Genomic DNA, 55,648 nt, shown 5'->3' on the forward strand with positions numbered 1-55,648 from the left:
AATTATTTTAAAAAATATTAAAATTATGATTGAAAAATACATAAAAGTCAGATAAAATATCATTAGAAGCAAAAAAACAAGGGGAACATACAAAAAACATCTCATCTTAAAAATAGTTTCCGATGGTTGTTGAAAACAGACAGAAGAAACGCTAAGCCGCAAAAATGAGATGTGTGAGCTAAGAAAGGGAGGAATGAACCATGTTTTATGTCGATTTAAACAGTGATTTAGGTGAGAGCTTCGGTAACTATACGATTGGTATGGATGAAGAAATTCTTCAGTACGTGTCTTCCGCCAACGTAGCCTGTGGATGGCATGCAGGTGATCCGATGGTTATGGATAAGACCATCGCACTGGCAAAGAAATACGGAACCGCAGTAGGAGCACATCCGGGATTTCCGGATCTGATGGGCTTCGGTCGAAGAAACATGGTGGTAACTCCGGAAGAAGCGAAAGCATATCTGAAATACCAGCTCGGCGCATTGAGCGCATTTACTAAGAGCCAGGGCGTAAAAATCCAGCACGTAAAACCGCACGGCGCATTCTACAACATGGCAGCTGTTGATGAGAAGCTGGCGAGAGCAATGTGCGAAGCAGTCTATGAAGTAGATAAAGATATCATCTTCATGGGTCTGGCAGGATCCCAGATGATCAAGGCGGCTGAGGAGGTTGGTTTACAGGCAGCGAGCGAGGTGTTCGCAGACCGTGCATACAACGATGACGGAACCCTGGTTTCCAGAAAACTTCCGGGAGCAGTCATCAAAGATAAAGACCTGGCAATCAAACGTGTCGTAAGAATGGTAAAAGAAGGAAAAGTTGAGAGCATCAACGGAAACGACATTTCCATCAAGGCAGATTCCATCTGTGTACACGGAGACAACCCAAAAGCACTGGAGTTCGTAAAGAACATTCGTGAGACCCTGGTAGCCGAGGGAGTGGAGATTAAAAATCTGTTCCGCTAATACGTATATAAGGAGAAGAAAAATATGGGAGAAAAGAAAAAAAGTAATGCGAACACGACAGCCCTGATTGGCGCCGCGTTCCTGATGGCAACGTCTGCGATCGGACCTGGTTTCCTGACGCAGACCGCAACCTTTACCGGTCAGTATGGCTCTATTTTCGCACTGGCAATCATCTGCACCATTCTTCTGGATGTTACAACCCAGTTAAATATCTGGTCCATCATCGGTGTGTCCGGTATGCGTGGACAGGATATCGCAAATAAAGTTGTTCCGGGACTCGGATATTTCATTGCGTTCCTTGTGTCTCTCGGCGGTCTGGTATTCAATATCGGTAACGTCGGCGGCGCCGCAACCGGTTTTAATATCGTATTCGGTTTCCCACTGAAAGTCGGAACCGTTGTAGCCGGTGTCATCGGTATCCTGATCTTCTTATCCAAGGATGCGAAAAACTTCATGGATAAGCTGACCAAATACTTAGGAAGCATCATGATTGTTACCGTACTTTATGTAGCATTCCGTTCAAAACCTCCGGTTGTCGAGGCAATCGGCAGTGTTGGACATCTGAACGAATTCCCGAACCTGGTATTCCCGATTATTACCCTGCTTGGCGGAAGCTGCGGCGGTTACATCACATTCTCCGGTGCACATCGTCTTCTGGATGCAGGTTTCTCCGGAACCAAGGATCTTCCGCATGTTCGCCGCTCCGTATTAATGGGCATCAGCGTATCGGGAGTTATGAGAATTTTACTGTTCCTCGCAGTTTTAGGCGTTGTTACAGCAACTCCGGAAGTAGTTGGAAGCGAAGCATGGGTAGCAAGCCCGCCAGCAGCAGCTTTTAAGGCAGGCGCAGGCATCATCGGTTATAAGATCTTCGGTCTGGTTATCCTGTTTGCAGCTATCACCTCCATCATCGGTGCAGCGTATACATCTGTATCCTTCTTAAAGACCCTGCATCCGTTCATCATGGAGAATGAGAAATGGTTCGTTATCGGCTTCATCGCTGTATCGACCGTTATCATGACATTACTTGGACAGCCGGCAACTCTTCTGGTTCTGGCTGGTTCCGTAAACGGACTGATTCTTCCGATTACACTGCTTGTCATTCTTCTGGCAAGCCGCAGAAAAGATATCGTCGGTGAAAATTACAAACATCCGACCGTACTCATCGTACTTGGTGTATGCGTTGTTCTTCTGACCGGTTACTCAGGAATCAAGGCTCTGCCGAAGATTCTTACTATCTTTGGTTAATGAATGAAAAAATGCAAAAAATGTGGTAAAATAATAAAAAACGATTAAACGGACAGGCGCCCGGCGGACTGGCTGGATGAGCACGCAGATGGCTGGCTTATGGCAGCAGGTCTGCCGGGCGTTTCCCTGTAACTGGCTTGTTGGGTCGGAAGCAGTTTTTAGGTTTTTCGAAGAAAAGCAGAACAGGCAGGCGGGGGCTTCGTTTATCTGACAGGAGGTATATATGAGCGAGGTAAGATACCTTGTAGCGGGCGACAGCGCTGTGTGCGTTGAGTTTGGCAATGAAATCAGCCCGGAGATCAACAAGAAAATCCGCGCATTCAAGATTGCGGTTGAAAAAAGCGATATACCGGGAATTGTGGAGACGGTTCCGACATACCGTTCCTTATTAGTACATTATCATCCGGAAGTGATCGGATTCAAGGCACTCACAGAAAAATTTGATAAATTGATGGGTTCCTTATCCAGCATTCCGATCCCGCCGCCAACCGTTATCGAAATTCCGGTTCTCTACGGCGGAGAGATGGGTCCGGATATTGAAAATGTTGCGGAGCACAATCACAAGACCGTGGAAGAGGTTATCAAGATTCATACATCTGAAGAATATCTAATCTACATGATTGGATTCATTGCTGGATTCCCATATCTGGGCGGCATGAGCAAAGAGATCGCAACCCCACGTCTGAAGAGCCCGAGAGTGAAGATTGAGGGCGGCTCCGTCGGTATCGCCGGTGAGCAGACCGGTATCTACCCGGTAGCATCTCCGGGCGGCTGGCAGTTAATTGGACGGACTCCGTTAAAACTCTATGATGCAGACCGCGAGAAACCAGTGCTTCTGGAAGCGGGACAATATATCAAGTTTGCTGCAGTAACCGAGGAAGAGTATAAAAAGATCGAAAAAGAAGTCGAAGATGGAACCTACAAATACGTTGTGTACGATAAGGAGGTATAAAGATGGGCATTAAGTTTGCAAGCGGCGGATTCCTCACAACCGTACAGGACATGGGACGCACCGGCTATCAGGAGTCTGGTATGTCTGTATCAGGCGTTATGGATCAGCGTTCCGCAGCGATCGCGAATATTTTAGTGGGAAATGATGAAAACGAGGCGGTTCTGGAAGTAACCCTGATGGGACCGATGATGGAATTTACAGAAGATAATATTATCGCAGTAACCGGCGGCAATCTGGTTCCGAAGGTAAATGGAAAAGATCTTCCGATGTATCAGGCAGTTTTAGTACATAAGGGCGATTCCATGAACTTTGCCGGTATGACAAGCGGAAGCCGCGTGTACATTGCAGTGGCAGGCGGGCTGGATATCCCGGTACAGATGGGCAGCAAATCCACCAACTTAAAGCTGAAAGTAGGCGGTTATCAGGGAAGAAAGATCGGCGGCGGAGACGAGATTGGTTTTGCCGCTCCGAAGACGACCCTTCCAAATATGAGAAAGAGAAAAGTGACGCCGGAGGACTTCTCCCAGACGGAGAAAACCATCCGCGTTGTCATGGGACCGCAGGATGACTGCTTTACCGAGAAAGGTGTTGAGACTTTCTTAAGCAGCACATATGCATTTACGAATGAGTCCGACCGTATGGGCTGCCGTCTCGAGGGCGAGGCCATCGAGCATAAAAATGGCGGCGATATTATCACAGACGGTATCGCCTTTGGTGCGATTCAGGTGCCGTCCCACGGACAGCCGATTATCATGATGGCGGATCATCAGACCACCGGCGGTTATACGAAGATTGCTGGCGTTATCTCTGTGGACCTTCCGCTGGTTGCACAGTCCAGACCGGGCTATAAAGTACATTTCCAGAAAGTAACGGTTGAGGAAGCGCAGAAGCTTTACATTGAGCAGGTGGAAAAACTCAAAGCACTCAAAGAAGAACTGGCAAAAGTACCGGAACCGTGCGGAGAACTCGATGCAGTGATTCAGGTAGCGGTTGGATGTGAGTCGAAGAAATACTGGAATCCGATTGGAACCTACCGGGTTGTGATCGATGGAACTGAATATATGGTTGAATTAGAGGAAGAGACTGAGAGATTCAGATAAAATTCAGATGCATTGAAAGATATGGAGGGAACGTATATGGCAGATTACAGCAAAATGACACCACCGGAAGTATGGAAACTGATTCGGACTGGCGAGATTACCCGCCCGACGGCTGGCATGTGTGCCGGATATGCACAGGCAAATCTGGTTATCCTGCCGAAGAAGTACGCCGATGATTTTAAAGAATTTGCAAGAAAGAACCCGAAACCGTGCCCAATCCTGGAAGTCGTAGAGGGCACACCGGATATCCACGATATGGGCGAAGGCGCGAGCATCGTGACGGACATCCCGAAATATTTCATTTATCGTGACGGCGTGAAAGTCGATGAGGTGACAGATGTTTCTTCTTATTGGAAAGAAGATTCGGTTGCATTCCTGATTGGCTGCAGCTTCTCCTTTGAGGAGGCGCTTATGAAAGCCGGCATTGAAGTGCGCCATATCGCGCAGGGCTGCAATGTTTCCATGTACAAGACCAACATTCAGTGCGAGAGCGCCGGCGTGTTCAAGGGACCGATGGTTGTCAGCATGCGTCCGATGACACCGGAAAACGCACAGAAAGCCAAAGAGATCACAGACCGTTATCCAAACGTACACGGCGGTCCGGTCCAGATCGGCGATCCGGCAGCGATCGGTATCAAGGATATTTCCAAACCAGACTATGGCGATCCGGTCGAGATCCGCGAGGGTGAGATCCCGGTATTCTGGGCTTGCGGCGTTACCCCGCAGGCAGCGATTGAAAATGCAAAACTTCCGTTAGTTATTACCCACGCACCGGGACATATGTTTATCACCAATGTCCTGAATACGGAGCTGAATGATTATCTGGAAGCGAAGAAGCAGAAATAGGCAGAATCGGTTCTTCCATTGCAGGAACGGTTTTATCGAAAAATAAGGTTTGACGGAGATTTCCCAGTCTCCTTCAAATAAATTCTCTTGAGAAAAGAGAAAAAGTTCATTACCAACCTAAAAAGCGGCGAAAAAGGAAGATGGAATCTGAGAGGAGGAAGTCTTCCTTTTTCATGTGTATCCCGTGCGTATATCATGCGCATGGGATGAAACGCACTTACCTTGTAAATTCCTTGAGAAAATCGTTGAAAAAACCTTGTATTTTCAAGGAAAAACCGCTTGACACGTCCGGGACGGTGTAATATAATAAATCAGTATGACATGAGTCAGGAAGATGTCGGCACCAAAGCCCCGGAGCAGGCATTTCATGATATAGTTAATCTCAATTATATGAAGTAAAACAGGAGGTCAACCAATGAAGAGTTTTATGGCTAGTCCAGCAACAATCGAGAGAAAATGGTATGTAGTTGACGCTACAGGATATACATTAGGTCGTCTTGCATCTGAGGTAGCAAAAGTATTAAGAGGTAAGAACAAACCGATCTTCACCCCGCACATGGATTGCGGCGATTACGTAATCGTAGTAAACGCAGAGAAGATCAAAGTAACTGGTAAGAAACTGGATCAGAAGATCTACTACAATCACTCTGATTATGTAGGTGGTATGAGAGAGACAACCCTTCGTGAAATGATGGCTAAGAAGCCGGAGAAGGTTGTTGAGTTAGCAGTTAAGGGTATGCTTCCAAAGGGACCTTTAGGAAGAAGCATGATTACGAAACTTCATGTATACGCAGGTCCGGAGCACGAGCAGGCAGCTCAGAAGCCGGAAGTTTTAGAAATCAAGTTTTAATTAAAGGCACTGGAAGGAGGAAACAATAATGGCTAACAAATTTTACGGAACAGGCAGAAGAAAAAAATCTATCGCTAGAGTATACCTTGTACCGGGAACCGGCAAGATTACAATCAATAAAAGAGACATCGACGAGTACTTTGGTCTTGAGACCCTGAAAGTAGTTGTACGTCAGCCGCTCGTAGCAACCGAGACTGTTGATAAGTTCGATGTACTTGTAAACGTACGTGGTGGTGGTTTTACAGGCCAGGCAGGTGCTGTAAGACACGGTATCTCCAGAGCACTTCTTCAGGCAGACGCTGATTACCGTCCGGTACTGAAGAAAGCTGGCTTCTTAACTCGTGACCCGAGAATGAAAGAGCGTAAGAAATACGGTCTCAAAGCAGCTCGTCGCGCTCCGCAGTTCAGCAAGCGATAATCTACAGCTTAATAATGCTAAAAAAGCCCGGAAATACGCCATTTTCCGGGCTTTTTCTATGCCTGAAATTACCTGATTCCGATGGTGAAATTTGAGGAAATTTGACTTCAAATTAGCCCATTTTGATGGGTTTACCATGGGTTTACGGTCTATTTTTGAGCCTAATGGGTGGGAAAATGGGTTTACAGAAGGCCATTTTGGAGGGGAAATTCGCCCCATATCCTTGACAGATTTTCGGGAAAAATCCGGCTGAAACGGAATGAAAAATGGTGTCGGATTCGTTTGGCGAGTTCTGACGAAATCTGCAAAAAAATGATATCAGGTGTCCTGTTACATAGAGCCTTGGCTCATTCTTTGAAAACGAGAATGGGTCGAGGCTTTATTTTTTTCGCCCGAAATCCGGCGAGACAAATTTGAGTAGGAGGTAACAGGTATGACGGATTTCAATCAGAAGACCCATGACACCGATGTGGGCAGTCATGGCGGACAGTCGAGGCAGATGATGGAGGTGTTTGAGAACCAGGAGTTTGGTTCGATCCGGTTGTTACAGGAGGCAGGCAAGACCTTCTTCTGTGCAAGCGACGTGGCGAAAGCGTTGGGATATGTGAATCCCTACGCCGCAGTGAAACGCCATTGTAGAGGCCCCCTAACGAAACGCGAGGGGGTCGTTCAGAAGGTGAATCAGTATGGAGATGCTGGAGAGCAGGTCGTTGAAATCTCCTTTATCACGGAAGGTGATGTTTATCGGCTGATCGTTCACAGCAAGCTGCCATCGGCAGAACGGTTTGAACACTGGGTGTTTGATGAAGTTCTCCCGTCCATCCGAAAGCATGGTGTGTATATGAGCGATTCTATTTTGGATCAGGTGATTCAGCATCCGGAGGTCATCTACACCCTGGCGAAGGAGCTTGTGGCCGAGAGAGCAGCTTGAGGGTATCCGCAAACAGCTGGATGCGGCACAGCCCAAGGCAGACTACTTCGACACCTTTGTGAATTCGGAGGATTGTACCTGCATCCGGAATTTCTGTAAGGAAATCGGAATCCCGGAGAAGACGGCAGTAGCTCTCTTACTGGATCATCGCTATCTGTACCGCAGTCCAAGCGGCTGGCTGATGCCTTTTGCAGACAAATCTGCAAGGGGCTATTTTATTGTCCGGGATTGCTACGGCAGAAGCGGAAAACTGGTGCAGCAGACGAGAGTGACCTGCAAGGGAAAGAATCATCTCTTCAAGTTGTTTAAGAAATGGGGTGTGATCGAATGACGCTTTTTACAGAGGGACGCCTTCAGGCGTTTGAACGCATGATGCAGGATACCGGCAAATACCATCGACGGGAGGACAGCGAAGATCGTCCGCGCAAATGTCCGAAGAAAAAAACGGAGCCTGCGAAAAAGGATGGTGAGCACCATGCCGGTATTCAGGGTTGAGAAAAACAGCAATTACACAACGATGTGCAATTACCACCTGCGGGATCAGGGTCTCAGCCTGAAAGGAAAAGGACTTCTCTCTATGCTGCTTAGTTTACCGGACACATGGAACTATTCGGTACGGGGATTATCTTCGATTACACCGGATGGCGTAGATGGGGTGCTTACAGCTCTGAAAGAACTGGAACGTCTTGGATATCTGGAAAGGAACCAGCAGCGTGAGAGTAACGGTCGGATGGGCAGAGCGGAGTATGTGATCTATGAGATGCCAAGGAAAAAGCCGTGTACGGAAAAGCCGTATACGGTAAATCCGGATACGGACACACCGGTTACGGAAAATCCCGCGCAATTAAGTACTAATAGAACAAGTACTGAAACAATCAATAAAAGAGAGAAGAAGGAAATCCAGCACCGGTATGGCTCATACGAAAATGTCCTTCTCTCTGACACGGAATACGGCAAGCTCCGGCAGGAGTTCCCAGGAGATTATCAGATGCGGGTGGAACGGCTCTCTGAGTATCCGCTTTGAGCTTTCTTTTATGAATATGGCTACGGATGCCTCGAATTTTGAGAAGATGGTGCGCATCCCGTACCAGAAGGATCATTTCAATCCGGTGCGCACGGAGTACAGCACCATGCTGCGCCGCCAGCTTGCCCAGGGCAACAACGGCCTGACCAAGACGAAGTACCTGACGTTTGGCATTGAAGCAGAATCCATGAAACAGGCAAAGCCGAGGCTCAATCACATTGAGATCGACCTGATGAACAACTTCAAACGCTTGGGTGTCCGGGCAAAATTGCTGAACGGTAAGGAACGGCTTCATCTGATGCACGATATGTTCCACATGGGTGACCATGACCGATTCAATTTCGATTGGAAGTGGCTGCCGGAGAGCGGGCTGTCGGTAAAGGACTTTATTGCCCCGACCGGGTTTGCCTTTCCGAAGAACCGTGTTTTTCAGATGGGTGGGATGTATGGTTCCATGTCCTATCTCCAGATTACGGCTTCCGACCTGTCGGATCAGCTGCTGAAGGACTTTCTGGATATGGAATCCAGCCAGATTGTGACCATGCACATTCAGTCGGTAGACCAGAACAAAGCAATCAAATCCATCAAGCACACCATTACGGAGCTGGATCGTTCCAAGATTGAGGAACAGAAGAAAGCTGTCCGTTCCGGATACGATATGGACATCATTCCGTCAGATTTGGCAACTTACGGCAGGGACGCAAAGGCACTGCTGAAGGAATTGCAGAGCCAGAATTAGCGTATGTTCCTGCTGACCTTTCTGGTGATGAATACCGGCGAGACGGAGCAGGAGCTGGAAACCAATGTGTTTCAAGCTTCCAGTATCGCGCAGAAGTACAACTGCAACCTGCGCCGTCTGGGCTTTCAGCAGGAGCAGGGGCTGATGAGCTGTCTGCCGCTGGCACAGAACCTGATTGAGATTCAGCGCAGCATGACTACCAGCAGCACGGCAATTTTCGTTCCGTTTACCACCCAGGAACTGTTTCAGACCGGGAAAGAGGCTCTGTACTATGGGCTGAATGCTCTGTCCAACAACCTGATTATGGTTGACCGGAAAAAGCTCAAAAACCCCAACGGGCTGATTCTGGGTACTCCCGGTTCCGGTAAATCCTTCTCTGCCAAGCGAGAAATCGCCAATGCGTTTCTGGTGACGGATGACGATGTAATTGTGTGCGATCCGGAAGCCGAGTACACGGCACTGGTGAAGAAATTTGAGGGGCAGGTCATTAAAATCAGCCCTTCCAGCGCGCAGTATATCAACCCGATGGACATCAATGCGAACTATTCGGAAGAGGATACCCTGCGAAGTTCTGTCAAATGTAGATAATCTGACAATACGAACATGGCTCACACGTAGTCTTCGACACCGAATATCAGCCAGCACACATATGAGGACGGAAAATGTAGCAGCTTTTGAAAAATTGCTTTTTCTGCTCAAAGTGCTATAATCGGAATATACCGAATACAAAGGGAGGAAAGCTCCCATGCCAAGACCGCCACGGTGCCGTCGAATTTGTGGCGTACCACAGGTCGATACATTCTGTCCTAACGGGTGCGAGAATACCGAGCCGATCCTGCTGACGCTGGACGAATACGAGGTCATTCGGCTGGTTGACTTGGAGCAGCAAACCCACGAGCAGTGTGCCGCTCAAATGGAGCTTTCCCGCTCTACTGTGCAGGAGATTTACGAAAGCGCACGGAGCAAGATCGTAGCGTGTCTTGTCCACGGGAAACCGCTGCACATCACCGGGGGAAACTACCGCATCTGCGGAGGACAGGAGGCAGCTCACTGCGGCCGTTGCTGCCGGATGCAGAGAGCCAACATGGAAAAATCAGGCAAAACTTGCAAAGGAGATTCCATTATGAAAATTGCAGTTACCTATGACAACGGTCAGATCTTTCAGCATTTCGGTCACACCGAGCAGTTCAAGCTTTATGAATCTGTGAACGGCAAAATCGTCCATGCGGAAGTCGTTGATACCAACGGCAGCGGTCACGGCGCACTGGCAGGCTTTCTGATGCAGAACGGCGTGGACGCTTTGATTTGCGGAGGCATCGGCGGCGGTGCGCAGGCAGCACTCGCCGAAGCGGGCATCAAGCTCTACGGCGGTGTCAGCGGGGACGCTGACGCGGCGGTGAGCGCATTGCTCAACGGAAGTTTGGGCTACGATCCCAATGTTCACTGTGACCACCATGACCATGAACACGGCGAGGCTGGTCACTCCTGCGGTGACCACGGCTGCGGCAAGCATAGCTGCCATTGATATGGAACGCACACTGACACAACTTCCGTTCTGGTCATCCTTGACCGAACGCGAAATGGACACACTACGCCGAAGTGCCTTTGTCCGTCATTATAAAAAGGGTGCGTTCGTTCACAGCAGCGACAATGAATGTCTCGGAATGCTGTTTATTCTTTCCGGCGAGATCCGCACCTATCTTCTCTCTGATGAGGGGCGGGAGGTAACTCTGTTCCGCCTGTATCCGGGCGAACTATGCGTGCTTTCCGCCTCCTGCGTGATCAGTCAGATCACCTTTGATACGCAAATGACTGCCGGAATGGATACGGACATTCTGATTATCTCTGCAAATGTCATTGCTGCACTCAAGGAGAAAAATCTCCATGTCCGCTGTTTTCTCTATGAACTGGCAACGAAACGGTTTTCTGATGTGATGTGGGCGATGCAGCAGATTATGTTCAAGGGATTGGATCAGCGGCTGGCAGAATTTCTCTTTGCCGAAGCGGAACGTACCGGCTCCGACACGATACGCATGACCCATGAGCAGATCGCCCAGCACATCAGCTCGGCACGGGAGGCAGTGGCACGGATGCTCAAAAGCTTCTCGGAGGACGGGCTGGTGGAGCTGAAGCGTGGTGCAATCACGCTGCGGGATAAGAACAGACTAAATCGTCTAAAATAAAAAGAAATGTGACTTCGTTACAGAAGAAAATCATAGATTTGCTACAATAAAAGCAGAAAAACAGGAAGGAGTATCCACCATGAAAGAAACGAAATACGCAGGAACTCAAACCGAAAAAAACCTGATGGCTGCCTTTGCCGGTGAGTCCGAGGCGCGCAACAAATACACCTATTTTGCATCCAAGGCCAAGAAGGAAGGCTACGAGCAGATCGCGGCGCTGTTCCTCAAAACCGCTGATAATGAGAAGGAACACGCCAAGCTGTGGTTCAAAGAGCTGAACGGCATTGGCGACACCGCCGAAAACCTTCTCTCCGCCGCTGAGGGCGAGAACTACGAGTGGACGGATATGTACGACGGCTTTGCCAAAACCGCCGACGAGGAGGGTTTCCATGAGCTGGCCCAGCGTTTCCGCCTGGTAGCCGCCATTGAAAAGCATCATGAGGAGCGCTACCGTGCCCTGCTGCACAATGTGGAGATGGCGGAGGTCTTCGCCAAGAGTGAGGTCAAGGTATGGGAGTGCCGCAACTGCGGGCATATCGTGATCGGTGAGAAAGCACCGGAGGTCTGCCCGACCTGCAACCATCCCCAGAGCTACTTTGAAATTCACGCAGAAAACTATTAAAGAGAAAAGGAGAACGAATCATGGAGCAGAAGTTTTACATTTGCAAGCATTGCGGCAACATCATTGCCAAGGTCAAGGACACGGGCGTTCCCGTCATCTGTTGCGGTGAGCCGATGAGCGAGATCATCCCCGGTACCACCGACGCCGCCGTGGAGAAGCACGTCCCTGTCTGGACTGTGGAAAACGGCATCGTTCATGTCAAGGTCGGCTCCGTAGAGCATCCCATGCTGCCGGAGCACTACATCGAGTGGGTGTCCCTCCACACCAAGCAGGGCAACCAGCGCAAGGAACTGCACCCGGGCGAGAAGCCGGAGGTCTGCTTTGCGCTCTGCGAGGGCGACGAAGTCGAGGCGGTCTACGCCTACTGCAACCTCCACAGTCTGTGGAAAGCGTGATCGTTCTGCGCATGGTATCTTAGAACCAACATAGAGAACTGAATGTCATGTATTGCAGGCAGGAGGCAAACAAGTCATGAAAGCACATAAATATTGGTCAATCGGAGCGGTAATTACCATGTTTGGAACTTTTTGCACTGGATATAAAGGCTCAAAAACAACGCATAAGTACCTTGCGCTTAGTTCCTTGATCTGCATGGTTATGGCAGTATATACGGGTCATAAAATGATTTCAGGGAATAAGAAAACAAAGAGAGTAAAACAAGCGGAAGCTGTGGATATTCTTTGAGTAAGATAGGAATCGTTATTGTTTCTGATGACGATAAAGTCGGGCTAATGTTGTGTGCGAAATAAAAAACAAGAAAGAAGAATTTCATTATGAAATATGTATGCGATGTGTGTGGTTGGGAATACGACGAAGAAAATGGCTATCCGGAAGGCGGCATTGCACCGGGTACAAAATGGGAAGATATTCCGGATGATTTTGAATGCCCCTTATGTTTTGTTGGCAAAGACCAGTTTTCTGTGGCTGAGTAAGGAAGCACAACAAAACCTATAAACAAAGAGCCGTGAAGCAGTATGTAAGATACCGCTTCACGGCTCTTTCTCACTTATATAAAAATTTGCCGTAACGTAACCTCGTCACAGAAAAATACTTTGTACTGCGGTATGATAAAGCAACAATCAATCAACAAGAAAGAGGTGGCGAACATGAAAATCAAGCTCAATTCCGATCAGGAGATTGTCAGCACCATCAGAGAAGGACTCAAGCGCACCGGCGGGTACTGCCCCTGCCGCAGGGAGAGCACAGAGGCGACCAAATGTATGTGCCAGGAGTTTAAGGATCAAATTGCAGATCCGGGCTTCGAGGGATTCTGCCACTGTATGCTCTATTACAAATCCTTGCAGGATTAAGGGAGGAACGCTATGCTGTCAAAGAAACTGGCCGCCATAGATAAGACGCGGTGCGTCGCCTGCGGCGTGTGTGAAAATACCTGTCCACTGGGGGCCGTCAAGGTGCGCCGCGGCTGCTACGCCGCTGTGGAGGCGGAACGATGCGTAGGCTGCGGCAAGTGCGCAAAGATCTGTCCCGTCGGCTGCATTGAGGTGAAAGTGAGGGCTGACGCATGAAAGTAAAGCATTGGTACGATTACCTGTGGGTATATGCAATTATCTATTTTGCACTGGGCTTTTTCAATATCCTGTTCGCGTGGCTGGGCATGATCGATTTTCTTCTGCCGCTGTTCTTAGCCATCTTTGGTGGGAACAAATACTTTTGCAACCACCTCTGCGGACGGGGTCAACTGTTCAGCAAGCTGGGGACAGACCTTAAATGCTCCCGCTGCAAGCCCACGCCCCGCTGGATGTCCTCCAAGTGGTTCCGTTATGGCTTTTTGATCTTTTTCCTGACGATGTTCGGCAACATGGTGTTTCAGACATATCTGGTCGCTGCGGGTACTTCGTCCCTGCGGGAGGCCATTAAGCTGTTCTGGACCTTCCGTGTGCCGTGGGGCTGGGCCTACACTGCCGGAACGGTGACAGACTGGGTAGCCCAATTCAGCTTCGGCTTTTACAGCCTCATGCTGACCTCGCTGCTCATCGGCCTCATCGTCATGGTGCTCTACAAGCCCCGTACATGGTGTGCCTTCTGCCCCATGGGAACCATGACGCAGGGGATTTGCAAGCTGAAAAACAAAGAATAAACAAAGATAACAGAAAGGAGCCTTACTCATGGCTGAACTGAAAATTACTGCTGCGAATTTTGAAAATGAGGTACTGCGTTCCGACAAGCCCATTTTGCTGGACTTCTACGCCGACTGGTGCGGACCGTGCAAAATGCTCTCTCCCATACTGCATGAGCTTGCCGAAGAAAAAAGCGGCGCGCTCAAGGTGGGAAAGGTCAATGTGGACGAGCAGATGGAGCTGGCAATGCGTTTTCAGGTGTCCAGTATCCCGATGCTGGTCGTATTCAAGGATGGAAAGGCCGTTGCCAAATCGGTGGGCTATCGGCCTAAGTCGGAGATTGCCGCAATGGTGGAGGGCGCAAGATGAAAGTTGTAATCGTAGGCGGTGTGGCGGGCGGTGCTTCTGCCGCCGCCCGCATCCGCCGTTTGGATGAACACGCGCAGATCATCATGATCGAGCGCAGCGGCTATGTGTCCTATGCCAACTGCGGTCTGCCGTATTATGTGGGCGGTGTGATCAAGGAGCAGGAAGAATTGACGCTGCAAACTCCGGAGAGCTTTTGGGATCGCTTTCGCATTGATGTGCGAGTACGGCAGGAAGTAACTGCGATCAATCCCGCAGAGAAAACCGTCACCGTCCACGCACTGGACAGCGGGAAGGTCTACACGGAAACCTATGACAAACTGCTTCTTGCCCCCGGCGCAAAGCCGACGATTCCTGCGCTTTCCGGTGTGGACAGCGAGCGGGTCTTTACCCTGCGCACCGTGGAAGACACCCTCCGCATTCGACGCTTTGTAGAGGATCAGAAGCCGAAAACCGCTGTTTTGGCTGGCGGCGGCTTTATCGGTCTGGAAATGGCGGAAAACCTTGTGGAGATGGGCGTTTCGGTTACCATCGTCCAGCGTCTGAAGCAGCTATTAGCGCCGCTGGATGCGGATATGGCCAGCTTTGTCCATGCGGAAATGCGCAGACACGGTGTGGCTCTGCGGTTGGATGAAACCGTCACCGGATTCCGACAGGACGGAGATTCCGTGCTGACGCTGCTGGAGGAAAGTGAGCCGCTGCGCTCCGACATGGTGCTGCTGGCCATCGGCGTCACGCCGGACACCCATCTGGCAAAAGAGGCCGGACTTGAGCTGGGCATCCGGGGCAGCATCGCTGTCAACGAGCGGATGGAAACCTCCGTGCCGGATATCTACGCTGTGGGCGATGCCGTAGAGGTCACCCATTTCGTGACCGGCCAAAAAGCATTGATCTCGCTGGCGGGGCCTGCCAACAAGCAGGGACGCATTGCCGCTGACAATATCTGCGGCGGAAACAGCCGCTTTCACGGCTCTCAGGGCTCGTCTGTTCTGAAACTGTTTGGCTTGACAGCGGCCTCCACGGGGATCAATGAGAAGGCAGCGCAGGCAGCAGGGATCGCTTACGACAAAGTCGTATTATTCCCGGCATCCCACGCTATCTATTATCCCGGCGCACAGTCTATGGCAATGAAGGTGATGTATGAAAAAGAAAGCCTGCGGCTGCTGGGTGCGCAGATCGTTGGCGGCGAGGGCGTGGACAAGCGCATTGATGTACTGGCAACGGCCATTCGCGCAAAAATGACAGCCTTGGAACTGACGGAGCTTGACCTTTCCTATGCGCCGCCCTATTCCTCTGCCAAAGACCCGGTCAATATGGCCGGTTTTATGATCGAGGATTTGGAGAGCGGGAAGGTACGGCAGTTCCATTGGAATGAGGTTGAGGACTTGCCTTGCGATGGCAATGCGACACTGCTGGATGTCCGTACAGAAGGCGAATATCGGCGTGGGCACTTGAATGGATTCCGCAATATTCCACTGGACGATCTGCGGGAGCATTTGGACGAGTTAGACCGGGGTAAGCCTGTTTATGTGAATTGCCAGACAGGGCTTCGCAGTTATCTGGCCTGCCGACTTTTGACGCAGTACGGTTTCACCTGTTCCCATCTCTCCGGCGGATACAGTTTTTATCAGGTCGTAATACAAGAGCGGCAGACAGCGCGGAGCGCCTATCCCTGCGGAATGGAGAAGCTATGAGTGAGAATTTATTTGGCTTGACGGTTGCGGCAGATAAAGGCTTAGATGATTTGCAGTGCCAGCGCCTTTTAAGCGAAAATCGCAGGTATCAGGAAGTCATGCTGCAATACCGATGTGCGCTGAAAGCACTGGAAAGCAGGTTGGAAATTCTAAACGAAGAGTTTTCATTGCAGCATGATCGCAATCCGATAGAAAGTATAAAAAGCCGCTTGAAGTCGCCGTCCAGCATTATGAATAAGATGCAGAAACGCGGACTTCCTCTGGATTTTCCGACCATGCAGACAAATATCATGGATATTGCCGGTGTGCGGGTGATCTGCTCTTTCGAGGAGGATGTGTTCTTTTTGGCAAAGTGCTTAAAAAAACAGTCTGACATTGAAATCATCACAGAGAAAGATTATATTTCACACCCTAAGCCAAATGGCTATCGCAGTCTGCACCTGACGCTCCGGCTGCCGGTATTCTTTGCGGAAAAAGTGATCCATGTGCCGGTGGAGATACAACTCCGTACAATCGCTATGGACTTCTGGGCAAGCCTTGAGCATACCATCCGCTATAAGAAAAACTTGCCGATAAATGCTGAAGTCGAAACTGAACTGAAAGAGTGCGCCGATTCCAGCAGAGAATGGGACGGTAAGATGGAACATTTACTGCATATCATAACATAATGTGTCGAATATAAAATGAAAAGCACGCACTTTGGTGCTTGCCTTGGACTTGCCAGGGACCGCCTTATCCGCCTTGGGTGGGCGACCCCTGCGACCCCCAACCAATTTCTCCGCTTTCTGGTTTTCAGGCATAGTCTTTTCTGCTTTCGGCGGACTGCCACGGCACAGCTTTTTCGGCTTCTATATTGTAAGGAACATGGCTTTTCGCTGAATGGAAAGCGAAGCTGACCCGGGCTGGAGCGGTCTGTGTTAAAACGATATATTTTTTTGGAAATTATCTTGATAAAATTTATCAAGATTGATATAATGGCATTAACAAGCAAGCGAAAAGAGGATGTGGAGCATGATCATCACCAAAGAGACGGACTACGCACTGCGCATTTTGCGGGTGCTGCTGGACGGGGAGAAGCATTCGGTGGCCGAGATGTCGGAAACGGAATTGATCCCCAATCAGTTTGCCTACCAGATTCTGCGCAAGCTCTCCGCTGGCAATTTGGTGCGGGTGAGCCGCGGCGCCCTCGGCGGCTGCGCGCTGTCCTGCGATCTGGACGCGACCTCCCTCTACGATCTCATGGGGGTCGTGGGGGAGCGGGGCATCCTGTGCGCCTGCATGGAGCCGGGATATGAATGCCGCTGGCAGGACAAGCATGGGCGGTGCGCCATCCACTGTCAGCTGGCGGCCTTGCAGCAAAAGCAGGACGAGGCTTTCCGTGCCGTGAGCCTGCGCAGGCTGCTGACCGGCGGATCCGATCCCCAAGATACAAGCAAGCTGTAAAATTTTAAGAGGAGGTACCCATATGCTGTTTCAAACCACGGCGGCGCACGAAGAGCTGCGCGCGAAGATCCGGAGTTTTGCGGAGGAGGAGATCAAGCCCCTCGCATTTTTAATGGATCAGAACAATGAGTTTCCCGAGGAGGCTGTCAAGAAGCTGGGTAAGCTGGGCTGGATGGGCATTCCCTACCCCAAGGAGTACGGCGGTGCCGGTCTTGATGCCCTGAGCTACGCCATCGCGGTGGAGGAGCTGGCCCGTGTGGACGGCGGCGCGGGCGTAATCCTCTCCGCCCACGTCTCCCTAGGCTCATGGCCCATTTTCGCCTATGGCACCGAGGAGCAGAAGAAGAAATATCTGGTTCCGCTGGCCAAGGGCGAGAAGATCGGCGCCTTCGGCCTCACGGAGTCCAACGCCGGATCCGACGCCGGCGGCACGGAGACCACGGCGCTGGATAAGGGGGACTACTACCTCCTCAACGGCGGCAAGATCTTCATTACCAACGCCCCTAAGGCGGACACCTATGTGGTTTTCGCCGTCACCACGCCGGACATCGGCACCCGGGGCATCTCCGCTTTCATCGTGGAGAAGGGCTGGAAGGGCTTTGAGTTCGGCGACCACTATGACAAGATGGGCATTCGCTCCTCCTCCACGGCGGAGCTGATCTTCAACGACGTGAAGGTTCCCAAGGAAAACCTATTGGGCAAGGAGGGCGAGGGCTTCAAGATTGCCATGTCCACGCTGGACGGCGGACGCATCGGCATCGCCGCGCAGGCGCTGGGCATCGCCCAAGGCGCGTTTGAGCACGCGTTGAGCTATTCCAAGGAGCGCGTCCAGTTCGGCAAGCCCATCGCGGCCCAGCAGAGCATCGCCTTCAAGCTGGCGGATATGGCCACCAAGCTGCGCTGCGCCCGGTTCCTCATCTACTCCGCGGCGGAGCTGAAGGAGCAGCACGCGCCTTACGGCATGGAGTCCGCCATGGCGAAGATGTACGCCTCGGACATCGCGCTGGAGGTCACCAACGATGCCTTGCAGATCCACGGCGGCAGTGGCTTCCTCAAGGGCATGGAGGTGGAACGGGCCTACCGCGACGCCAAGATCACCACCATCTACGAGGGCACTAACGAGATCCAGCGGGTGGTCATCGCCTCTCATCTGGTGGGCAGGCTGGGCAAGAGCTCCGGCGGCGAGAGCCGTTCGGCGGCCAAGAAACCCGCGCCCATCACCGGCATTCGCAAAAAGACCATCTTCCGGGAAGGGGATGCTGCCCAGCAGGTGGCCGACCTTGTAGCGGCGCTGAAGAAGGATGGTCACGACTTCTCCGTGGGCATCCCTATGGATACGCCCATCCCGCAGGCGGAGCGGGTGGTCTCCGCGGGCAAGGGCATCGGGGAGAAAAAGAACATGAAACTGGTAGAGTCGCTGGCCAAGGCTGCCGGCGCGGCCATCGGTTCTTCCCGCCCTGTGGCGGAGACTCTCAAATATCTGCCGCTGAACCGCTATGTGGGTATGTCCGGTCAGAAGTTCACCGGCAATCTGTACATCGCCTGTGGCATCTCCGGCGCATCCCAGCACCTTAAGGGCATCAAGGACGCCTCCACCATCGTGGCCATCAATAAGAACGGTAACGCGCCTATCTTCAAGAACTGCGACTACGGCATCGTGGGCGATGTGGAGGAGATCCTGCCCCTGCTCACTGCTGCGCTGGATAGCGGCGAAAAGCTGCCCGCGCCGCCTATGGTAAAGATGAAGCGGCCCACACCGCCGAAGCCCGCCCCCATCGGCGACCGTTACGTCTGCAGCGGCTGCGGCTACGAGTATGTGCCGGAGTTGGGCGACGAGGACGGCGAGATCGCGCCGGGTACGCTCTTTGAGCAGCTTCCCGCCGAGTGGGTGTGCCCGGAGTGCGCGGAGACGAAGGATCAATTTGTAAAGGCTTGAGCCGTGAAGGAGGTAAGATAAGATGTATTGCGTGCGTAAAGTAACAAACGACCTCTACTGGGTGGGCGCCAACGACCATCGCCTGGCCCTGTTTGAAAACTGCTTTCCCATTCCCCGGGGCGTAAGCTACAACGCTTACTGCCTGCTGGATGAAAAGACGGTGCTCTTTGACACGGTGGACTGGTCTGCCTGCCGCCAGCTTTTGGAAAATCTGGCGTATGTGCTGGATGGCCGCGAGCTGGACTACCTGCTGGTCAACCATCTGGAGCCGGATCACGCCGCCTGCATCGAGGAGATCCTGCTGCGCCATCCTAAGGTGAAGCTGATCTCCAACGAGAAGGCATTCATGCTCATGCGGCAGTTCGGCTTCCATGTGGACGGACATGAGTGCATCGAGGTGAAGGAGGGCGACACCTTCTCCTTTGGCAAGCACACCGTCACCTTTGTGGGCGCGCCTATGGTTCACTGGCCGGAGGCCATGGTGACCCTCGACGTCACCGACGGCGTCCTCTTTTCCGCCGACGCCTTCGGCACCTTCGGCGCGCTGGACGGTAAGCTGTTCGCCGACGAGGTGGACTTCGAGCGGGACTGGCTGGACGACGCCCGCCGCTATCTCACCAACATCGTGGGCAAGTACGGCCCCCACATCCAGCTCCTGCTGAAAAAGGCCGGCGGCGTTTTGGATCAGATCCAGTACATCTGCCCGCTCCACGGCCCCGTGTGGCGCAAGGATCTGGGCTGGTTCATCGAAAAGTACGACACATGGAGCCGCTATGCCCCTGAGACCCAGGGCGTGCTCATCGTCTACGCCTCCATGTACGGCAACACGGAGAACGCGGCGCAGGCGCTGGCGGCGTCGCTCTGCGATAAGGGCATGAGCAAGGTGGCGATGTACGATGTGTCCTCCACTCATGTCTCCCAGCTGATTTCCGAGGCGTTTAAGTACAGTCACATTGTCCTGGCCTCTGTGACCTACAATCTCGGCATCTACCCCGCCATGCATGACTTCCTCATGGATATGAAGGCACTGAATCTGCAAAACCGCACCTTTGCCATCATTGAAAACGGCTCATGGGCGGTGAAGTCCGGTGACCTCATGCAGAAATTTGTCAACGATGAGCTTAAGAACATGACGGTGCTCAACGAGCGGCTCAGCCTCGCCTCGTCCATGGGCACGGACAAGCGCACTGAGCTGGAAGCACTGGCGGACGCCATTCTGGAATCTATGAAGTAACTGGCAGGAAAGCCAAAACCAAGACAACAGACAACAAACAGCCCCGCCGTGTCGGCTGCAGAAAAACTGGCTTTCAAAAATAGAGCGGGCAAGCGTGATACTGCGCTTGCCCGCTCTTTGCCCAAAAGGACATGAAAAGTGACCGGAGAAGATGAGAGGATCGAAATGGAGATCAGAAAACGAAACGGGAAGTCTGTTCCTTTTCAACAGGAGAAAATTTTCAACGCCATGAAAAAAGCGTTTGATGGACAGGGAAGGGAGATTGGGGGCGGAGAACTGGAGGAGATCCTCGCCGCCGTTCTCAACAATCTCTCCGTCACAGTACCGCTCACCGTGGAACGTGTGCAGGACGAGGTGGAGCGGACGCTCATGGAGCGCGGACACTATGAGGTGGCCAAGGCGTACATCCTCTATCGCGAAAAGCGGTCTGCGCTGCGCCGCGTCCGGCATACCATCGCGCAGACGGTGGGGGATAACTCGCTTGACGAGGTGCTGCGCCGTATCCAGATGGATTTTACCGAGGAAATCTACTCCCTCGCGGCGCTTCAAATGAAGTTTGAGAGCTTCTGTCGCCCGGGCATGACGGAGGATGAGAGGGCTGAGGCACTGACCAAGGCAGCGGTAGAGCTGACTACGGCAGAGGCACCCAAGTGGGAGTTCATCGCGGCGCGGCTTCTGAACCACTCCTTTCGCTGTCGCAACGCACAGGAATGGGAGGGGCGCGGCGTCGGCGACCTCTATGGCAGGCTTCGCTATCTGACGGATAAGGGACTCTACGGTGACTATATTCTTGCCCACTATACCCACGAGGAGATCGCTATGGCGGAGGACTTTCTCTGCCCGGAACGGGACGAGTTGTTCACCTACTCCGGCCTTGACCTGCTGCTCAAACGCTATGTGATCCAGTCACGCAGCCGCGTGCCGCTGGAAACACCGCAGGAGATGTTTTTGGGTATCGCGCTGCATCTTGCTATGAACGAAGGCTCTGACCGCATGGGGTGGGTAAAACGCTTTTACGATATGCTCAGCCGTATGGAGGTCACGATGGCGACACCTACCATGTCCAACGCACGAAAGCCCTACCATCAGCTTTCAAGCTGCTTTGTGGACACTGTGCCGGACAGTCTGGACGGCATCTACCGCTCGCTGGACAACTTCGCAAAGGTCTCTAAATTTGGCGGTGGAATGGGGATGTACTTCGGTAAGGTGCGCGCTGCAGGCAGCACCATCCGCGGCTTTCAAGGGGCGGCGGGCGGTGTTATCCGCTGGATCCGGTTGGTCAACGACACCGCCGTGGCGGTGGATCAGTTGGGGATGCGGCAGGGCGCTGCGGCGGTTTACTTAGACGCATGGCACCGGGATCTACCTGAATTCCTTCAACTGCGCACCAACAACGGCGACGACCGCATGAAGGCGCATGATGTGTTTCCCGCCGTGTGCTATCCGGATCTCTTCTGGCGACTGGCGGAGGAGAACATAGACGCGCCGTGGCATCTCATGTGTCCGCATGAGATCCTCACGGTCAAGGGCTACGCACTGGAGGATTACTGGGGTACGGAATGGGAGAAGCGGTATCTGGACTGCGTCAATGACCCGCGCATCGAAAAGCGCAGCGTCACCGTCAAGGACATCGTGCGGCTGGTGCTTCGCTCGGCAGTGGAGACCGGCACGCCCTTCGCCTTCAACCGCGACAGCGTAAATCGTATGAACCCAAACGGCCACACGGGAATGATCTATTGCTCCAATCTCTGCACGGAGATCGCACAGAACATGGCGCCCATCGAGCATATCAGCACTGAGGTGCACACGGAGAACGGCGACACAGTGGTGGTGACGGCCACACTCCCCGGTGAGTTTGTGGTCTGCAACCTGGCGAGTCTGTCTCTCGGTAATCTGGCGGTGGAGGACGAGGCCTATATGGAACGCACGGTGGAAACGGCCATCCGCGCACTGGATAATGTGATCGACCTCAACTTCTACCCGTTGGAATACGCGCGGCTTACCAATCAGAAGTACCGCAGCATCGGCCTGGGCGTCAGCGGCTACCACCACATGCTGGCAAAGCGCGGCATCCGATGGGAGAGCGATGAGCACCTTGCCTTCACCGATGCGGTATTCGAGCATATCAACTACGCCGCCGTCAAGGCGGACACAGCACTGGCACGGGAAAAGGGCCGCTATGCGCTCTTTGAGGGCAGCGACTGGCAGACAGGCGCGTATTTTGAAAAGCGAGGTTATACCTCAGAAAAGTGGCGGGCGCTTGCGGAAACGGTGGCGGTGCAGGGAATGCGCAACGCCTATCTGCTGGCTGTCGCACCCACTTCCAGCACATCCATCCTCTCCGGCACGTCGGCGGGCATCGATCCAATTATGAAGAAATTCTTTTTAGAGGAAAAAAAGGGCAGCATGCTGCCCCGCGTTGCTCCGGAGCTTTCTATGGATACATGGTGGTACTATAAGGCGGCGCATCTGATCGACCAAAGCTGGTCGGTACGCGCCGCGGGCTTTCGCCAGAGACATATTGACCAGGCGCAGAGCATGAATCTCTATATCACCAACGACTATTCCATGCGTCAGGTGCTCAGACTGTATTTGGAGGCGTGGAGGGCCGGCGTCAAGACCATTTATTATGTCCGCAGCAAGGCCCTTGAGGTCGAGGCCTGTGAAAGCTGCTCGTCATAAGGAGGATAGCATGATGGAACTGAAGAAAAAGCCCCTCTTTAACCCGGAGGGCGACCCTGATGTGCGCCTGCGGCGCATGATCGGCGGCAATACCACCAACCTCAACGACTTCAACAATATGAAGTACGCTTGGGTCAGCGACTGGTACCGGCAGGCCATGAACAACTTTTGGATCCCTGAGGAGATCAATCTCTCGCAGGATGTGAAGGACTATCCCCGCCTGCTGTCAGCCGAGCGCAGCGCCTACGATAAAATTCTGAGTTTTCTTGTCTTTTTGGATTCCATTCAGACAGCGAACCTGCCTAATATCGGCGCCTACATTACAGCCAACGAGGTCAATCTCTGCCTGTCCATTCAGGCGTTTCAGGAGTGTGTCCACTCACAGAGCTACAGCTATATGCTCGACACCATCTGTTCCCCCGTGGAGCGCAATGACATCCTCTACCAATGGAAAACGGACGAGCATCTGCTGCGCCGCAACACCTTCATTGGGGACTGCTACAACGAGTTTCAGGAGCGGAAGGACGCTCCCACGCTGCTGCGCGTGATGATGGCGAACTATATTTTGGAGGGCATCTATTTTTACAGCGGCTTTATGTTCTTCTACAATCTCTCCCGAAACGGGAAGATGCCCGGCTCGGCGCAGGAGATCCGCTATATAAACCGCGACGAGAACACGCACTTGTGGCTGTTCCGCAATATCATCACGGAGCTGCAAAAGGAGCAGCCGGAGTTGTTCACCGCCGAGAGCGTACAAGCGCTGCGCGAGATGATGCGTGAGGGCGTGGAGCAGGAGATCGCATGGGGGCATTATGTGATCGGCGACGACATCCCGGGGTTGAACCGGCAGATGATTAGCGATTACATCCGCTATCTCGGGAATCTTCGCTGGACGAGCCTTGGCTATCCGGCATTGTATCCGGGCTTTGAGCGCGAACCGGAGAGCATGGAATGGGTCAGCCAGTACGCTGACGCCAATATGGTCAAGACCGATTTCTTTGAGGCACGCAGTACCGCCTACGCCAAGAGCACCGCACTGATAGACGATTTATAAGAAAACCAAAGACATCAGAATAGGAGGTATTTTTTATATGGATATCCGAACGGTAACAGATGCCATCCGCTATGTAGGGGTGGATGATAACACATTGGCACTCTTTGAAAACCAGTACCCCGTCCAGCCTATGGGAGTGAGCTACAACTCCTATGTCATTCTGGACGAGAAAATCGCCGTGATGGACAGCGTGGACGCACGGGCGGCGGAGGAATGGCTTTCCAATGTAGCGCAGGTGTTGGGGGGGCGCAACCCCGATTATCTTGTGGTCACACACATGGAGCCGGATCATTCCGGCAGCCTCATGCGGATAGCGCAAGAGTACCCGGAGATGAAGATCGTGGGAAACGCGAAAACATTTACCCTGATCAAGCAGTTCTTTGGCACGGGTGCATTGTCGGAAGACCGTATGCTGGAGGTTGGCGAGGGCAGCACGATCTCTCTGGGCTCACACCGGCTGCGCTTCCTGCTGGCACCGATGGTACACTGGCCGGAGGTGATGACGGCGTATGAGGAAACGGAAAAAATCCTGTTCTCGGCGGATGCCTTCGGACGCTTTGGCTCACTGGAACGGACTGCCCGTGCCCCCTGGGTGCCGCAGGCCCGACGGTATTATTACAATATTATCGGGAAATATGGCGCACAGGTGCAGGCTCTGCTGAAAAAGACCTCCGCGCTGGAGATCCAAACGATCTGCCCGCTCCATGGTCCCGTGCTTACAGAAGGGCTGGAGGAGTGTCTGCGGCTCTATGATCTCTGGTCACAATGGGAACCAGAAGAATCGGAGAGCATACTGATTGCCCACGCATCCATCCATGGAAATACTGCCCATGCGGCGAAGACCCTCAAGGGTAAATTAGAGAAAAAAGGCGTGCAGGTCAGCATATGTGATCTCACTGTGACAGATCTTTCCTACGCTGTTGCCAGTGCGTTCTACTGCGGGAAACTGGTGTTGGCCTGCTCCACTTATGACGGAGGACTGTTCCCGCCCATGAAGGCCTTTTTGGATCATTTACAGACAAAGGGATTCCGAAACCGCCGGATCGGCCTCATGGAAAACGGCTCATGGGCCCCTGCTTCCGCGCGGCTGATGCGCGCCGAGTTGGAAAAGATGAAGGAACTCCGACTGTGTGAAACGGAGGTATCGCTGCGCGGCGCACTGAACCAAACCAGCGAAGCGCAGATGGACGCTCTTGTGGCGGAGCTCTGCGCGGAATAAGCTGCAACAAACCGCAGCTATTCTCGTACAGATGATGGTCTTACTCATCTGCTTTATGTCCCAAGGGCAGAGTACCGTCATCTCAGGTTGAGGTCACGATGTGGTGTGGGGCGAGAACGGAGTCTTGAGAATACCCAAACAAAAGAAAGGAGCTGACAGATATGGCAGCTATGAATATGAATCAGGAGCAGTTTGAGCAGGCGACCCGGGGCGAAAAGCCCGTTTTGGTGGATTTCTGGGCGCCCTGGTGCGGCTATTGCCGGAGGATCGGCCCTGCGTATGAGAAGATTGGAGAGGAATACGCGGACAGCCTCGTTGTCAGCAAGATCAATATTGACGAGGAGCCGCGGCTGGCGGGGGCCGAGGGGATCGAGGTCATCCCAACTCTGGTGCTGTACCGGAACGGAAAGGCCGTGGATTCCATCACCGCGCCCGGCTCAAAGGCAGAGATCGACCGCTTCATTCAGGAAGCCTTGGCGAAATAACGGAGGATTCAGATATGAACAACAATCATGTTTATGATATGCTCGTGGTGGGCGGCGGCCCGGGCGGCTACACCGCCGCCCTGTACGCGGCCCGGGCGGGGCTGGACACCGTCGTGCTGGAAAAGCTGTCTGCTGGCGGGCAGATGGCCCTGACCGAGCAGATCGACAACTACCCCGGCTTTGAGAACGGGATCGACGGCTTCTCTCTGGCGGAGAAGATGCAAAAGCAGGCGGAGCGTTTTGGGGCACGCAGCGAATACGCGGAAGTTCTCCGCATGGATCTGACGGCGGTTCCCAAGCTCGTGGAGACCAGCGAGGGGATCTTCCGGGGAAAAACCGTGGTGCTGGCCACCGGCGCAGACCCCAGAACGCTGGGCGTTGCCGGAGAGACGGAGCTGTTGGGCCGGGGCGTGGCCTACTGCGCCGCCTGCGATGGGATGTTTTACAAGGACAAAACGGTGGTCGTGGTGGGCGGCGGCAATTCCGCCGCGGCAGATGCCCTCCTTCTCAGCCGCGTGGCGAAAAAGGTGATCCTCGTCCACCGCAGAGACACCCTGCGGGCCACCAAGATCTATCACGAGCCACTGGAACAGACCGAAAATGTGGAATTCCGCTGGAACAGCACCGTTTCCGCGCTGCTTTCCGGGGACAGGCTGACCGGCGTACGCCTGCGGGACACCGTCACCGGTGAGGAAAGCGTGGTGGACTGCGACGGCGTATTTGTCAGCGTGGGCCGACAGCCCGCCACGGCGCTGGCGGTGGGTCAACTGGCGCTGGACGGCGGCGGCTATATCGTGGCCGGAGAGACCACGGAAACCAGTATTCCCGGCGTTTACGCCGTGGGCGACGTGCGGACGAAGCCCCTCCGTCAGGTGGTCACCGCCGTAGCGGACGGCGCGGTGGCAGTCCACATGGCGGAGAAATATATCGCGGAAAACCGATAAGGAAGGTAGATTGAAAAAGCCATGTTTAAGGTCAGGCCGGATACGACCGCAGTGGGGATGCCGACATATCTGCAAGGAAAACTGCCAGAGTGATGGCAGATAAGATCACCCATGTAAGATCGGGAGATATGTTGTCTCTCCATATCCAGTCCACGCAACAGTGAGCAACTGAACACGAAACACAGCCACAGATGTACTCTGCGGCTGTGCTTTTATGCATAGTACTTACGGAAAGGATTCGATGAGCAGATTTCTGTGATACGGATTTTGGATTCTCGCAGAGAGGAATTTCGATTGAGTAAAGCATATGAGCAGAAAATTGACGTGGTAAATGTCATTACTGCTCCAGAAATTGGAATGCTGATTATTCATGCAGAAGGAGCATATGATCAGTTTAAGCGTTCTGGAAAAAAACAAGCGAATTTTGTAAAACAAATCTTCGGATGCATGATGTGAAGTCGTATGAGATAGAATCGTCTTCGATGCCTCGTTGGGAAACCAACGAGGTATTTTTTTTGCCCCAATCCGACTGCATAGGACACTGAAAAAATCAAAACAAACCATATGTAGTCCTGCAAGGACAACCAAAGTGCGCCTACGAGGCCAACGCGAAACCGGAGGATTCTTGTTAAACTTACTTTGTAAGGACGAAAGTCCGGATGTCCCTTGAAAACTGAATACTCATTCTTCAGGTACATTCCTGTTTGGTCGAGCCATCGACTGCACGCCATGAAGCCCATCGGGGCGATAGCGGTTTCGCAGAAGCAAATGCCGGATTGCAACCGGCGGCGGTGCTAAAGCCAGACAGGGACAATGATACTTCCGTAATTCGCGGTCCGGCCATAAGGAAGGCGGGATGGTTAAATTCCAATGGAGCAGTGAAGCACACTGCCGCCTGTGAGAAATCCTACATCTCTGGGGTGATAAGAAAAAGTACAGAGAAACCATATTTTCAGAAAGCACTGCTGGGTGCTGTATCAGCATGATACCTGGCAGGCTTTATCCATATCAGTGTATGGAGATTGGAGACAACAGAAAATGAAAGAAAACTGGGTTTATCGGCGAGGTGATTTATATCTCGCCAATCTCGGTGTTCCGGTTGGATCAAAGCAGGGCGGTGTTCGTCCTGTTGTGGTTCTTCAGAATGATGCCGGTAATTATTATGCGCCGACAATCACGATTGCTCCGCTGACATCGAAAATTGAGAAGAAGCGAAAGCAGCCAACGCATTTCTTTCTCCGTAAAGCAAAGGGACTGGCAAAACCGTCTATGGTATTGGCAGAACAGCTCGACACCTGCGACAAGATATGCGTGATTCGCTATCTTGGGCGGGTAAGTAAGGGGCAGATGCGTGGGATCGACGAAGCTGTAAGGATTCAGCTTGGTTATTACATTCCGGAACAGGCAGAGAAAAAAAGACAGGGCAAATGCCGAAAGGAAGGCGAAGAAGGCGATGGATAAACTGATTACAAGGAAGGAAGCAGCCAGTATACTGGGAATCAGCGTAAAAACACTGGATGCTGCAAGAACAGACGGTTTGATCTCCTATGTTCAGTATGTGGAAAACGGCTGCGTTTATTTCACGGAAGTGGGGCTTCAGGAGTACATTGCAAAATGTACACACCGTGCAAAACCGATGGAACGTGCTGCGACATATCGCAAACCTCGAAGCTTTCGGCGGTGAAAATCGACATCGTTGAGTATGGACGATGAATCCGCAATAATGAAAGCAACAACAGAATTGGAGGTAATGATATGGCGGCAAGAAGAATGATGATTCCCGATTATGGTACGGTGAGTATGAAGGGAACGCAGTATTATCGAACCCGTGTAACAGATCAGCAGGGGCGGCGGGTTTCCTTATATGCAAGAACGAGAGAGGAACTGTACCAGAAGGAACAGGAAGCGATCCAGCAGATTGAGAACAAGACGTATCGCCGCAGTACACCTACAGTGGAGGAGTATTGCGAGAAATGGTTGCTGATGTAGTCGGCACAGATCAGGATGACAACGCTGATTGACTATACATCGAAAGTGAAGAACTACATCATTAAGCCATTGGGCGATATGCATATGGGAGATGTAACAGCAGATGACATTCGCCTGGCACTGCTGGCGGCATCAAAAAAGTCGGCATCCGTGTACAAATCGGTGAGCGTTATATATAAGTGTATTTTTACGGCAGCAATGGAGAGCAAGATCATTGATGAGAATCCGACCATCTATCTGAAGAAGAATGTGGGAGGAATTCCCCAGAAGGAACGCCTCCCGCTTACGGATGAGCAGGTGGATAAGCTGCTGGATGCCATTTACGGCTTGCCGCCGTATGTGTTTGTAATGCTGGGGCTGTACGCAGGATTGCGGAGAGAAGAAATCCTCGGACTTCAATGGGATTCGGTGTATCTTGATTGCGAGGCTCCGTACCTTACCGTTCGGAGAGCCTGGCATACGGAGCATAATCGTCCGGTGATTCTGACAGAGCTGAAAACAAAGGCAGCGCATCGGAATGTCCCTCTGCCGGACAATCTTCTGGAATGTTTGAAAGAGGCGAAGAATACATCGACATCGGATTATGTGGTTGCAAACCGGGATGGAGACCCGTTGTCCTATACGCAATTCAAGAGATTATGGCAGTATATCGTAACCCGTACCACCAAGGAACGCTGCTATTATCGCTATGAAGATGGCAAGAGGGTAAAGCATACGGTGAAGCCGGTTCTGGGGCAAAAGGCGGCACACAATGGAAATGTGGTTTACAGTCTGGACTTTGAGGTGACTCCGCATCAGCTGCGGCACACCTATATTACGAATCTGATTCATGCTTCGGTTGATCCGAAGACAGTTCAGTATCTTGCCGGTCATGAAAGCAGCAAGATCACCATGGATATTTACGCCAAGGTGAAATACAATCGCCCAGAGCAGCTCGCAGGAGTGCTGGAAGATGCTTTTGCATCGTGAGATTAAGAGTAAATCAGAAAAAACTTAGGGCAGGGATGGTCAAAAATCCCTGCCCTTTTTACATACATTCGACATCCTTGAAGGAAGTGGTGTACGCCATGATAATAAAAGTGACAACACGCAATATATGAAGATAGACGAGGAGGAGAACACATGGCTAAAGGAAAAAAGCGTCCTGCTGAACTTCCGGAATACGGAACAGTGATGATGAAAGGGGTACAGTATTATCGTACCCGAATTACAGATGCAGACGGAAAGAGAGTGGCAATCTATGGGCTGACACGCGAAGAATTGTATGACCGGGTGGAAGATGCCCAGAAGAAAATTGCAGAAGTGGTTTTCCACAGAGAGAATCCGACCGTGGAAGAGTACTGCGAAAAATGGCTGCTGATGCGGTCTGGAACGGTAAGAACCAATACGTTGGAGGGATACGAGCGGATGGTGAATCGGTACATCGTGGATCCAATTGGACAGATGTATATGGATGAGGTGACCACAGATGACCTGCGGCTGCTGATGGTTCCGCTATCAAAAGGTTCTTCCGGAATGTATGGTCAGCTTAATATGCTGATTAAGAACATTTTTAATTCGGCAGAAGAGAGCAAGGTGATCAAAGAGAATCCATCCAAAACGATTTGCGCAAGAGGAGGAAAGCCTGCGAAACGGCGCGAAGCTTTGACGGATGAACAGACTGCCATTTTGCTGGATAGCATTCGTGAGCTACCACCGTATGTTTTCGTAATGATCGGCTTGTACGCGGGATTGCGTAGAGAAGAGATTCTTGGACTTCAATGGGACTGCGTATTCCTGGATGAAAAAACGCCGTACATTTCTGTAAGGCGTGCATGGCATGTGGAAGGCGGTGAGCCGGTGGTCAACACACTTTTGAAGACTCCGGCAGCGAAGCGAGATGTTCCGATTCCCAAATGCCTGGTAGCCTGTCTCAAGGAAGCAAGGGAAAAATCAGAATCGGAATATGTGATCTCCAATTCAAAGGGAACTGTTTTGACGGAAGCACAGTTTGTGAGGGTCTGGAAGTACATAACAGTCCGTTCCACCGCAGAACGCTGTTATTACACCTATGTAAATGGGCAGTCCATCAAGCATAGAATAAAGCCAAGGCTTGGTGAGCATCAGCCGAACAATCCCAAGCTGGTGTATACGATGGACTTCAAGGTGACTCCGCACATGCTGCGGCACACCTACATCACCAATCTGATTTACAAAGGTGTTGATCCAAAGACGGTGCAGTATTTGGCAGGCCATGAGAACAGCAAAACGACTATGGACATCTATGCGAAAGTCAAGTATAATAAACCTGAGAAATTAAGCAGCGTTGTGAATGCTGCATTCGGGCTGCGTTAAACGGCACCAAAAATCTCGCGATTTCGTGGGTTTACCTATGGGTTTACTGAGAGAGGGAAGCCCGAAAAAACGCATGAATACTGGACTTTTGGGATCAAGGTCAGGTGAATACGGTCTTAAAGCAGCTCGTCGCGCTCCGCAGTTCAGCAAGCGATAATCTACAGAACTCGAATTTACGTTCAAATTCTTGTTTTACAAGGGTTTGTGGAGCTGTCAGATGTGGTGAAAAGCGGTGGAATTTACTCAGTTCGCAACGCATTTGCAACACGTTTGCAACAAAAATATCTAAAAAATATAGGACACTTTTCGGTGATAGGCACTGGAGAGTGTCCTTTTTGCTATGCAGATTTTGTATCGGCAGTTACGCTGTCCTCATTTTCTAAGGTTTTGTTGATTGCGTCTACAAGAACCTGCATATCTAAGTGAGTATAAACTTTTTCTGTCAAAGTCATAGCACCGGAGTGCCCCACAATTTTCTTGATTGTTGTATCCTGAACACCAGCTTCCGATAACATGGAAATGCAGGTATGTCGAGTACAATGTGGTGTACGGTCAATTCCAATCTGTTCCACAAGAGGAGTCCAATAGCTGTCATAGTAATTGAGATAAAGAAATCTTTTGCCATCCTCTGTATGAAGAAGATATTCGCAATCATGACAAGAATTATACCAGTCTTTATAGTAGGGAAGGAGCTTGTCAGCAATCGGAACTTTTCGGATTCCGTTTTCTGTTTTACTGTCAATTACATCAAAATATTGTTCTTCCAAATGCACATTTTCTTTCTTCAAATCAAGAAATTCAGAGATACGTGTGCCATTATAGAGCAGCATGAGGATAATCTGATAGTATTTATCCTCTTTCATTGTCCAGACTTTTGCGACTTCTTCTTTCGTGAATTTTGTACGTGTATGCTTGTTTGGATTGCGGTCTTTGTACTGGGTGATTTCAATAAAAGTAGAATAATCTTTGTTGCAGATGTCATTCTTCAATGCAAATTCATATAACTGGTTGAACAGGATTTTGATTTTCTTCAATGTGGGAAAATTCTTTCCGCAGGTGTCAATAACCTGTTGTAAAGACGAATTATCATATTCATCTGGTATTTAGTGAACGGAAAATGTTGGAACAACCCGAAGTAAAGGTTGCTACCCGAAATATGTTTTATGATGAGCAGGGAAAGCATAGACGCACAAAGAAAGAGGTTTTAGACGAGAATGAGTGATATACAAGCATGTGCAAGGGAGATTGTGAATAAAGAAATGATTTATCAATAAGGAAGATGATATGGTGGAAAGCAAGTCTGAAAATGGCTTGCTTTTTACTTTAAAATGATGTTAAGTGATGATAAAGAAAATTGAATTTCCCAAAGAAATTAAAAATAATCGGATTTTATGTTTTACATAAATTTAACACACTTTTGCTTTTTTCGAATTGATTATGTTAGGTCTTTTTGTTATACTGTACTACAATACTATTTGAGAGGAGGAATATTTAACATGGACGAAAGTGATAATGATTCTGAAGCGAACCAATTCAATAGAATTTTTATTTATATATCGCAAGGCATGGACTATGTATTCGGAACATAGACCATGTCTTTTGTTGCTTTTAAGTAAGTGTGATATTTAGATAATTTTATTGTAGAAAGGTTTTATTTATGAGTACATCAATTTTTATTCTTTTAGTAGTGCAGATTATTTTAATTATATTAAACGCGATTTTTGCGAGTGCAGAGATCGCTGTTTTATCAATGAATGAAACAAAGCTAGAACGAATGGCAGAACAAGGTAATGGTCGGGCAAAGAGATTAGTACGATTAACGCAAGAGCCGGCACGATTTCTTGCGACAATTCAGGTTGCAATCACATTGTCGGGATTTTTAGGAAGTGCTTTTGCAGCAGATAATTTCTCAGAACCTTTAGTTGATTGGGTTGTTGGGATGGGTGTGAATATTCCACGTTCTACTTTAGATACCATAGCTGTTATATTGATTACATTGATTTTATCATATTTCACGTTGGTTTTTGGCGAATTAGTTCCAAAGAGAATCGCAATGAAAAAATCTGAAGAACTGGCAATGGGGATTTCAGGATTGGTTACGGGAATCTCTATCCTATTTAAGCCAATCGTTTCATTTCTTTCAATATCAACAAATATTGTCTTGAGGATTTGTGGTATTGATCCAAATGAAGCGGAAGATCAAGTAGGTGAAGAAGAAATACGTATGCTTGTTGATGCGGGAAGTGAAAAAGGAACAATAGATCATCAAGAAAAAGAGTTTATTCAAAATGTTTTTGAATTTAATGATATTATGGCTGGTACGATTGCTACACATCGAACAGATGTGACAATATTATGGATGTCTGATGATGTGAAGGAGTGGGATGAAACAATCCACAATACACGACATACCCTTTATCCCGTCTGTGGAGATTCGATAGATCATGTTATTGGCATTTTAAATGCAAAAGACTATTTTAGATTAAAAGAAAAAAGTAAGGATATGGTTATAGATTCTGCAATTTCTGCACCATACTTTGTTATGGAAACTACAAAAGCAGATGTGCTTTTTAAAAATATGAAACAATCGAAGCAATCTATGGCGATTGTATTAGATGAGTATGGTGGAGTGGTTGGAATAGTAACTCTTTTTGATTTATTAGAAGAAATTGTTGGCGATTTAAACGATATTGAACCAATATCGTCGGAAGAAGAAACTGTTATTATAAGAATAAGCGATAACAAGTGGGAAGTGAAAGGAAATATACGATTAAGTGATATTGAAGACGCTATAGGTGTTACATTTACAGCAGAAGATTGTGACACATTTACTGGATTTGTATTTCAAAAATTTGGTATGGTACCAAAGGATGGGGATACAAAAATAGAATTAGAAATAGAAAATATGCATATAATCATTGACAAAATAAAAGAACATCAAGTTGAACATGCAATTATAGAAATTTTAGAATAAAATTTTGAAATGCATTTGAAAATTATTTTAGAAACAAGGGGATATATCAGAAGAGTACATATACATTTTCAAATACAACAAGGATAGAATGATGTTGCGATAAAAAAGAGGGAGACACACATTTGTTTAATCCATGAAGTCCAATTTTGCCGTTGACGGACGAACACATGCAGAGTACCGCAAGACCAAATCGGAAATGCAGGATTGGCTTGTGGCGCAGAAGATTATGCAGGAAAACCTGAAAGAGGACGAGCAGAAAAAGAGCAGCTGCATGAGCAGGAAGTGCGGCAGGAAGAAGAAAATAGACAAAGCAGTCGATGATGGAATGTCCGGTGCAGTGTGGGTGTAATGCTCATGCTGCACCGGGCTTTTTTCTTTGAAAATGATTTTTTATAATGTTGATCTTTGACTGCTCTTAACTCAAATATTGTATCTTAACTCAAAAAAAGTTATAATACAGAAAAAGAGTTAAGAATGCAGGTGATGACATGGAATATCTCGATAAAGTTCTTGGAGTCAAGGTTACCTATGAGGACGTAGAGTTTAAGCACGGAGTGACTGTCTTGGATGCGGCATATTTGATTCCATTTAAGGCAAAAGCATGGATGGATTTGACAGATCGTAAGGCCGCAGGAGAACATGTTGATAGCAAAAATATTAAGAAACATAACAGTATTTTGCGAACTCATTCCTCGAACAGATACAGAAGATATCCGTAACCCTCTGCTTTCATCTTTGCGTAAGGCACAAAGCGCAGGGCCGCACTGTTGATACAGTAGCGCACGCCATTGGGGACTCCGGATCGCCAGTGAACACATGACCAAGGTGAGAATCTCCGGCACGGCTTCTGACCTCTGTACGGCGCATGCCGTGGCTCAGGTCCTCCAGTTCCACCACGGCAGGCTCTTCAATGGGCTTTGTGAAAGCCGCTCAGCAGCAGTACCGCGGTGAGCAGAAGCGGCAATACTCTCCGATACATGGTGTATCCCTCCTTTCGGAGAAGATAAATTCGTTTGTCAGCCCATATCGGCGGCAAGAGCCTGGTCGATGAGCTTTTGCAGAGTCTCCGCCTGTTTCTTTTCCGTGATGGCGCCTACGATGGGTTCACCCACGATATTGCCGCTGCGGTCGACCACATAGGTGGTGGGATAGGCAAAGATGTTGGTGGTAAACTTTCCCGCCTCACCGTCGGAGTCAAAATACACATTCTGATAGGTGGCGCCCTTCTTGGCAAGCACATCCTTCGCCTCGGAAATTGCCGTTTCGTCGCCGTCCAGCGTGAAGGTGTTGACGCCGATGAGGGAGCCGCCCTTCTCCGCCAGTTCCTTGTTCAGCGCATCCAGCTCGGAAAGCTCGCCTACGCAAGGATTGCAGGTGGTGAACCAGAAATTCACCACGGTGACGGCGTTGGCGGAGAACAGCTCGTCGCTCTTCACCGTGTTGCCATCCAGGTCCTTGCCCTCAAAGACGGGGAATTTCTGCATGCTGCCGTCATCAGGCGGCGTGGTCATGTCGCTGCCCGCGGGCACGCTCATAGCGCCATCCGTAGATTGCTGTGCCGCCTCGGGGTACTTTTTCTCTATCATGGTCAGCTTGTTTTCAATCTCGCGGATCTTCTCTGCCGCCTCCTTGAGCAGCTTCAGCTCATCCTCCGTAAACTGATCTTTGGAACCTTCGATGGTGTCCAACAAGAACTCACCATAGTTTTTGCCGTCCTCCTGCATGGTCATGCCCTTGTCGGCCGCTATGAAAACTTTTTCCCAAAGCGCTGTGTTCTCCGAGAGAATGGCATTTTCCTGCGCCATCAGCTCCTTGTGCATGGCAACCGCTTCCTTGGCATTCTTCGGTTCGCTACTCATTCCGTCCATTTTGTCTCCGCCCTTTGTGGCGCAGGCTGCCAGAGAGAGCACCATCAGTGCAGTAAGCAGCAGCGCCAGAATTCTGTCGGCAGTATTCGTCCTATTCATCTTCATTCGTTTTATTCCTCCCTGTTAGTGTTGTTTGTCTGTAGTGTTTCCGCTGCTTTTGCCTTATCTTTACCGTCTCCGAAGCCGTAGCGGAAGCACACGGCTTTCGTCGGACAGGCGCGGAAGCACATTCCGCAGCGGATGCACTCGGTATGGTTGGGCGTTTTCGTCACATCCACATCCATCTTGCAGGCTCTGGCGCATTTCCCGCAGGAAACGCACTTATTCTTATCCACCTTCATCTGGAAGAGGGACACCCGGTTGAACAGCGCGTAGAACGCGCCCAGCGGGCAGAGCCACTTGCAGAACGGTCGGTAGAACAGTACGCTCAGCGCAATCACCGACAGCAGGATGCTGAATTTCCATGTAAACAGCTTGCCCAGCGCCGTCCGGATGCCGGAATTGGCAAGGGACAGCGGGATGGCTCCCTCCAGCACGCCTTGGGGGCAGAGGTATTTGCAGAAGAACGGATCTCCCATGCCAACATCGTTCACAAGGAACGCCGGTAGCAGGAAAACCATCACCAGCAGGACAGCGTATTTCAGGTATGTCAGCGGCTTCAGCCTCTTTGTGGAAAGCTTCTTAGTGGGGATTTTGTGCAGCAGCTCCTGAAACCAGCCGAAGGGGCATAGAAAGCCGCAGATAAAGCGCCCCAGCAGCACGCCCAGCAGAATGAGGAAGCCTATGATATAGTAGGAGAAGCTGAACTTGGAAGACCCCACCACCGCCTGAAACGCACCAATGGGGCAGGCCCCAGACGCCGACGGACAGGAGTAGCAGTTCAGCCCCGGCACGCAGACGGTCTTCCCCGCCCCCTGATACAGTCCGCCCTTGAGAAAGTTCGGCAGATGCAGGTTGGTCAGCAGCGTCGCCCCCGCCTGAATCCAGCCCCGGAAGCGGGACATTGTCTGTGAAACGCCTGAAAACTTTTTACCCAATGCCCACACACTCCAGACATAATTTGATTGCTTTGCTCAGCACTGTCGCCGCCTCGCCCCGCCAGACACCGAAGCACAGCATGGCGGCTCCGGCCATCAGCAGCGCGATCTGCGCCGCTGCCTTTTTCTCGCAACTCATTTTTCATCACCCTTTCCGATTTTCTGTCCCCATCATAGCGCGGGAGAGTTAAAGTCTCTGTTAAGAACGAAAACTTAACACAAACCTTATCTGTTTTTGCTATAATGAAAGCAACACAAAAACGAAGAAATAAAAAGGAGGGCTCTCATGCACCTTTTAGTAATTGAAGATGAACGCGCCCTGTGCGAGACCATCGTCCGCAGCCTGCGGCGGCTGGCCTACAGCGTGGACTACTGCTATGACGGGGAAAAAGCGCTGGCGCTTCTGGGCGTGGAACGATACGATCTGGTGCTTCTTGATCTGAATCTGCCGAAAAAGGACGGCATGACGGTGCTGCGCACCCTGCGGCAGACCGACCGGGAGACGCGGGTGCTGATCCTCTCCGCCCGCAGCGAAGTGGAGGACAAGGTGCAGGGGCTAGATGCCGGGGCGAACGACTATCTGGCGAAGCCCTTCCACTTGGCGGAGCTGGAGGCCCGCATCCGCAGCCTGACATTGCGGCAGTTTACCCAGCAGGATGTGCTGCTAAGCTGCGGAGACCTGACCTTTGACACCCGTTCCCGTACCGCCACCGTCAACGGGCAGACGCTGACGCTCACCCGGAAGGAAACAGGAATCCTGGAATACCTGATGGTGCATCAAGGAAGGCCAGTAAGTCAGGAGGAGCTGATGGATCACGTTTGGGACAATAGCGTGGACAGCTTCAGCAATTCCATTCGCGTCCACATCTCCGCCCTGCGCAAAAAGCTCCGCGCCGTGCTGGGCTATGACCCCATCCGCAACCGCATCGGCGAGGGCTATCTGATGGGAGGTGAGGCGGAATGAAGCGGCTTTCCCTGCAGTGGCGCATCACGCTGATGTCCGTCCTGCTCATCGGTGTCACCTGCGTGGCCATGAATCTGCTGCTGTGCTCCTCCGGTATGTATTATATGGACACCATTGCGGACAACTTACAAGGCGGCGGCACGGTGATCCTGAATGATGGCGGAGCGGCGAGCTTTGACCCACAGCTCATAGCCCCTGGCGAGGATCTGACGATCATTGTCGATGGGGTGCAGGGGCGCTTCCGCACCACCAACTGGTACATCACGGCGGCGATAACGCTGCTCAGCGGCATCCTCGCCTATTTCGTCAGCGGACGCGCGCTCAAGCCCCTGCGCAGCTTTACCTCGCAGGTGGAGCAGGTGCAGCTGAACAATCTTGCCGATATGAGGATCGATGAAGACGCTATTTCGGAGTTCCGGCAGCTGAGCCGCTCGTTCAACCAGATGCTGGAGCGGCTGAACAACGCCTTTTCCGCCCAGCGGCAGTTCACCGGCAACGCCGCCCACGAGCTGCGCACGCCACTGGCACTAATGCAGGCGCAGTTGGAGCTGTTTTCCGCGGAGCATCCTGATGTGCGACCGGAGACGGCGGAGTTCCTCACGCTTTTGCGTGAGCAGACGGAACGGCTGATACAGATGACCAGGACACTGCTGGAGATGAGCAATCTGAAGCAGGTGGCGCGGAACGAGCGGATCCAGCTCGCTCCCATGATCGAGGAGATCTTCACAGATCTTGCGCCGCTCTCAGATAAGCTTGGCGTCACGCTGACGGCGGAGGGCGACGGCATTATGACCGGCAGCGATGCACTGATTTACCGGCTGATCTTCAACCTGACGGAGAATGCTGTCAAGTACAACCGGCCGGGCGGCTCGGTACGGGTTTCTGTCACTCAGGAGTTGGAAAAGCTCCTGCTCCGCGTCTCCGACACCGGCTGCGGCATCCCGGAGGTGTATCAGCGCAGTATCTTCCAGCCCTTCTTCCGGGTGGACAAGTCTCGCAGCCGGGAATACGGTGGCGCAGGACTGGGGCTCTCACTGGTATGGGAGATCGCCGACCTCCACGGCGGCTCCGTTTGGGTGGAGAAAAGTTCGGAGAAGGGCACTACCATTGCGGTGGGGTTGCCAACGCAACAATCAACGAAGCCCTAAAACACTTTTATTCGTTTTTCGCTGCTTCGCTTGCCGCCCTGCGGCGTCCCTCTCCGTATTTTCACGCTCCAATTCCGCCGCACGGAGCTTGCTGTGGACAGACTTATAATCAGAAATTTCCTGTTTCAAACTGTCAATCTCAGCCCTGAGTTTTGCAATTAGCTTGTTTGCCGCATCCACCGCCTTTTGCAGTTTGGATTCCTTTTTCTCTGCTGTAACGTACTTCTTTGCCAGAGTGGAAAGTCGGTCAAAGTCCTCACGCTCCACGGCAACCATGCTCGTCCAGCGCGGGCTTGGAATCCCACTTTTTGCTCATACTGACCTGCTGTATTTAAATAACCCTATTAACACAATTTTATTAGGAGCAGTATAACTGCTGACGGCGTAGAATCTTGGTGGCTAACTTGGTGGATACCTTGATGGGTGTCATCCTCTAAGTTATCATGGGTTTTGAAGAAGCATTTTATGGGAAAAAGAATCTGGATCCAAAGATGCGGTCATTGCTTAATTCACTGGCGAAAACAGATCATACCTTGGCAAATAAAATAGAAGCTCCATATGCGATTTTAAGAAAAAATCCTGTTCAATATATGAATATGAGCAGGATTTTTCTATTTACAACGATATTTTTTACAATATTTCCTTCGATTATCCGGAAAATTTTTCACTGTAATGACTTTTCATATCCTCCCAGTCCATGAACAATACATAAAATACTTTGCCATATTGCTGGCTCTCAACAATTCTCCCATGGTCAAGCACAGACAGATACGATCCATCCGCTCTTCGTAAATGAAAGTGGATATAGTCATTTCCATTGCCATTATCAATCTGTTTCCAAATGCTTGCTTCTATCTTCTTCTTCTCATCTTCCCGTATCAGGTTGCTGAAACTTTTCTTTGTAAGTCTGAATAGTTCATCCATATCTTTATATCCGGCCATATGAAGAAACTCCTGATTTGCATAAAAGAGTTCATCATCTTCTTTGTCTGCTCTGTATATGATAAATGCTCCTGGAAGGTGCTCGGAGATATCCCTAAATGCAAATCCCAGTTGTTTACGAACCCTTAATTCAAGTCCTTCCCTATAAGCCATGCAGCCATTTTTTCCATGAAGTTTTATTTCGTAAAGGGCTGCATCTGCACAGCGCATAAGCTGTGAACGGTTAGACGCAAATGTCGGATATTCCGAATATCCAAGAGAAATATAAAATGGATATTCTTTTCCCTTATATGAAAATGTCTTTGGAGCCATAGTGAATTGCTGTAGCTTCTCTTTTACATCCTCGTAGGAATAATTTTTTAAAAGAATACAGAACTCATCTCCACCATTTCTTCCTAGTAACGCATCAGACGGGAAAAAAGCTTTCATACTGTCTGCCAGACTCCTTAATGCTTTGTCTCCGTAAACATGTCCATAGATATCATTAATAAATTTAAAATCATCAATATCAAGAAGTACAGCCACAAATTTCGCTTTCGGATTTTTATTAATCATCTTTTCTGCCAGTTCATCGAATCCATAGCGATTGTAAATACCTGTAAGAGAATCTGTGTGTGCCAGTATTTGAAATTTGTTTTTATTTTCTTTTGATACCAGCCACATCCGGGTAAGAGTTACCAAAAGCATGGTAATCGCAATAAAGAAAACACTGATTACTGCTATTAATGTATTGTTTCCCCAGCCATTTTCAGGCATTACTTCAAACTTCCAGTTCTCCGTTCCTATCGTAAAGTCATAGGAAACAGGATTCGTTAATTGACGATCTGACTGATAAATAATTTTATAATTATCACTCCATGGATTATCCGTTTTGGAAAGACTATATTCATATCCAAATTTCGAAAGCGCACTTGTCGCATCTGAAAAAATATCCGGAACACGAAGGATAACAATGGTAAATCCCCAAAAATATTCCTGCCCGTTTTCATCTTTCAGATAAATAGGATTGCGGACAGCAATTCCATATCCACCCTGTTTCAATTCAAAAGGTCCCTGTGTAACGATTGTATGATGATCTCTTGCATATATGGAAATTTCACCACGTTCTTTATCATGAATCAGATCAATCTTACCTGCCTCATTTCCATCGGCCGGATAAATATCCGTTACAATACCAGCCGGAGCAAGCTGTACGCTTTCAACAGAATCCGACATAATATTTTTTGCAATTGTGTCAAATTGATTGATTTCTCCAGTTCCGCTGATCAAAAGCTGTTTCAGAACATCTGTAATCTCTATTCCATTTATAATCTCATTCTCTATACGTTCTCCATAGGTTGTTGCATTTAATTGTGCTGTTGTGCGGCTCTGCTCTTTTTCATGAGTATCTGTGTTGTATACGACTAAACTAACAAGGCATATGCCCATTAAAAAAACGAGAAGAGGCACAAGTGTCTTTTTTTTCACCTGATTCACCTCGTTTTATCTCAGTCGAGAAGACTCCCACCTCTTCAGGTGGTGAGTAATAGCAAATTTGTCTCAGTGGGAGTTGGGTCTCTGACTAATGTTTTTATAATTAAGCATTATATCACGGAAGTAAAAAAATTGAATAAATTTTGCCCAAAAAGTTATAGAACGTTTTTACATTGTACTGATAACGTTTTCCTTGCGTACAATGGAAAAGAGAAGTAGTGCTCCTAAACAAATAAAAAAAGTACAGTTTGATTGTTGGATTGCTTGTTTTTATGGCATCTTTTCTTTTGGAATTCAACATGGCGGTTACGCTTCTTTATGGACAGCCGACTGAACAAAAATGGCGGAACGCTTATTTTCACTACGCATTATCCGGAACTGCTGGATGAATATGACCGAAATGACGGAATTTGTATTGTAAGAAACCGTAATGGCATTACAGCAGAAAATTTGAGCCATATATTGAAATGTAATGATATTAAAAAGAGTGATGCCTATCAGAGCGGTTTCCTTGAGGGAACAACGCCAGCATATGAAGCGTATATGCGCTTGAAGAAAAGCCTGGCTGCTTCAATCAATTAAGGAGGCAGCAGAATGGAATTAGCAAAATATAAGGCGTGTATATGTGAAGGATCTGCCGAAGAAGCTATTATCGACATACTGGTTGATAATGATCTTCTGATTTTCAAAAGAGAAGAAATGTTGGAAGAATGTGTTATCCGTTGCAGAAGTGCTAAACGATTCGAGGAGCGATACTTACGGAAAGGATTTGATGAGCAGATTTCTGTGATACGGATTTTGGATTCTCGCAGAGAGGAATTTCGATTGAGTAAAGCATATGATCAGTTTAAGCGTTCTGGAAAAAAACAAGCGAATTTTGTAAAACAAATCTTCGGATGCATGATGTGAAGTCGTATGATTTTGTGAAGCAGTATTTCAGTAACCCACAGCTCTTGGTGAAAGCCATAAAAGAGTATCGCAGAACAGCAAATATCCCCAAAGGAGAATACAGCTTGTCTGATTTGCTGAGATGAGCTTTGCTTTTTTAATACATTGGCCGTGACTCAAATGGTCACCAGGAGATAAACGGGTACCAGTTTACAGAAAACAGAATAGAATCGTCTTCGATGCCTCGTTGGGAAACCAACGAGGTATTTTTTTTGCCCCAATCCGACTGCATAGGACACTAAAAAAGTCAAAACGAACCGTAGGTAGTCCTGCAAGGACAACCAAAGCGCGCCTACGAGGCCAACGCGAAAACGGATGTTCCTTGAAAACTGAATAGCTTATATGCTACCCATATTCGTAGGAGAATATTTCATCATTCTTTATCGTTTAAATATTGAATATACTCGTTTCCCCATATTTCCAACTCCTTCAGTACTTTCCTGAATTTTTCTCCAATATCACTTAATTTGTATTCTACTTTTGGTGGAATCTGCTGATATTCTATGCGTTCAATCAAGCCTTCTTCTTCCAACTTTTTCAGCTGTCTTGATAGCGTTGTATGTGTCATTTCTTCTGGCATTTTTCTTTGTAATTCATTAAACCGGATGGGGCCATCTGTTAACAAATACATAATATACATAGACCATTTACCTGTTAAAACTTTTTGCGAAGTCACATACGGGCAAAGCCCAAATAGATTTTTCTTTTCCATATATACATTCCTTTCTGATACCAGTATCGTAAAATATCGTACTTGTTTGTTTTCTCCTATGATATATAATTATACGCATAAAAAATAAAAATACAATTTGTTTTCAGGAGGATTTTGAAATGAATGACGTAGTAAAATATTTGCAGGAATGCGGAACTTTTTATCTTGCCACGGTAGAAGGAGACCAGCCACATGTACGCCCATTTGGTGCTGTATGTGAATTTGAAGGAAAACTTTATATTGTAACGAATAATAAAAAAGATGTTTACAATCAGATGAAAGTAAATGGAAAAGTTGAAATGTGTGGAATGAACAAAGGTACTTGGATTCGTGTGAAAGGTGCAGTAAAAGAAGATACTCGCCGTGAAGCTCGTGTAGCCATGATGGAAGCAAATAAAAATGCTCTCCAGTCTATGTATACGGTTGATGACAATTTGATGACGGTATTCGTTTTTGAAAGTGGCATCGCAACTATTTATTCATTCACAGAAGAACCGAAGGTTATCAATCTGTAAAATTTTGAGTAATGTACATTACGGTTTGTCAGACTGGAAATTCCCCGGCTGATGTTTGGCGCTGTGGGCGGCGGCACACATTCTTTATTATCCGGAAGAGTGGTATACGCTGCACATAGACGCACCTGAGGGAGGGACGAAAATGGAAACTGAAAAAGTATATGCCATGCCATTTGCAAAAATATATCCCATGCTGGTGGATGAGCTGGCTAAGGGCAAAGTGATGGAGAAGATCAAGCGGACAAACAAATGAGGGAGGGGAAAGCAGCCTATTACACACCGACAGAGAATGTGGTATAATCCTTGAGGAAACATTGTATGGAAAGGACAAACACGATGAACGCTCTGGATATTATGAAACGCCTTGCCGCCTACGTAAGCGGCTATGAAAACACCCCCACGGAGGAACAGAACCGTGCAAAGCAACTGTGCTGGGAGTACAACCGCACCGCTCCCAACGAACAGGAAAAGCGGCGCAGCATCCTGCAGACCTTGCTGGGCACCTGTTCTCCCATGACCGGCATTCAACCGGATTTCCACTGTGACTATGGCTTCAACATCCATACCCACGGCTTGGCGGTCATCAACTATAACTGTGTCATTCTGGATACCTCTCCGGTAAACATCGGAGCAGGTGTCTTTATTGCCCCCGGCGTATGCCTTGCCTGCTCCGGTCATGCCATCGACCCGGAGCAGCGCAGCCACGGCATTGGAACTTCAGCACCTATTACGCTGGAGGAAAACGTCTGGATCGGTGCAAATTCCACCGTCTGCGGCGGCGTTACCATCGGGGCAGGCTCGGTTATCGGGGCGGGAAGCGTCGTCACCCATGACATTCCCGCCGGTGTCATCGCAGTAGGGGTGCCCTGCAAGGTGATCCGCCCCATTACCGAAAAAGATAAGTTCAAGCCGGAGGATATTCTGTTCTGAGAAATTCAGATCGGAAACGCTGAAAAAACATACGCACAAGCTCTCCGGGGACATTTTTGTTTTTCGCCATGCTTTTCTGCGGGGAGAAGGCATGTTATACTGGGAATGACAATTCGGGATTTTTCATTACAGTGTTTTGCTAAAGGAATCCAATGGAGCTATACCCTGGATTTTTCTGTATTCTCTGGGTGACATTTTGACGATAGACTGAAAAGCGCTTGAAAACTTTCCCTGGGTTTGGTAGCCTACTTGGGAAGCAATATCCGCGATAGTGTCATTTGTTTCCCGTAATAATTTCATAGCCTGACGCACTCGAAATTCCTTCATATAGGTGGCGATAGGCTGACCGTAGACTGCCTTGAATATCTCCTTTAGAGTGGAGGTATTTATCAAATACTGTTTGGAAAGTTCTGCAATCGTAAATCGTTGCTCCAAGTGCTCTGTCAACTGTTGATGAATTTCTTTTATCAATTCGGTTTGCTGGGAAAAGTATTGAGTCAATTCTTTATGCTCCGATTTCATGTTGCTCAAATAAATCAAAATTTCCAGCACCTTCAATTTCAAGAGGGAAATTCGAACGGACACAGGAGCAGAAAAGAGTGGGGCAAAAATATGCTCTAAATCGGAACAAGACGGGATTGCGGATGGCTTTCCGGAGCAAAATCGATTCTGTAACTGGTCTGCTTCCACACCGGCATTCTTTAAAGCTTCCGGGCAAATGGAAGAGAGCTGTTTCAGATCCACGGAAATGGAAATTCCCTCTGAATATCCTAGGGGAAACATCATGGCGGAATCCGCGCAGCAGGCCATACTGTGTGCTGTCACATCACCTGTACCTAAATAGACGGCAGTACCGCCGTGCATATTCCAACCCACGCGACCACTGCGACAATAGTAAATTTCTAAAACAGAATCCGAAGCATCATGCCGAAACTTGACCTCTGAAGCAAGAAAAACATTGAAGGATACCTCTATTCCAGGAAAAGTTTCATATGCCTCCATACACCCTTTTCCAGCGGTAACCGCTCGAAACTGTTCTCCAAAGAGTGTAGTACCCGTTCCACCAGCCCGGCAATGCTTCAAGGCGAGGGTGCCGTTTGGGATCTTTTGAAGTTTTTGAGCGATAACTTTGGATTCTTCTTTTTTCATGGCGTTCCTTTTTGTTTTTCTACTTGCGACGGACAGGCGATTTTTACAAGCCACTCAATCATGTGGTGGAAATTTCGGGCCTGCTCGGTATCAGCTGCTTTATAATAGACCTCTTTTCCGTCCCGGCGGTTAACGATCAGACCCGCTGATTTCAACTGCTTGAGATGGTGAGAAACTGCAGGACTGCTCATATTTACCATGGCTGAAAGATTGATAACACATTCCTCACAGTGGCAAAGCAACCAAAAAATGCGAATACGGCTGCCATCTCCCAGCTGCTTGAAAATATCAGCTACGGTTTGAAAGTTTTCTACGCTGGGCATATATTCCAGTTCATGCTCGATAGTTTGTCCGTGGTCGTGGGGTAAGTGGTTCTGAATCATTTAGCACTCCTCCTTGAAGTCTATCTTATCATAGACCGGAGAGAAAAGAAACTTTACTTTTGAGATGTTTCTGGTTCAGGGCCAGCGTCATGGGTGTAATCCAAGATACGGACACCATCGCCTACCTCTTTCTGCACCAGCTCTCGCATACGCTTAGCAAAAGGACAGGGGTAACCAATGGGAGTCCCTTTGCTGATGCAAGAAGCAAAAGCAATGGTGTCAGCGCCCTGTTCTACCAGAGAACGGGCCCGCAGCACCGCTTTTTTTCCGGGGCAGCCGCCGCAGTTGATGAAGCCCACTAACTGAATATCATCCTCTCCCATAAAAGCGCCTTTTCTCTCTCGGATTGTCCGAAAATCCCGGCTTCCGGGGCAGTAATCCTCTGTCTGCATACAACGAATAATGCCAAGTTTCATATTAGTTTCCTCCTTAATTTAGGGCCTGCCATTCAGATTTGGCCGGTCCATTGTCTATTATTATGTAACCAGATTTTCCAACAGCTGGATGGAAATGTCCTCGTAGTAGCGATCCTCTTTAATCATTCACAAAATACGGGGTATAGGTCTCTCCGGTTCTCAGTATAGCTCCGCAAGGAGGTTCTGTATTTCCCGTTCAGAAGAATTTTTCTCCCAAATGGAAGAGTTTCTGAAAATCAATCCGTCATAAACGCTGCAAGAGCGTCCCTTCTAACTTCATGTGATATTGTTCCAGTACATCTTTCAGTGTAATTTCTTGCATTCTTTGTTCCGCTTTTTTTTGAATGTCCAAGTAAAAATCCCGCAGCACCAGTTGAATGTTCACGCCCACGCCACAAGCGGGGTTGGTGTGGATGTCCTGATGGAGCAGGGGCTTGTTGCCCTCTACTGCTCGATAGACATCCAGTAGAGTGATTTTCTCCGGCTCACGAGCCAGAGCAGGTCGGGGATGTCCCTTCACGCTGATCAGCAGTCCACCTTTCCGCAGGGCGGACATGAGCTGGCGCACATAGGCAGGATTTGTCTGAATGCTCTCTGCCAGCTTGTTACTGGTCAGATCGCAGTCTGGGTACAGAGCGATAAAAGCTAGAATATGAACAGCATCGCTAAGGCGGGTTGGATATTTCATGGCCTGATCTCCTTTTTTGTTTTGATGTTATTTTTATTATAACAGCATATTGACAGTGACGCAAGGGGATGCTAAAATAATTTGAAGTAAGAATAAAAATAACACCCACTTGAAAGGAATGGTGACAATGAACTTCTATGATGATCTGGTCATGCAGACCCAGATGAATTATTCCAGACACTATCATATCTATGCTTCCGGCAGTACGCCTTATCAGCTGACTGACAAAAAGCCGCTGCCGTATAGCGAACAGATCCATCGTTTGGTACAGGAGGTAAAGGAAGCTGATTGTGTGGTAGTGGGCGGGGCCTCCGGCCTGTCCGCTGCCGGTGGCGGAGATTTTTACTACGAGGACAACGACTCCTATCGCAAATACTTCCGACCTTTTGCCGAGAAATACCACTTCAAAGGTGCTTTTGCAGGGATGATGCACCCCTGGAAGACAAGGGAAGAGTATTGGGGGTATCTCGCCACCTTCCTTCACACCACCCAGACCGCACCTGTGCGTCATCCCTATCTGGATCTGGACGCTTTGCTGAAAGGCAAGGACTTCTTCATCCTCACCACTAACCAGGATACCCAGTTTGTCAAACTCTACCCGGAGGAGAAGGTGGCGGAGGTCCAGGGGGATCACCGCTTCCTCCAGTGTGCCGCCTGTTGTACCGATGACACTTGGGATGCGGTAAAGCCGGTGGCTGATATGGTAGCCGCTATGGGGGATGGCACGAAGATTCCTACGGATCTCATTCCCCGGTGCCCCCACTGCGGCGGTGAGGCATTCCCCTGGGTGCGAGGATATGGGAATTTTCTGCAAGGAAAGAAATACGAAGAACAGTACGAAAAAATTTCTCGCTATGTGCTGGAACACAAAGACAGCAAAATTCTGTTTCTGGAACTGGGCGTTGGCCGAATGACTCCCATGTTTATTCAGGAGCCTTTCTGGAACCTGACCCTCAGCTTTCCCCATGCCCGGTATATTGCTGTCAACAACAAGTATGACTTCCTGCCCAAACAGTTGGAGGACAAGGGCATGACCATTGTGGCCGACATTGCTCAAGTGCTACGGGATGCACGAAAACTCTAGCTGCCCTCCGGCAGGTGCGATCCATCGCAGCAACCATAAAATAGAAAGGAGCGAACGAATATGATTGATTGGAACCCTATTGCGGAAAAATTCAGAGAAGCGGACGCTATCCTGATCGGGGCCAGTAACGGCCTGTCCATCACCGAAGGATTGCATTTGTTTGCAGATAATGCAGCCTTTGATGAATTGTTTGGAGATTTCAAACAAAAATACGGCTTACATTGTATTTTGCAGGGAATGATGGCCGGATGGCCCAGCGAGGAGAAAAAATGGGCCTTCTGGGCCCGGCTCATCCATCATTACTGCGGGCAATACCAGCCTACGCCGGTGATGAACGATTTGAAGGGCATTGTGGGAGAGAAGGATTACTTTGTCGTCACATCAAACGGAGAAGGTCACTTTGAACGGTGTGGTTTCGATCCGACGAAAATCTATGAGATTGAGGGCAACTGGTTTACGATGCAGTGTGCCCGCCCCTGCCACGACACCCTCTATTCAAGTTTAGAGGTGGCCGAAAAATTATCGGCTGCCGAACAGGGCGGCCATGTGCCTACAGAGTTGGTGCCGCGTTGTCCCAAGTGCGGAGGTCCCATGGACATCCACATGGGCGCGGGTCAGAGAATGATTCCGGATACCGCTGCCCAGGCACGGTTCCAAAACTTTCTGAAAACCTACCACGGAAAGAAACTGGTGGTTCTAGAGCTGGGCATTGGCTGGCGCAATCAGCTGATCAAGGCCCCGATGATGCGCCTGGTGGCCGGCGAGCCAAACGCCACTTATGTGACCATCAATCTGGGGGAGATCTACATTGCGGACAATATCAAAGAGAAGTCCTTCGGACTGGACGGGCGGCTGGATGAGCTGCTGCCTGCTCTCCGGGAGGCGTGCGAGGCATGAAGTTTGTGGGGACCATAATCATCTATGCCTATTTGCAGGCGGTGGGAGCTATCAACTCTCATGAATCAATTTGCTTTCTGAATCCTTTGCAGCAGTAGAAAATGCAGAAAATAAAACGCCGGGAAGTTGACTCAAATTGTCAATGCCTCCCGGCTTTTTACCGGGTACTGGAATGTGCCGATAAAAGCTGCATTTTGCCCAAACAGAAGAACCCTTTTCCCGAATAGCAGGATATGGGTTCAAAGCGTTGACGAGGACGGTTTTCCTGCGTATGATGAAGATACAATTAAACGATGATTTAATTGTTCTGACAACAGGAACAAATTAAGAGAGGAGATTTTCAAAATGAAAAAGACTTACAAAATCGATGTGGATTGCGCTAACTGCGCCAACCTGATGGAAGATGCCGCCCGCAAGACCAGCGGCGTACAGAGTGCTACGGTGAACTTTATGACCCTCAAGATGAACGTGGAGTTCGAGGAAGATCAGGATCCCAAGGCTGTTATGCAGGAGGTTCGCAAAGCCTGCAAGAAGGTGGAACCCGACTGCGAGATATTTCTGTAAGCCAGCGAAACGAAATGCCCTGTCGAGCGGCAGCTTGCAGGGCATTTTTTCTCTTAGATAAATAAACGAATAAGCAATTGTGAAAGGGGTAAAACGAAATGCAGGAGTATATCATCAACGGTCTGCTGATCGTGGTGGCTCTGCTGGCCGTGATCCTTCAGATCATCGGCATGCGGCCCTCCGCCGGTATGACCAAAAAACAAAAAGTGATGTTGTGGCGGATTCTGACTGCTACGGTTCTACTGTTAATTTTGCAGGTCCTGGGCGCAGGCGCATTTGAAGTGTTTGGCTCGGCAGGCCGCTGGGTACGTCTGGCTGTGTTCCTGGTGGATTATCTGGTTATTGGCTACGACATTCTGAAAAAAGCCGGAAAAGGTATCCGTAACGGTCAGGTGTTCGATGAGCACTTTCTGATGGCGGTGGCTACGCTGGGGGCTCTGGCACTGGCTGTATATGAAAACGGCGACTATCTGGAGGCCATTGCGGTGATGCTGTTCTACCAGGTGGGCGAATGGTTCCAGTCCTACGCTGTGGGCAAGAGCCGCCGGAACATCAGTGATCTGATGGACATCCGTCCTGATTATGCCAATATCGAACGGGAGGGAAAACTGGAACAGGTAGACCCGGACGAAGTGGGTATCGGCACCATTATTGTGGTACAGCCCGGTGAGAAAGTTCCTATTGACGGTACCGTAGTGCAGGGAGAATCCACTTTGAACACTGCCGCTCTCACTGGTGAAAGTTTGCCCCGTGAGGTCAAGACTGGCGATGAGATCATCTCCGGTTGTATCAACATGACAGGTTTGCTCCATATTCAGACAACCAAGGAATTTGGCGAGTCCACTGTCTCCAAGATTCTGGATCTGGTGGAGAACGCCTCCTCCCGGAAGTCTAAGTCGGAGGACTTCATTTCCCGCTTTGCCAAGATCTACACTCCTGCGGTGTGCTATGCCGCGCTGGCGCTGTCTGTATTGCCGCCGCTGGTACGGATGTTTGCCATGGGGCTGGATGCAGGCTGGGAGACCTGGATCTATCGTGCGCTGACCTTCCTCGTTGCCAGTTGCCCCTGCGCTTTGGTCATTTCCATTCCTTTGTCCTTCTTTGCAGGAATTGGCGGAGCCAGTAAGGCGGGCGTTCTGGTGAAGGGGTCCAACTATCTGGAGACCCTGTCACAGGCTAAGATCGTGGTCTTTGACAAGACCGGTACTCTGACCCAGGGCGTGTTCGAGGTCAACGCCATCCACCACAACGAGATGGACGAACGCAAGCTGGTGGAGTACGCGGCCCTGGCAGAGAGCGCTTCCAGTCATCCCATCAGCAAGAGCTTACAGAAAGCCTATGGCATGGAAATTGACCGCAGCCGTGTAACCAATATTCAGGAGCTCAGCGGCAACGGTGTCATCGCCACAGTGGATGATCATCAGGTCGCGGCTGGAAACGACAAGCTCATGAATCGTCTGGGGGTCCAGGCTATTCCGTGCCACAGCGTAGGCACCATTATTCACATGGCGATTGACGGGAAATATGCCGGGCACATTGTTATTTCCGATATCGTGAAGCCTCACTCCAAGGAAGCCATTCAGACATTAAAGTCGGCTGGGGTTCGCAAGACTGTGATGCTTACTGGTGACGCCAAGAAGGTGGCTGATAGTGTAGCCTCCGCACTGGGGCTGGATGAGGTTTACAGTGAACTGCTTCCCGCCGACAAGGTGGAGAAAGTGGAGCAGTTGATTCAGAACAAGCCGGAGAAAGAAAAACTGGCTTTTGTGGGAGATGGCATCAACGATGCCCCGGTGCTTCGCCGGGCAGACATCGGCATTGCTATGGGCGCTATGGGTTCTGACGCTGCCATTGAAGCTGCGGATGTAGTACTGATGGATGACGATCCAATGCAAATTTCCAAAGCAATCAAAATCTCACGCAAGTGCCTTGGCATCGTCTATCAGAACATCGTGGTGGCCATCGGCGTAAAACTGGTCTGCCTCGTGCTGGTCGCTCTGGGCTTCGCCAATATGTGGCTGGCCGTGTTTGCGGATGTGGGCGTGATGATTATAGCCGTCCTCAACGCTATCCGGGCACTGTTTGTGAAAAATCTTTAAAGTTCAGAAATAAACAAAAACAAAAGGGGGGACCCTTCCCGCATGAAGGCTTTATTTTAAATTGGTCCCTCAGAAGCATGTGTCAGTGAAGTTGCAGACAAACTGAATAGGTCAGAGTCCGCTGTTTCTCACCATATCCGTATTTTACGCATGAAAGGTTTGGTTCGCTGGCGCAGGAGTGGAAAGGCTATTTACTATGTTCTAAAACGCTTATTTTCACTACGCATTATCTGGAACTGCTGGATGAATATGACCGAAATGACGGAATTTGTATTGTAAGAAATCGTAATGGCATTACAGCATAAAATTTGAGCTATGCGGTAAATTTGCGGCAGTAGAGACCTTGGCAAGGATATGTAAAACGTATAAAGAAAAATACCCACTGATTCAGATTGAACTTCATACCGCAACAGCAGATACGGTTTATGAGATGATGAAAAAAGGACTTGTAGATAGAATTCAATATAAGCATTAGACATAATAAAATAATGGGTATAAAATAGATGTATAAGAGAAATTCAAATCTTATACATCTATTTTTATACAAGAAATTTGCAAAGAAAGGGGCTTTTTATTATGAGTAAAAAATTAGTGGCATTTTTCAGTGCAAGCGGAACAACAAAAAAAGTAGCAGAGATGATTGCAGAGGAAGCAAAAGCTGATTTATTTGAGATTGAGCCAAAAGTTCCATATACAAAGGCTGATCTTGACTGGATGGATAAAAAATCTCGGAGCAGTGTGGAAATGAGTGATAAGAAATACAGACCGGAGATTATGAAGAAAGAGATAGATATGAGCTCTTATGATGAAATCCTTCTGGGATTCCCTATCTGGTGGTATGTAGCTCCAACAATTATCAATACATTTTTGGAAGCCTATGATTTCAGCGGTAAAAAGATCGTTCTTTTTGCAACATCCGGTGGAAGTGGATTCGGTAATACTGTAAAAGAATTGCAGCCATCCGCACCAGAGGCTGTTATCACAGAAGGCAGTCTGTTAAACCGCGGAACAAAACAGAAAGTCAGTGAGTGGGTAAATTCTTTATAAACAGCAGTGTTATGGAAGTATACAGAATATGGAAAAAATGGTACAGACAGCAGGAAGAAATGCGCTTGGCGAATTTGCGCCGGAGTTTGCACATTTTAACGAAAGGGCATAATTTTTTCATTCGTTCTTGACAAGTAACCATTCGGTAACTATAATGTAGTTACCGAATGGTTACTTTGATAAAGGAGATAATTATGGCAGAGGGTACAAAGGAACGGATTTTGAGAACAGCACTGGAACTGTTTGCGCAGAACGGCTATCTGGGGACATCTATGAATGATATTGCAGGGCAGTTGGGAATTACGAAAGCTGCTTTATATAAGCACTATGCCAGCAAACAGGAAATCTTAGATAAGATCGTGGAGCGAATGAACAAGATGGACTATGAGCGCGCTGAGGCGTATGAAATGCCGGAAACGGAACCAGACGGCTTTGCGGAAGCATATCTGCATACACCAATTCAAAAAATTCGCACATACAGCCTTGCCCAGTTTGACCATTGGACAAAGGAGCCGTTTTCCTCCAATTTCCGTAAAATGCTGACGCTGGAGCAATACCGTGATTCCAAGCTTGCACAGCTTCACCACGACTATCTGGCGGGCGGTCCTCTGGAGTATATGGCGGCCATCTTCCGCAAATTGGCAGATTCTGATGAGGAGGCTATGCAGCTGGCGTTGGAATTCTATGGGCCAATGTATCTTCTATACAGTGTCTACGACGGTGCGGAGGAAAAAGAATCGGTTTCGTCCTTGCTGGCGACACATATTGATCGCTTTATTGCCAAGGTTGAGTCTGATTACAGAAAGAAGGGGAGAACAACATGAAAGATGGCGAAGAAGAAAAACGCTGGGTTTTATGCCCGTGGTGCGGTTCCAAGACGCGTTTGCAGATATTGCGGGAAACGGAATTAGTAACTTTTCCTCTATTTTGTCCTAAATGCAGGCATGAGAGTATTATCAATGCAAAAAATTTTATCATTGAAACCAAACAGCCAGACGCTAAGACGCAGTGCTGATCGCAAAGCCGATCATGCGCTGCGTCCTTTTTGTCATAAAAACTTCGTTCTATGACAAAAAACGCTCCGCGGGATGCGCACTTGCGCGAAGAAGAAACATGTCGCAAGCGACTGAGCGAGGCGCCCGAATGTGCCAAGGCACATTCTTTTTCAAAAGGAGGACTACTATGGATGCGATTATTTACACCACCAACACTGGAAGTACCGAGCAGTATGCCAAGCTGCTGGCACAGAAAACTGGACTTCCGACATATTCCCTTGCAGAAGCGAAGAAACGGGACTTTGTCGGAGCTGAAGCTATCTATCTTGGCTGGATCATGGCCGGTTCGGTTAAGGGCTATGCCGAGGCTGCGAAGAACTATCGGGTGTGCGCCGTCTGCGGCGTCGGTATGGGACAAACCGGAACACAGACAGAAAGCGTGCGGAAAAAGTCAGCGATTCCAGCCAACATTCCGCTGTTCACACTCCAAGGAAATTTTGATATCAAAAAGCTCCACGGCATTTACCGCCCAATGATGAAAATTATGGTCAAAACGGCGGGCAAGAGTCTTGCAAAAAAGAAAGACCGCACGCCGGAGGAGAACGATATGCTGGATATGATGCTTCACAGTGGCGAGCGGGTCAAGGCGGAAAATCTAAGTGCTGTTCTCGACTGGTACAGCACGCAGCAATAAGAATACGAGGAGGGAATGATAATGATGTGTCCGAAATGCGGAAAAGAAATGAGAAAAGGCTATCTGTTCAGCAGCAAGGACGGTGCGTTAAGTTTTGCAAGCGAAGTGCCGAAAATCGTGACGATGGAGATTACGCGGATCATTCTCTAAAGGGAAAAGGCGGCGTATTTTGACGGCAAAAATACAGTATCGGCGTTTGCAATGCAGCAGCATGCTGAACTGGCGTCATGCCCGGTGGCGAGCATTGGTTCCATATCGGGGAACAGATGCAGTTTCTGAATCATTGGATCAGAGAATGTAGCTTGAAAAATATCTGCTGACCATACAAAATTTTTGATAAGAGAGAAGGAGAAAAGTTATGTCAGAAAAGAATATTATCATTCGTTTGGAAACGAAAGACGATTACAGAGCTGTCGAAAACCTGACCCGCGAGTCATTCTGGAATGTTTATCGACCCGGCTGTATGGAGCACTATGTGCTGCACTGTTATCGGGTTGACCCGGCATTTGTGCCGGAGCTGGACTTCGTGATGGAGCTGAACGGCGAGCTGATCGGGCAGGTCATCTATGTGCGGTCGGAGATCGACTGTGACGATGGGCGAACCCTACCGATCATGACCTTCGGTCCCATCAGCATAGCACCCGCATACAAGCGGCAAGGCTATGGAAAGCAGCTGCTCGACTATTCCATGGAAAAAGCGAAGAAAATGGGTGCGGGTGCGCTTGCCATTACCGGCAATATTGACTTTTACGGCAAGTCGGGCTTTGTTCCGGCCAAAACCAAGGGTG

Annotated in this window: 65 protein-coding genes and 5 pseudogenes (1 of these 70 only partly in view); 58 read left to right on the plus strand and 12 right to left on the minus strand. The window is 49.4% G+C overall.

Annotated features, from left to right (window positions below):
* The first annotated feature begins 200 nt into the window (after positions 1-200).
* The 37 genes and pseudogenes from DXD12_RS06000 (at position 201) to DXD12_RS06180 (ending at position 31,333) form a co-directional block, all read left to right on the plus strand.
* Positions 201-962, plus strand: a complete 762-nt coding sequence (locus tag DXD12_RS06000) for a 5-oxoprolinase subunit PxpA (RefSeq protein WP_022358636.1) — start codon at positions 201-203, stop codon at positions 960-962.
* Between the two features lie 24 nt (positions 963-986).
* Positions 987-2,210, plus strand: coding sequence for an NRAMP family divalent metal transporter (locus tag DXD12_RS06005; RefSeq protein WP_117796818.1), 1,224 nt, complete (start codon positions 987-989; stop codon positions 2,208-2,210).
* A gap of 223 nt (positions 2,211-2,433) precedes the next feature.
* Positions 2,434-3,162 carry a 5-oxoprolinase subunit PxpB gene (pxpB, locus tag DXD12_RS06010; RefSeq protein ID WP_022358506.1) on the plus strand — a complete coding sequence of 243 codons (729 nt, stop codon included), beginning with the start codon at positions 2,434-2,436 and terminating at the stop codon, positions 3,160-3,162.
* Between the two features lie 2 nt (positions 3,163-3,164).
* Positions 3,165-4,262 (plus strand): biotin-dependent carboxyltransferase family protein, encoded by a 1,098-nt coding sequence (locus DXD12_RS06015; RefSeq protein ID WP_118637782.1) that lies wholly within the window; start codon positions 3,165-3,167, stop codon positions 4,260-4,262.
* Between the two features lie 36 nt (positions 4,263-4,298).
* Positions 4,299-5,108, plus strand: a complete 810-nt coding sequence (locus DXD12_RS06020; RefSeq protein WP_022358508.1) for a putative hydro-lyase — start codon at positions 4,299-4,301, stop codon at positions 5,106-5,108.
* A 415-nt stretch (positions 5,109-5,523) separates the two neighbouring features.
* The gene (rplM, locus tag DXD12_RS06025) at positions 5,524-5,958 is read left to right on the plus strand and encodes a 50S ribosomal protein L13 (RefSeq protein ID WP_022358509.1); all 435 of its coding nucleotides are present in this window, start codon (positions 5,524-5,526) and stop codon (positions 5,956-5,958) included.
* A 28-nt stretch (positions 5,959-5,986) separates the two neighbouring features.
* Positions 5,987-6,376, plus strand: a complete 390-nt coding sequence (rpsI, locus tag DXD12_RS06030; RefSeq protein ID WP_022358510.1) for a 30S ribosomal protein S9 — start codon at positions 5,987-5,989, stop codon at positions 6,374-6,376.
* 433 nt (positions 6,377-6,809) lie between these two features.
* Positions 6,810-7,307 (plus strand): BRO family protein, encoded by a 498-nt coding sequence (locus DXD12_RS15590; protein ID WP_243017746.1) that lies wholly within the window; start codon positions 6,810-6,812, stop codon positions 7,305-7,307.
* Positions 7,285-7,638, plus strand: coding sequence for a phage antirepressor KilAC domain-containing protein (locus DXD12_RS15595; protein WP_243017745.1), 354 nt, complete (start codon positions 7,285-7,287; stop codon positions 7,636-7,638). Before DXD12_RS15590 ends, DXD12_RS15595 begins: the two co-directional genes overlap by 23 nt.
* Positions 7,635-7,802, plus strand: coding sequence for a hypothetical protein (locus DXD12_RS15260; protein ID WP_002576412.1), 168 nt, complete (start codon positions 7,635-7,637; stop codon positions 7,800-7,802). The genes DXD12_RS15595 and DXD12_RS15260 overlap by 4 nt, the downstream gene beginning before the upstream one ends.
* A 22-nt stretch (positions 7,803-7,824) precedes the next feature.
* Positions 7,825-8,331 (plus strand): helix-turn-helix domain-containing protein, encoded by a 507-nt coding sequence (locus DXD12_RS06040; protein ID WP_227589453.1) that lies wholly within the window; start codon positions 7,825-7,827, stop codon positions 8,329-8,331.
* Positions 8,318-9,628 (plus strand): annotated as a pseudogene (locus DXD12_RS06045) (DUF87 domain-containing protein); the annotation flags it as partial. The gene DXD12_RS06040 and the pseudogene DXD12_RS06045, both read left to right, overlap by 14 nt.
* 187 nt (positions 9,629-9,815) lie before the next feature.
* On the plus strand, positions 9,816-10,595 hold the full coding sequence (locus DXD12_RS06050; RefSeq protein WP_118637784.1) for a DUF134 domain-containing protein: 780 nt from the start codon (positions 9,816-9,818) through the stop codon (positions 10,593-10,595).
* Between the two features lies 1 nt (position 10,596).
* On the plus strand, positions 10,597-11,253 hold the full coding sequence (locus DXD12_RS06055) for a Crp/Fnr family transcriptional regulator (protein WP_107000764.1): 657 nt from the start codon (positions 10,597-10,599) through the stop codon (positions 11,251-11,253).
* A 79-nt stretch (positions 11,254-11,332) separates the two neighbouring features.
* On the plus strand, positions 11,333-11,875 hold the full coding sequence (gene rbr / locus DXD12_RS06060) for a rubrerythrin (protein WP_107000763.1): 543 nt from the start codon (positions 11,333-11,335) through the stop codon (positions 11,873-11,875).
* 20 nt (positions 11,876-11,895) lie between these two features.
* Positions 11,896-12,270, plus strand: a complete 375-nt coding sequence (locus DXD12_RS06065) for a desulfoferrodoxin family protein (protein ID WP_033120174.1) — start codon at positions 11,896-11,898, stop codon at positions 12,268-12,270.
* A gap of 76 nt (positions 12,271-12,346) precedes the next feature.
* Positions 12,347-12,559 (plus strand): DUF6219 family protein, encoded by a 213-nt coding sequence (locus tag DXD12_RS06070; protein WP_107000761.1) that lies wholly within the window; start codon positions 12,347-12,349, stop codon positions 12,557-12,559.
* 89 nt (positions 12,560-12,648) lie between these two features.
* Entirely contained in the window at positions 12,649-12,807 is a 159-nt protein-coding gene (locus DXD12_RS06075; protein ID WP_107000760.1) for a rubredoxin, read from the plus strand.
* A gap of 132 nt (positions 12,808-12,939) precedes the next feature.
* Entirely contained in the window at positions 12,940-13,185 is a 246-nt protein-coding gene (locus DXD12_RS06080; protein ID WP_118637957.1) for a ferredoxin-thioredoxin reductase catalytic domain-containing protein, read from the plus strand.
* A gap of 12 nt (positions 13,186-13,197) precedes the next feature.
* Positions 13,198-13,401 carry a 4Fe-4S binding protein gene (locus DXD12_RS06085; RefSeq protein WP_107000759.1) on the plus strand — a complete coding sequence of 68 codons (204 nt, stop codon included), beginning with the start codon at positions 13,198-13,200 and terminating at the stop codon, positions 13,399-13,401.
* Positions 13,398-13,973: a 4Fe-4S binding protein gene (locus DXD12_RS06090; RefSeq protein WP_117796821.1), complete on the plus strand. Its 576-nt coding sequence runs from the start codon at positions 13,398-13,400 to the stop codon at positions 13,971-13,973. The genes DXD12_RS06085 and DXD12_RS06090 overlap by 4 nt, the downstream gene beginning before the upstream one ends.
* Before the next feature lie 28 nt (positions 13,974-14,001).
* Positions 14,002-14,322 (plus strand): thioredoxin, encoded by a 321-nt coding sequence (gene trxA / locus DXD12_RS06095; protein WP_107000757.1) that lies wholly within the window; start codon positions 14,002-14,004, stop codon positions 14,320-14,322.
* Positions 14,319-16,013, plus strand: coding sequence for an FAD-dependent oxidoreductase (locus tag DXD12_RS06100; RefSeq protein ID WP_107000756.1), 1,695 nt, complete (start codon positions 14,319-14,321; stop codon positions 16,011-16,013). The genes trxA and DXD12_RS06100 overlap by 4 nt, the downstream gene beginning before the upstream one ends.
* Positions 16,010-16,681: a GTP pyrophosphokinase family protein gene (locus DXD12_RS06105; RefSeq protein ID WP_107000755.1), complete on the plus strand. Its 672-nt coding sequence runs from the start codon at positions 16,010-16,012 to the stop codon at positions 16,679-16,681. Before DXD12_RS06100 ends, DXD12_RS06105 begins: the two co-directional genes overlap by 4 nt.
* 343 nt (positions 16,682-17,024) lie before the next feature.
* Positions 17,025-17,456 (plus strand): Rrf2 family transcriptional regulator, encoded by a 432-nt coding sequence (locus tag DXD12_RS06110; protein ID WP_015553424.1) that lies wholly within the window; start codon positions 17,025-17,027, stop codon positions 17,454-17,456.
* A 22-nt stretch (positions 17,457-17,478) separates the two neighbouring features.
* Complete coding sequence (locus tag DXD12_RS06115; protein ID WP_107000754.1) at positions 17,479-19,392, plus strand: acyl-CoA dehydrogenase family protein; 1,914 nt, start codon at positions 17,479-17,481, stop codon at positions 19,390-19,392.
* Positions 19,393-19,414: 22 nt separating this feature from the next.
* Positions 19,415-20,626, plus strand: a complete 1,212-nt coding sequence (locus DXD12_RS06120) for an FprA family A-type flavoprotein (protein WP_107000753.1) — start codon at positions 19,415-19,417, stop codon at positions 20,624-20,626.
* Positions 20,627-20,791: 165 nt separating this feature from the next.
* Positions 20,792-23,308, plus strand: coding sequence for a ribonucleoside-diphosphate reductase subunit alpha (locus tag DXD12_RS06125; protein ID WP_181357201.1), 2,517 nt, complete (start codon positions 20,792-20,794; stop codon positions 23,306-23,308).
* Positions 23,309-23,318: 10 nt separating this feature from the next.
* The gene (locus tag DXD12_RS06130) at positions 23,319-24,362 is read left to right on the plus strand and encodes a ribonucleotide-diphosphate reductase subunit beta (RefSeq protein ID WP_118637786.1); all 1,044 of its coding nucleotides are present in this window, start codon (positions 23,319-23,321) and stop codon (positions 24,360-24,362) included.
* A gap of 37 nt (positions 24,363-24,399) precedes the next feature.
* A complete protein-coding gene (locus DXD12_RS06135; protein ID WP_117567800.1) occupies positions 24,400-25,581 on the plus strand; it encodes an MBL fold metallo-hydrolase in 1,182 nt (393 codons plus the stop codon).
* Positions 25,582-25,742: 161 nt separating this feature from the next.
* Positions 25,743-26,066 carry a thioredoxin family protein gene (locus DXD12_RS06140; protein ID WP_107000750.1) on the plus strand — a complete coding sequence of 108 codons (324 nt, stop codon included), beginning with the start codon at positions 25,743-25,745 and terminating at the stop codon, positions 26,064-26,066.
* Between the two features lie 14 nt (positions 26,067-26,080).
* Positions 26,081-27,010, plus strand: coding sequence for a thioredoxin-disulfide reductase (gene trxB, locus DXD12_RS06145; protein ID WP_117796825.1), 930 nt, complete (start codon positions 26,081-26,083; stop codon positions 27,008-27,010).
* Between the two features lie 294 nt (positions 27,011-27,304).
* Positions 27,305-27,466, plus strand: coding sequence for a hypothetical protein (locus DXD12_RS15600; protein ID WP_243105351.1), 162 nt, complete (start codon positions 27,305-27,307; stop codon positions 27,464-27,466).
* 582 nt (positions 27,467-28,048) lie between these two features.
* Complete coding sequence (locus DXD12_RS06160) at positions 28,049-28,471, plus strand: type II toxin-antitoxin system PemK/MazF family toxin (RefSeq protein WP_117484750.1); 423 nt, start codon at positions 28,049-28,051, stop codon at positions 28,469-28,471.
* Positions 28,464-28,694 carry a DNA-binding protein gene (locus tag DXD12_RS06165; RefSeq protein ID WP_118471502.1) on the plus strand — a complete coding sequence of 77 codons (231 nt, stop codon included), beginning with the start codon at positions 28,464-28,466 and terminating at the stop codon, positions 28,692-28,694. The genes DXD12_RS06160 and DXD12_RS06165 overlap by 8 nt, the downstream gene beginning before the upstream one ends.
* 71 nt (positions 28,695-28,765) lie before the next feature.
* Positions 28,766-29,968 (plus strand): annotated as a pseudogene (locus tag DXD12_RS06170) (site-specific integrase).
* Positions 29,969-30,121: 153 nt separating this feature from the next.
* Entirely contained in the window at positions 30,122-31,333 is a 1,212-nt protein-coding gene (locus tag DXD12_RS06180; protein ID WP_118637788.1) for a site-specific integrase, read from the plus strand.
* Positions 31,334-31,671: 338 nt separating this feature from the next.
* Here DXD12_RS06180 and DXD12_RS06185 read toward each other — a convergent pair whose 3' ends face one another.
* Positions 31,672-32,367 (minus strand): site-specific integrase, encoded by a 696-nt coding sequence (locus DXD12_RS06185; RefSeq protein ID WP_243105352.1) that lies wholly within the window; start codon positions 32,365-32,367, stop codon positions 31,672-31,674.
* A 623-nt stretch (positions 32,368-32,990) separates the two neighbouring features.
* Here DXD12_RS06185 and DXD12_RS06195 point away from each other — a divergent pair.
* Both DXD12_RS06195 and DXD12_RS06200 read left to right on the plus strand, forming a co-directional pair.
* On the plus strand, positions 32,991-34,307 hold the full coding sequence (locus DXD12_RS06195; RefSeq protein WP_118637790.1) for a hemolysin family protein: 1,317 nt from the start codon (positions 32,991-32,993) through the stop codon (positions 34,305-34,307).
* A gap of 211 nt (positions 34,308-34,518) precedes the next feature.
* The gene (locus DXD12_RS06200; protein WP_233430213.1) at positions 34,519-34,656 is read left to right on the plus strand and encodes a hypothetical protein; all 138 of its coding nucleotides are present in this window, start codon (positions 34,519-34,521) and stop codon (positions 34,654-34,656) included.
* Between the two features lie 336 nt (positions 34,657-34,992).
* Here DXD12_RS06200 and DXD12_RS06210 read toward each other — a convergent pair.
* The 4 genes and pseudogenes from DXD12_RS06210 to DXD12_RS15265 form a co-directional block, all read right to left on the minus strand.
* A pseudogene (locus DXD12_RS06210) lies at positions 34,993-35,234 on the minus strand (peptide-methionine (R)-S-oxide reductase); the annotation flags it as partial.
* A gap of 89 nt (positions 35,235-35,323) precedes the next feature.
* Positions 35,324-36,274 carry a TlpA disulfide reductase family protein gene (locus DXD12_RS06215; protein ID WP_118637959.1) on the minus strand — a complete coding sequence of 317 codons (951 nt, stop codon included), beginning with the start codon at positions 36,272-36,274 and terminating at the stop codon, positions 35,324-35,326.
* Between the two features lie 11 nt (positions 36,275-36,285).
* On the minus strand, positions 36,286-37,179 hold the full coding sequence (locus DXD12_RS06220) for a 4Fe-4S binding protein (protein ID WP_182457039.1): 894 nt from the start codon (positions 37,177-37,179) through the stop codon (positions 36,286-36,288).
* A gap of 25 nt (positions 37,180-37,204) precedes the next feature.
* The gene (locus DXD12_RS15265; RefSeq protein WP_182426666.1) at positions 37,205-37,351 is read right to left on the minus strand and encodes a CD1871A family CXXC motif-containing protein; all 147 of its coding nucleotides are present in this window, start codon (positions 37,349-37,351) and stop codon (positions 37,205-37,207) included.
* Between the two features lie 147 nt (positions 37,352-37,498).
* Here DXD12_RS15265 and DXD12_RS06225 point away from each other — a divergent pair, with 147 nt between their 5' ends.
* Both DXD12_RS06225 and DXD12_RS06230 read left to right on the plus strand, forming a co-directional pair.
* Positions 37,499-38,176, plus strand: a complete 678-nt coding sequence (locus tag DXD12_RS06225; protein WP_118637794.1) for a response regulator transcription factor — start codon at positions 37,499-37,501, stop codon at positions 38,174-38,176.
* Positions 38,173-39,324, plus strand: coding sequence for a HAMP domain-containing sensor histidine kinase (locus DXD12_RS06230; RefSeq protein ID WP_118481844.1), 1,152 nt, complete (start codon positions 38,173-38,175; stop codon positions 39,322-39,324). The genes DXD12_RS06225 and DXD12_RS06230 overlap by 4 nt, the downstream gene beginning before the upstream one ends.
* Here the strand turns inward: DXD12_RS06230 and DXD12_RS06235 are convergent.
* Both DXD12_RS06235 and DXD12_RS06245 read right to left on the minus strand, forming a co-directional pair.
* Positions 39,310-39,600: a hypothetical protein gene (locus DXD12_RS06235; protein WP_182457032.1), complete on the minus strand. Its 291-nt coding sequence runs from the start codon at positions 39,598-39,600 to the stop codon at positions 39,310-39,312. The two genes, DXD12_RS06230 and DXD12_RS06235, sit on opposite strands and share 15 nt — an antisense overlap.
* A gap of 372 nt (positions 39,601-39,972) precedes the next feature.
* Complete coding sequence (locus tag DXD12_RS06245; protein WP_118637961.1) at positions 39,973-41,733, minus strand: diguanylate cyclase; 1,761 nt, start codon at positions 41,731-41,733, stop codon at positions 39,973-39,975.
* Positions 41,734-42,057: 324 nt separating this feature from the next.
* On the opposite strand from DXD12_RS06245, the gene DXD12_RS06250 reads away from it, so the two are divergent.
* On the plus strand, positions 42,058-42,321 hold the full coding sequence (locus DXD12_RS06250) for a hypothetical protein (protein ID WP_347561369.1): 264 nt from the start codon (positions 42,058-42,060) through the stop codon (positions 42,319-42,321).
* A gap of 12 nt (positions 42,322-42,333) precedes the next feature.
* Entirely contained in the window at positions 42,334-42,648 is a 315-nt protein-coding gene (locus DXD12_RS06255) for a hypothetical protein (protein WP_333489793.1), read from the plus strand.
* 412 nt (positions 42,649-43,060) lie between these two features.
* Here the strand turns inward: DXD12_RS06255 and DXD12_RS06260 are convergent, their stop codons facing one another.
* Positions 43,061-43,399: a helix-turn-helix domain-containing protein gene (locus DXD12_RS06260; protein WP_107000743.1), complete on the minus strand. Its 339-nt coding sequence runs from the start codon at positions 43,397-43,399 to the stop codon at positions 43,061-43,063.
* Between the two features lie 119 nt (positions 43,400-43,518).
* On the opposite strand from DXD12_RS06260, the gene DXD12_RS06265 reads away from it, so the two are divergent.
* From DXD12_RS06265 to DXD12_RS06270, 3 genes are all read left to right on the plus strand, one after another.
* Positions 43,519-43,914, plus strand: coding sequence for a pyridoxamine 5'-phosphate oxidase family protein (locus DXD12_RS06265; protein WP_107000742.1), 396 nt, complete (start codon positions 43,519-43,521; stop codon positions 43,912-43,914).
* A 142-nt stretch (positions 43,915-44,056) separates the two neighbouring features.
* Complete coding sequence (locus tag DXD12_RS15605) at positions 44,057-44,167, plus strand: DUF2200 domain-containing protein (RefSeq protein ID WP_147353120.1); 111 nt, start codon at positions 44,057-44,059, stop codon at positions 44,165-44,167.
* 83 nt (positions 44,168-44,250) lie between these two features.
* The gene (locus DXD12_RS06270) at positions 44,251-44,844 is read left to right on the plus strand and encodes a sugar O-acetyltransferase (protein ID WP_118522255.1); all 594 of its coding nucleotides are present in this window, start codon (positions 44,251-44,253) and stop codon (positions 44,842-44,844) included.
* Positions 44,845-44,970: 126 nt separating this feature from the next.
* On the opposite strand, the gene DXD12_RS06275 is transcribed toward DXD12_RS06270, so the two are convergent.
* The 4 genes from DXD12_RS06275 to DXD12_RS06290 all read right to left on the minus strand — a co-directional run bounded on the left by DXD12_RS06275 (position 44,971) and on the right by DXD12_RS06290 (position 47,480).
* Positions 44,971-45,993 (minus strand): AraC family transcriptional regulator, encoded by a 1,023-nt coding sequence (locus DXD12_RS06275; RefSeq protein ID WP_118637798.1) that lies wholly within the window; start codon positions 45,991-45,993, stop codon positions 44,971-44,973.
* Positions 45,990-46,376, minus strand: coding sequence for a metalloregulator ArsR/SmtB family transcription factor (locus tag DXD12_RS06280; protein WP_107000740.1), 387 nt, complete (start codon positions 46,374-46,376; stop codon positions 45,990-45,992). Before DXD12_RS06280 ends, DXD12_RS06275 begins: the two co-directional genes overlap by 4 nt.
* 53 nt (positions 46,377-46,429) lie before the next feature.
* Positions 46,430-46,792 (minus strand): CGGC domain-containing protein, encoded by a 363-nt coding sequence (locus DXD12_RS06285; protein ID WP_107000739.1) that lies wholly within the window; start codon positions 46,790-46,792, stop codon positions 46,430-46,432.
* A 244-nt stretch (positions 46,793-47,036) separates the two neighbouring features.
* Complete coding sequence (locus tag DXD12_RS06290; RefSeq protein ID WP_117796831.1) at positions 47,037-47,480, minus strand: Rrf2 family transcriptional regulator; 444 nt, start codon at positions 47,478-47,480, stop codon at positions 47,037-47,039.
* Positions 47,481-47,607: 127 nt separating this feature from the next.
* Here DXD12_RS06290 and DXD12_RS06295 point away from each other — a divergent pair, with 127 nt between their 5' ends.
* The 12 genes and pseudogenes from DXD12_RS06295 to DXD12_RS06360 all read left to right on the plus strand — a co-directional run.
* On the plus strand, positions 47,608-48,564 hold the full coding sequence (locus DXD12_RS06295) for an NAD-dependent protein deacetylase (RefSeq protein ID WP_181986262.1): 957 nt from the start codon (positions 47,608-47,610) through the stop codon (positions 48,562-48,564).
* A gap of 60 nt (positions 48,565-48,624) precedes the next feature.
* The gene (locus tag DXD12_RS06300; protein WP_118637800.1) at positions 48,625-49,461 is read left to right on the plus strand and encodes an NAD-dependent protein deacetylase, SIR2 family; all 837 of its coding nucleotides are present in this window, start codon (positions 48,625-48,627) and stop codon (positions 49,459-49,461) included.
* A pseudogene (locus DXD12_RS06305) lies at positions 49,452-49,559 on the plus strand (DNA-3-methyladenine glycosylase I); the annotation flags it as partial. The gene DXD12_RS06300 and the pseudogene DXD12_RS06305, both read left to right, overlap by 10 nt.
* Positions 49,560-49,806: 247 nt before the next feature.
* On the plus strand, positions 49,807-50,025 hold the full coding sequence (locus DXD12_RS06310; protein WP_107000734.1) for a cation transporter: 219 nt from the start codon (positions 49,807-49,809) through the stop codon (positions 50,023-50,025).
* 98 nt (positions 50,026-50,123) lie between these two features.
* Entirely contained in the window at positions 50,124-52,124 is a 2,001-nt protein-coding gene (locus DXD12_RS06315; protein WP_118637802.1) for a heavy metal translocating P-type ATPase, read from the plus strand.
* Positions 52,125-52,440: 316 nt separating this feature from the next.
* Positions 52,441-52,578 (plus strand): annotated as a pseudogene (locus DXD12_RS15610) (LysR family transcriptional regulator); the annotation flags it as partial.
* A 122-nt stretch (positions 52,579-52,700) separates the two neighbouring features.
* A complete protein-coding gene (locus DXD12_RS06330; RefSeq protein ID WP_107000731.1) occupies positions 52,701-53,171 on the plus strand; it encodes a flavodoxin in 471 nt (156 codons plus the stop codon).
* A 194-nt stretch (positions 53,172-53,365) separates the two neighbouring features.
* Positions 53,366-53,995, plus strand: a complete 630-nt coding sequence (locus DXD12_RS06340; RefSeq protein WP_118637806.1) for a TetR/AcrR family transcriptional regulator — start codon at positions 53,366-53,368, stop codon at positions 53,993-53,995.
* Positions 53,992-54,186 (plus strand): cysteine-rich KTR domain-containing protein, encoded by a 195-nt coding sequence (locus tag DXD12_RS06345; RefSeq protein WP_118522201.1) that lies wholly within the window; start codon positions 53,992-53,994, stop codon positions 54,184-54,186. Before DXD12_RS06340 ends, DXD12_RS06345 begins: the two co-directional genes overlap by 4 nt.
* A 167-nt stretch (positions 54,187-54,353) precedes the next feature.
* Positions 54,354-54,860 carry a hypothetical protein gene (locus DXD12_RS06350; RefSeq protein WP_118637808.1) on the plus strand — a complete coding sequence of 169 codons (507 nt, stop codon included), beginning with the start codon at positions 54,354-54,356 and terminating at the stop codon, positions 54,858-54,860.
* Between the two features lie 21 nt (positions 54,861-54,881).
* On the plus strand, positions 54,882-55,010 hold the full coding sequence (locus tag DXD12_RS15620; RefSeq protein WP_243023744.1) for a PF20097 family protein: 129 nt from the start codon (positions 54,882-54,884) through the stop codon (positions 55,008-55,010).
* A 208-nt stretch (positions 55,011-55,218) separates the two neighbouring features.
* On the plus strand, positions 55,219-55,648 hold the 5' portion of the coding sequence (locus DXD12_RS06360) for an N-acetyltransferase (RefSeq protein WP_118637810.1). The gene runs 197 nt beyond the window's last position; 430 of the gene's 627 nt are visible here — the first part of the coding sequence; its start codon is at positions 55,219-55,221; the stop codon falls past the right edge of the window.

The sequence above is a fragment of the Clostridium sp. TF11-13AC genome, from assembly GCF_003481065.1.
GTDB lineage: Bacteria > Bacillota > Clostridia > Lachnospirales > Lachnospiraceae > Otoolea > Otoolea fessa.

Bases quoted from the DNA above. Each gene is read 5' to 3' on its own strand.
- DXD12_RS06120 (WP_107000753.1), top strand. From the start codon at position 19,415: ATGTATTGCGTGCGTAAAGTAACAAACGACCTCTACTGGGTGGGCGCC.
- DXD12_RS06265 (WP_107000742.1), top strand. From the start codon at position 43,519: ATGAATGACGTAGTAAAATATTTGCAGGAATGCGGAACTTTTTATCTT.
- DXD12_RS15620 (WP_243023744.1), top strand. From the start codon at position 54,882: ATGATGTGTCCGAAATGCGGAAAAGAAATGAGAAAAGGCTATCTGTTC.
- rbr (WP_107000763.1), top strand. From the start codon at position 11,333: ATGAAAGAAACGAAATACGCAGGAACTCAAACCGAAAAAAACCTGATG.
- trxA (WP_107000757.1), top strand. From the start codon at position 14,002: ATGGCTGAACTGAAAATTACTGCTGCGAATTTTGAAAATGAGGTACTG.
- DXD12_RS06050 (WP_118637784.1), top strand. From the start codon at position 9,816: ATGCCAAGACCGCCACGGTGCCGTCGAATTTGTGGCGTACCACAGGTC.
- DXD12_RS06080 (WP_118637957.1), top strand. From the start codon at position 12,940: ATGATAAAGCAACAATCAATCAACAAGAAAGAGGTGGCGAACATGAAA.
- DXD12_RS06270 (WP_118522255.1), top strand. From the start codon at position 44,251: ATGAACGCTCTGGATATTATGAAACGCCTTGCCGCCTACGTAAGCGGC.
- DXD12_RS06285 (WP_107000739.1), bottom strand. From the start codon at position 46,792: ATGAAACTTGGCATTATTCGTTGTATGCAGACAGAGGATTACTGCCCC.
- DXD12_RS06225 (WP_118637794.1), top strand. From the start codon at position 37,499: ATGCACCTTTTAGTAATTGAAGATGAACGCGCCCTGTGCGAGACCATC.
- DXD12_RS06180 (WP_118637788.1), top strand. From the start codon at position 30,122: ATGGCTAAAGGAAAAAAGCGTCCTGCTGAACTTCCGGAATACGGAACA.
- DXD12_RS06105 (WP_107000755.1), top strand. From the start codon at position 16,010: ATGAGTGAGAATTTATTTGGCTTGACGGTTGCGGCAGATAAAGGCTTA.
- DXD12_RS06135 (WP_117567800.1), top strand. From the start codon at position 24,400: ATGGATATCCGAACGGTAACAGATGCCATCCGCTATGTAGGGGTGGAT.
- DXD12_RS06125 (WP_181357201.1), top strand. From the start codon at position 20,792: ATGGAGATCAGAAAACGAAACGGGAAGTCTGTTCCTTTTCAACAGGAG.
- DXD12_RS06290 (WP_117796831.1), bottom strand. From the start codon at position 47,480: ATGAAATATCCAACCCGCCTTAGCGATGCTGTTCATATTCTAGCTTTT.
- DXD12_RS06275 (WP_118637798.1), bottom strand. From the start codon at position 45,993: ATGAAAAAAGAAGAATCCAAAGTTATCGCTCAAAAACTTCAAAAGATC.
- DXD12_RS06040 (WP_227589453.1), top strand. From the start codon at position 7,825: ATGTGCAATTACCACCTGCGGGATCAGGGTCTCAGCCTGAAAGGAAAA.
- rplM (WP_022358509.1), top strand. From the start codon at position 5,524: ATGAAGAGTTTTATGGCTAGTCCAGCAACAATCGAGAGAAAATGGTAT.
- DXD12_RS06000 (WP_022358636.1), top strand. From the start codon at position 201: ATGTTTTATGTCGATTTAAACAGTGATTTAGGTGAGAGCTTCGGTAAC.
- DXD12_RS06255 (WP_333489793.1), top strand. From the start codon at position 42,334: ATGGAATTAGCAAAATATAAGGCGTGTATATGTGAAGGATCTGCCGAA.
- trxB (WP_117796825.1), top strand. From the start codon at position 26,081: ATGAACAACAATCATGTTTATGATATGCTCGTGGTGGGCGGCGGCCCG.
- DXD12_RS06100 (WP_107000756.1), top strand. From the start codon at position 14,319: ATGAAAGTTGTAATCGTAGGCGGTGTGGCGGGCGGTGCTTCTGCCGCC.
- pxpB (WP_022358506.1), top strand. From the start codon at position 2,434: ATGAGCGAGGTAAGATACCTTGTAGCGGGCGACAGCGCTGTGTGCGTT.
- DXD12_RS06260 (WP_107000743.1), bottom strand. From the start codon at position 43,399: ATGGAAAAGAAAAATCTATTTGGGCTTTGCCCGTATGTGACTTCGCAA.
- DXD12_RS06140 (WP_107000750.1), top strand. From the start codon at position 25,743: ATGGCAGCTATGAATATGAATCAGGAGCAGTTTGAGCAGGCGACCCGG.
- DXD12_RS06230 (WP_118481844.1), top strand. From the start codon at position 38,173: ATGAAGCGGCTTTCCCTGCAGTGGCGCATCACGCTGATGTCCGTCCTG.
- DXD12_RS06345 (WP_118522201.1), top strand. From the start codon at position 53,992: ATGAAAGATGGCGAAGAAGAAAAACGCTGGGTTTTATGCCCGTGGTGC.
- DXD12_RS06075 (WP_107000760.1), top strand. From the start codon at position 12,649: ATGAAATATGTATGCGATGTGTGTGGTTGGGAATACGACGAAGAAAAT.
- DXD12_RS06020 (WP_022358508.1), top strand. From the start codon at position 4,299: ATGGCAGATTACAGCAAAATGACACCACCGGAAGTATGGAAACTGATT.
- DXD12_RS15260 (WP_002576412.1), top strand. From the start codon at position 7,635: ATGACGCTTTTTACAGAGGGACGCCTTCAGGCGTTTGAACGCATGATG.
- DXD12_RS06300 (WP_118637800.1), top strand. From the start codon at position 48,625: ATGATTGATTGGAACCCTATTGCGGAAAAATTCAGAGAAGCGGACGCT.
- DXD12_RS06280 (WP_107000740.1), bottom strand. From the start codon at position 46,376: ATGATTCAGAACCACTTACCCCACGACCACGGACAAACTATCGAGCAT.
- DXD12_RS15265 (WP_182426666.1), bottom strand. From the start codon at position 37,351: ATGAGTTGCGAGAAAAAGGCAGCGGCGCAGATCGCGCTGCTGATGGCC.
- DXD12_RS06055 (WP_107000764.1), top strand. From the start codon at position 10,597: ATGGAACGCACACTGACACAACTTCCGTTCTGGTCATCCTTGACCGAA.
- DXD12_RS06310 (WP_107000734.1), top strand. From the start codon at position 49,807: ATGAAAAAGACTTACAAAATCGATGTGGATTGCGCTAACTGCGCCAAC.
- DXD12_RS06005 (WP_117796818.1), top strand. From the start codon at position 987: ATGGGAGAAAAGAAAAAAAGTAATGCGAACACGACAGCCCTGATTGGC.
- DXD12_RS06015 (WP_118637782.1), top strand. From the start codon at position 3,165: ATGGGCATTAAGTTTGCAAGCGGCGGATTCCTCACAACCGTACAGGAC.
- DXD12_RS06160 (WP_117484750.1), top strand. From the start codon at position 28,049: ATGAAAGAAAACTGGGTTTATCGGCGAGGTGATTTATATCTCGCCAAT.
- DXD12_RS06065 (WP_033120174.1), top strand. From the start codon at position 11,896: ATGGAGCAGAAGTTTTACATTTGCAAGCATTGCGGCAACATCATTGCC.
- DXD12_RS06090 (WP_117796821.1), top strand. From the start codon at position 13,398: ATGAAAGTAAAGCATTGGTACGATTACCTGTGGGTATATGCAATTATC.
- DXD12_RS06295 (WP_181986262.1), top strand. From the start codon at position 47,608: ATGAACTTCTATGATGATCTGGTCATGCAGACCCAGATGAATTATTCC.
- DXD12_RS06330 (WP_107000731.1), top strand. From the start codon at position 52,701: ATGAGTAAAAAATTAGTGGCATTTTTCAGTGCAAGCGGAACAACAAAA.
- rpsI (WP_022358510.1), top strand. From the start codon at position 5,987: ATGGCTAACAAATTTTACGGAACAGGCAGAAGAAAAAAATCTATCGCT.
- DXD12_RS06110 (WP_015553424.1), top strand. From the start codon at position 17,025: ATGATCATCACCAAAGAGACGGACTACGCACTGCGCATTTTGCGGGTG.
- DXD12_RS06195 (WP_118637790.1), top strand. From the start codon at position 32,991: ATGAGTACATCAATTTTTATTCTTTTAGTAGTGCAGATTATTTTAATT.
- DXD12_RS06130 (WP_118637786.1), top strand. From the start codon at position 23,319: ATGATGGAACTGAAGAAAAAGCCCCTCTTTAACCCGGAGGGCGACCCT.
- DXD12_RS06235 (WP_182457032.1), bottom strand. From the start codon at position 39,600: ATGGTTGCCGTGGAGCGTGAGGACTTTGACCGACTTTCCACTCTGGCA.
- DXD12_RS06315 (WP_118637802.1), top strand. From the start codon at position 50,124: ATGCAGGAGTATATCATCAACGGTCTGCTGATCGTGGTGGCTCTGCTG.
- DXD12_RS06215 (WP_118637959.1), bottom strand. From the start codon at position 36,274: ATGAATAGGACGAATACTGCCGACAGAATTCTGGCGCTGCTGCTTACT.
- DXD12_RS15605 (WP_147353120.1), top strand. From the start codon at position 44,057: ATGGAAACTGAAAAAGTATATGCCATGCCATTTGCAAAAATATATCCC.
- DXD12_RS06085 (WP_107000759.1), top strand. From the start codon at position 13,198: ATGCTGTCAAAGAAACTGGCCGCCATAGATAAGACGCGGTGCGTCGCC.
- DXD12_RS06220 (WP_182457039.1), bottom strand. From the start codon at position 37,179: ATGTCCCGCTTCCGGGGCTGGATTCAGGCGGGGGCGACGCTGCTGACC.
- DXD12_RS06165 (WP_118471502.1), top strand. From the start codon at position 28,464: ATGGATAAACTGATTACAAGGAAGGAAGCAGCCAGTATACTGGGAATC.
- DXD12_RS06350 (WP_118637808.1), top strand. From the start codon at position 54,354: ATGGATGCGATTATTTACACCACCAACACTGGAAGTACCGAGCAGTAT.
- DXD12_RS06070 (WP_107000761.1), top strand. From the start codon at position 12,347: ATGAAAGCACATAAATATTGGTCAATCGGAGCGGTAATTACCATGTTT.
- DXD12_RS06340 (WP_118637806.1), top strand. From the start codon at position 53,366: ATGGCAGAGGGTACAAAGGAACGGATTTTGAGAACAGCACTGGAACTG.
- DXD12_RS06250 (WP_347561369.1), top strand. From the start codon at position 42,058: ATGGACAGCCGACTGAACAAAAATGGCGGAACGCTTATTTTCACTACG.
- DXD12_RS06115 (WP_107000754.1), top strand. From the start codon at position 17,479: ATGCTGTTTCAAACCACGGCGGCGCACGAAGAGCTGCGCGCGAAGATC.
- DXD12_RS15590 (WP_243017746.1), top strand. From the start codon at position 6,810: ATGACGGATTTCAATCAGAAGACCCATGACACCGATGTGGGCAGTCAT.